This is a genomic window from Enterobacter sp. 725m/11, from assembly GCF_011683705.1.
GTDB lineage: Bacteria > Pseudomonadota > Gammaproteobacteria > Enterobacterales > Enterobacteriaceae > Enterobacter > Enterobacter bugandensis.
Window position 1 is genome coordinate 56,411 of record NZ_JAAQOK010000010.1, and the last position, 51,911, is coordinate 108,321.

Annotated in this window: 49 protein-coding genes (1 of these 49 cut by a window edge); 15 read left to right on the forward strand and 34 right to left on the reverse strand. The window is 57.5% G+C overall.

All coding sequences use genetic code 11. The features are described from left to right. On the reverse strand, nucleotides 1–1,778 hold the 5' portion of the coding sequence (gene uvrA, locus HBA26_RS06180) for an excinuclease ABC subunit UvrA (protein WP_041911534.1). The gene continues 1,045 nt to the left of window position 1, outside the view; only the first 1,778 of its 2,823 coding nucleotides appear in the window; it begins with the start codon at nucleotides 1,776–1,778; its stop codon lies off the left edge, out of view. A 251-nt stretch (nucleotides 1,779–2,029) separates the two neighbouring features. On the opposite strand from uvrA, the gene ssb1 reads away from it, so the two are divergent. Continuing rightward, nucleotides 2,030–2,560 carry a single-stranded DNA-binding protein SSB1 gene (gene ssb1 / locus HBA26_RS06185; RefSeq protein ID WP_126346020.1) on the forward strand — a complete coding sequence of 177 codons (531 nt, stop codon included), beginning with the start codon at nucleotides 2,030–2,032 and terminating at the stop codon, nucleotides 2,558–2,560. A 55-nt stretch (nucleotides 2,561–2,615) separates the two neighbouring features. On the opposite strand, the gene HBA26_RS06190 is transcribed toward ssb1, so the two are convergent. Beyond that, a complete protein-coding gene (locus tag HBA26_RS06190) occupies nucleotides 2,616–2,897 on the reverse strand; it encodes a YjcB family protein (protein ID WP_025757848.1) in 282 nt (93 codons plus the stop codon). A 657-nt stretch (nucleotides 2,898–3,554) separates the two neighbouring features. Between HBA26_RS06190 and HBA26_RS06195 the strand changes: the two genes are divergently transcribed. After that, nucleotides 3,555–5,120: an EAL domain-containing protein gene (locus tag HBA26_RS06195; RefSeq protein ID WP_063437698.1), complete on the forward strand. Its 1,566-nt coding sequence runs from the start codon at nucleotides 3,555–3,557 to the stop codon at nucleotides 5,118–5,120. 6 nt (nucleotides 5,121–5,126) lie between these two features. On the opposite strand, the gene soxS is transcribed toward HBA26_RS06195, so the two are convergent. Then, complete coding sequence (gene soxS / locus HBA26_RS06200) at nucleotides 5,127–5,453, reverse strand: superoxide response transcriptional regulator SoxS (RefSeq protein ID WP_008503387.1); 327 nt, start codon at nucleotides 5,451–5,453, stop codon at nucleotides 5,127–5,129. A 98-nt stretch (nucleotides 5,454–5,551) separates the two neighbouring features. Between soxS and soxR the strand changes: the two genes are divergently transcribed. The 4 genes from soxR (at nucleotide 5,552) to HBA26_RS06220 (ending at nucleotide 10,415) form a co-directional block, all read left to right on the forward strand. Further along, nucleotides 5,552–6,010 (forward strand): redox-sensitive transcriptional activator SoxR, encoded by a 459-nt coding sequence (gene soxR, locus HBA26_RS06205; RefSeq protein ID WP_023331806.1) that lies wholly within the window; start codon nucleotides 5,552–5,554, stop codon nucleotides 6,008–6,010. A 286-nt stretch (nucleotides 6,011–6,296) separates the two neighbouring features. Further along, a complete protein-coding gene (locus HBA26_RS06210) occupies nucleotides 6,297–6,968 on the forward strand; it encodes a glutathione S-transferase (protein ID WP_028015178.1) in 672 nt (223 codons plus the stop codon). 297 nt (nucleotides 6,969–7,265) lie between these two features. Next, nucleotides 7,266–8,615, forward strand: coding sequence for a guanine/hypoxanthine transporter GhxP (gene ghxP, locus HBA26_RS06215; protein ID WP_028015179.1), 1,350 nt, complete (start codon nucleotides 7,266–7,268; stop codon nucleotides 8,613–8,615). 153 nt (nucleotides 8,616–8,768) lie between these two features. Beyond that, nucleotides 8,769–10,415: a Na+/H+ antiporter gene (locus HBA26_RS06220; protein WP_041911530.1), complete on the forward strand. Its 1,647-nt coding sequence runs from the start codon at nucleotides 8,769–8,771 to the stop codon at nucleotides 10,413–10,415. 81 nt (nucleotides 10,416–10,496) lie between these two features. Here the strand turns inward: HBA26_RS06220 and HBA26_RS06225 are convergent, their stop codons facing one another. Beyond that, nucleotides 10,497–11,384, reverse strand: a complete 888-nt coding sequence (locus HBA26_RS06225; RefSeq protein WP_041911529.1) for a LysR family transcriptional regulator — start codon at nucleotides 11,382–11,384, stop codon at nucleotides 10,497–10,499. A 102-nt stretch (nucleotides 11,385–11,486) separates the two neighbouring features. On the opposite strand from HBA26_RS06225, the gene HBA26_RS06230 reads away from it, so the two are divergent. Both HBA26_RS06230 and HBA26_RS06235 read left to right on the forward strand, forming a co-directional pair. Then, a complete protein-coding gene (locus HBA26_RS06230) occupies nucleotides 11,487–11,897 on the forward strand; it encodes a CidA/LrgA family protein (RefSeq protein ID WP_028015182.1) in 411 nt (136 codons plus the stop codon). Further along, nucleotides 11,890–12,579 carry an LrgB family protein gene (locus tag HBA26_RS06235; protein ID WP_045630755.1) on the forward strand — a complete coding sequence of 230 codons (690 nt, stop codon included), beginning with the start codon at nucleotides 11,890–11,892 and terminating at the stop codon, nucleotides 12,577–12,579. Before HBA26_RS06230 ends, HBA26_RS06235 begins: the two co-directional genes overlap by 8 nt. A 32-nt stretch (nucleotides 12,580–12,611) precedes the next feature. Here the strand turns inward: HBA26_RS06235 and actP are convergent, their stop codons facing one another. The 3 genes from actP to acs form a co-directional block, all read right to left on the reverse strand. Next, the gene (gene actP / locus HBA26_RS06240; protein WP_045261053.1) at nucleotides 12,612–14,261 is read right to left on the reverse strand and encodes a cation/acetate symporter ActP; all 1,650 of its coding nucleotides are present in this window, start codon (nucleotides 14,259–14,261) and stop codon (nucleotides 12,612–12,614) included. Continuing rightward, the gene (locus HBA26_RS06245; RefSeq protein ID WP_028015185.1) at nucleotides 14,258–14,572 is read right to left on the reverse strand and encodes a DUF485 domain-containing protein; all 315 of its coding nucleotides are present in this window, start codon (nucleotides 14,570–14,572) and stop codon (nucleotides 14,258–14,260) included. The genes actP and HBA26_RS06245 overlap by 4 nt, the downstream gene beginning before the upstream one ends. Before the next feature lie 134 nt (nucleotides 14,573–14,706). Next, complete coding sequence (acs, locus tag HBA26_RS06250) at nucleotides 14,707–16,665, reverse strand: acetate--CoA ligase (protein WP_045261054.1); 1,959 nt, start codon at nucleotides 16,663–16,665, stop codon at nucleotides 14,707–14,709. 423 nt (nucleotides 16,666–17,088) lie between these two features. Between acs and gltP the strand changes: the two genes are divergently transcribed. Further along, on the forward strand, nucleotides 17,089–18,402 hold the full coding sequence (gene gltP, locus HBA26_RS06255; RefSeq protein WP_028015187.1) for a glutamate/aspartate:proton symporter GltP: 1,314 nt from the start codon (nucleotides 17,089–17,091) through the stop codon (nucleotides 18,400–18,402). A gap of 80 nt (nucleotides 18,403–18,482) precedes the next feature. Here gltP and HBA26_RS06260 read toward each other — a convergent pair whose 3' ends face one another. From HBA26_RS06260 to fdhF, 3 genes are all read right to left on the reverse strand, one after another. Continuing rightward, nucleotides 18,483–19,157 carry a tetratricopeptide repeat protein gene (locus HBA26_RS06260; RefSeq protein ID WP_045261055.1) on the reverse strand — a complete coding sequence of 225 codons (675 nt, stop codon included), beginning with the start codon at nucleotides 19,155–19,157 and terminating at the stop codon, nucleotides 18,483–18,485. Between the two features lie 121 nt (nucleotides 19,158–19,278). Next, nucleotides 19,279–19,431, reverse strand: coding sequence for a Hok/Gef family protein (locus HBA26_RS06265; RefSeq protein ID WP_028015189.1), 153 nt, complete (start codon nucleotides 19,429–19,431; stop codon nucleotides 19,279–19,281). Nucleotides 19,432–19,751: 320 nt separating this feature from the next. Beyond that, nucleotides 19,752–21,899 (reverse strand): formate dehydrogenase subunit alpha, encoded by a 2,148-nt coding sequence (gene fdhF, locus HBA26_RS06270; protein WP_126346019.1) that lies wholly within the window; start codon nucleotides 21,897–21,899, stop codon nucleotides 19,752–19,754. 257 nt (nucleotides 21,900–22,156) lie between these two features. Here fdhF and HBA26_RS06275 point away from each other — a divergent pair, with 257 nt between their 5' ends. Beyond that, a complete protein-coding gene (locus tag HBA26_RS06275; RefSeq protein WP_048960190.1) occupies nucleotides 22,157–22,888 on the forward strand; it encodes a response regulator transcription factor in 732 nt (243 codons plus the stop codon). Here HBA26_RS06275 and HBA26_RS06280 read toward each other — a convergent pair. The 6 genes from HBA26_RS06280 to HBA26_RS06305 are packed head-to-tail and all read right to left on the reverse strand — an operon-like array spanning nucleotide 22,885 to nucleotide 28,980. Continuing rightward, nucleotides 22,885–23,892, reverse strand: a complete 1,008-nt coding sequence (locus HBA26_RS06280; protein WP_088204513.1) for a carbohydrate kinase family protein — start codon at nucleotides 23,890–23,892, stop codon at nucleotides 22,885–22,887. The genes HBA26_RS06275 and HBA26_RS06280 overlap by 4 nt on opposite strands. Then, nucleotides 23,889–24,749: a ketose 1,6-bisphosphate aldolase gene (locus HBA26_RS06285; RefSeq protein WP_028015195.1), complete on the reverse strand. Its 861-nt coding sequence runs from the start codon at nucleotides 24,747–24,749 to the stop codon at nucleotides 23,889–23,891. Before HBA26_RS06285 ends, HBA26_RS06280 begins: the two co-directional genes overlap by 4 nt. Before the next feature lie 10 nt (nucleotides 24,750–24,759). Then, entirely contained in the window at nucleotides 24,760–25,446 is a 687-nt protein-coding gene (locus HBA26_RS06290; protein ID WP_041911521.1) for a D-lyxose/D-mannose family sugar isomerase, read from the reverse strand. A gap of 49 nt (nucleotides 25,447–25,495) precedes the next feature. Then, a complete protein-coding gene (locus HBA26_RS06295) occupies nucleotides 25,496–26,437 on the reverse strand; it encodes an ABC transporter substrate-binding protein (RefSeq protein ID WP_028015197.1) in 942 nt (313 codons plus the stop codon). A 30-nt stretch (nucleotides 26,438–26,467) separates the two neighbouring features. Beyond that, nucleotides 26,468–27,463, reverse strand: a complete 996-nt coding sequence (locus HBA26_RS06300; protein ID WP_028015198.1) for a ribose ABC transporter permease — start codon at nucleotides 27,461–27,463, stop codon at nucleotides 26,468–26,470. Continuing rightward, complete coding sequence (locus HBA26_RS06305) at nucleotides 27,460–28,980, reverse strand: sugar ABC transporter ATP-binding protein (RefSeq protein WP_028015199.1); 1,521 nt, start codon at nucleotides 28,978–28,980, stop codon at nucleotides 27,460–27,462. The genes HBA26_RS06300 and HBA26_RS06305 overlap by 4 nt, the downstream gene beginning before the upstream one ends. Nucleotides 28,981–29,105: 125 nt before the next feature. Here HBA26_RS06305 and HBA26_RS06310 point away from each other — a divergent pair, with 125 nt between their 5' ends. Together HBA26_RS06310 and yjdP are read left to right on the forward strand one after the other, a co-directional pair. Further along, a complete protein-coding gene (locus HBA26_RS06310; protein WP_126327273.1) occupies nucleotides 29,106–31,385 on the forward strand; it encodes an ATP-binding protein in 2,280 nt (759 codons plus the stop codon). Between the two features lie 69 nt (nucleotides 31,386–31,454). Continuing rightward, on the forward strand, nucleotides 31,455–31,778 hold the full coding sequence (gene yjdP / locus HBA26_RS06315) for a DDRRRQL repeat protein YjdP (RefSeq protein ID WP_028015201.1): 324 nt from the start codon (nucleotides 31,455–31,457) through the stop codon (nucleotides 31,776–31,778). Nucleotides 31,779–31,830: 52 nt separating this feature from the next. On the opposite strand, the gene phnP is transcribed toward yjdP, so the two are convergent. The 16 genes from phnP to HBA26_RS06395 form a co-directional block, all read right to left on the reverse strand. After that, nucleotides 31,831–32,589: a phosphonate metabolism protein PhnP gene (phnP, locus tag HBA26_RS06320; protein WP_126346018.1), complete on the reverse strand. Its 759-nt coding sequence runs from the start codon at nucleotides 32,587–32,589 to the stop codon at nucleotides 31,831–31,833. A gap of 9 nt (nucleotides 32,590–32,598) precedes the next feature. Next, nucleotides 32,599–33,033 carry an aminoalkylphosphonate N-acetyltransferase gene (phnO, locus tag HBA26_RS06325; protein ID WP_126346017.1) on the reverse strand — a complete coding sequence of 145 codons (435 nt, stop codon included), beginning with the start codon at nucleotides 33,031–33,033 and terminating at the stop codon, nucleotides 32,599–32,601. Beyond that, the gene (gene phnN / locus HBA26_RS06330; RefSeq protein ID WP_028015204.1) at nucleotides 33,026–33,577 is read right to left on the reverse strand and encodes a ribose 1,5-bisphosphokinase; all 552 of its coding nucleotides are present in this window, start codon (nucleotides 33,575–33,577) and stop codon (nucleotides 33,026–33,028) included. The genes phnO and phnN overlap by 8 nt, the downstream gene beginning before the upstream one ends. Next, nucleotides 33,574–34,710 carry an alpha-D-ribose 1-methylphosphonate 5-triphosphate diphosphatase gene (gene phnM / locus HBA26_RS06335; RefSeq protein WP_045261065.1) on the reverse strand — a complete coding sequence of 379 codons (1,137 nt, stop codon included), beginning with the start codon at nucleotides 34,708–34,710 and terminating at the stop codon, nucleotides 33,574–33,576. Before phnM ends, phnN begins: the two co-directional genes overlap by 4 nt. Continuing rightward, entirely contained in the window at nucleotides 34,707–35,387 is a 681-nt protein-coding gene (gene phnL / locus HBA26_RS06340) for a phosphonate C-P lyase system protein PhnL (protein ID WP_126346016.1), read from the reverse strand. Before phnL ends, phnM begins: the two co-directional genes overlap by 4 nt. Before the next feature lie 9 nt (nucleotides 35,388–35,396). Then, nucleotides 35,397–36,152 carry a phosphonate C-P lyase system protein PhnK gene (gene phnK, locus HBA26_RS06345; RefSeq protein ID WP_045261067.1) on the reverse strand — a complete coding sequence of 252 codons (756 nt, stop codon included), beginning with the start codon at nucleotides 36,150–36,152 and terminating at the stop codon, nucleotides 35,397–35,399. Next, entirely contained in the window at nucleotides 36,149–36,994 is an 846-nt protein-coding gene (gene phnJ / locus HBA26_RS06350) for an alpha-D-ribose 1-methylphosphonate 5-phosphate C-P-lyase PhnJ (protein ID WP_041911512.1), read from the reverse strand. Before phnJ ends, phnK begins: the two co-directional genes overlap by 4 nt. Then, complete coding sequence (locus HBA26_RS06355) at nucleotides 36,987–38,051, reverse strand: carbon-phosphorus lyase complex subunit PhnI (RefSeq protein ID WP_126346015.1); 1,065 nt, start codon at nucleotides 38,049–38,051, stop codon at nucleotides 36,987–36,989. Before HBA26_RS06355 ends, phnJ begins: the two co-directional genes overlap by 8 nt. Next, entirely contained in the window at nucleotides 38,051–38,635 is a 585-nt protein-coding gene (gene phnH, locus HBA26_RS06360; RefSeq protein ID WP_045630769.1) for a phosphonate C-P lyase system protein PhnH, read from the reverse strand. The genes HBA26_RS06355 and phnH overlap by 1 nt, the downstream gene beginning before the upstream one ends. After that, nucleotides 38,632–39,084: a phosphonate C-P lyase system protein PhnG gene (gene phnG / locus HBA26_RS06365; RefSeq protein WP_028015211.1), complete on the reverse strand. Its 453-nt coding sequence runs from the start codon at nucleotides 39,082–39,084 to the stop codon at nucleotides 38,632–38,634. Before phnG ends, phnH begins: the two co-directional genes overlap by 4 nt. Next, nucleotides 39,085–39,810 (reverse strand): phosphonate metabolism transcriptional regulator PhnF, encoded by a 726-nt coding sequence (gene phnF / locus HBA26_RS06370; RefSeq protein ID WP_047366878.1) that lies wholly within the window; start codon nucleotides 39,808–39,810, stop codon nucleotides 39,085–39,087. It abuts the gene before it with no gap. A 20-nt stretch (nucleotides 39,811–39,830) separates the two neighbouring features. Next, nucleotides 39,831–40,610, reverse strand: coding sequence for a phosphonate ABC transporter, permease protein PhnE (phnE, locus tag HBA26_RS06375; RefSeq protein ID WP_028015213.1), 780 nt, complete (start codon nucleotides 40,608–40,610; stop codon nucleotides 39,831–39,833). Between the two features lie 51 nt (nucleotides 40,611–40,661). Beyond that, a complete protein-coding gene (gene phnD / locus HBA26_RS06380; protein WP_126346014.1) occupies nucleotides 40,662–41,678 on the reverse strand; it encodes a phosphonate ABC transporter substrate-binding protein in 1,017 nt (338 codons plus the stop codon). 23 nt (nucleotides 41,679–41,701) lie between these two features. Then, nucleotides 41,702–42,490 (reverse strand): phosphonate ABC transporter ATP-binding protein, encoded by a 789-nt coding sequence (gene phnC / locus HBA26_RS06385; protein ID WP_126346013.1) that lies wholly within the window; start codon nucleotides 42,488–42,490, stop codon nucleotides 41,702–41,704. Between the two features lie 136 nt (nucleotides 42,491–42,626). After that, a complete protein-coding gene (gene yjdN / locus HBA26_RS06390) occupies nucleotides 42,627–43,064 on the reverse strand; it encodes a VOC family metalloprotein YjdN (RefSeq protein ID WP_028015216.1) in 438 nt (145 codons plus the stop codon). Between the two features lie 80 nt (nucleotides 43,065–43,144). After that, the gene (locus tag HBA26_RS06395; protein ID WP_028015217.1) at nucleotides 43,145–43,480 is read right to left on the reverse strand and encodes a zinc ribbon domain-containing protein YjdM; all 336 of its coding nucleotides are present in this window, start codon (nucleotides 43,478–43,480) and stop codon (nucleotides 43,145–43,147) included. 593 nt (nucleotides 43,481–44,073) lie between these two features. Between HBA26_RS06395 and crfC the strand changes: the two genes are divergently transcribed. Both crfC and HBA26_RS06405 read left to right on the forward strand, forming a co-directional pair. Further along, nucleotides 44,074–46,428: a clamp-binding protein CrfC gene (gene crfC / locus HBA26_RS06400; protein WP_126346012.1), complete on the forward strand. Its 2,355-nt coding sequence runs from the start codon at nucleotides 44,074–44,076 to the stop codon at nucleotides 46,426–46,428. Further along, nucleotides 46,425–47,300 carry a diguanylate cyclase regulator RdcB family protein gene (locus HBA26_RS06405; RefSeq protein WP_028015219.1) on the forward strand — a complete coding sequence of 292 codons (876 nt, stop codon included), beginning with the start codon at nucleotides 46,425–46,427 and terminating at the stop codon, nucleotides 47,298–47,300. Before crfC ends, HBA26_RS06405 begins: the two co-directional genes overlap by 4 nt. A gap of 55 nt (nucleotides 47,301–47,355) precedes the next feature. On the opposite strand, the gene kdgT is transcribed toward HBA26_RS06405, so the two are convergent. Then, nucleotides 47,356–48,348 (reverse strand): 2-keto-3-deoxygluconate transporter, encoded by a 993-nt coding sequence (gene kdgT, locus HBA26_RS06410; protein WP_063155534.1) that lies wholly within the window; start codon nucleotides 48,346–48,348, stop codon nucleotides 47,356–47,358. Nucleotides 48,349–48,997: 649 nt separating this feature from the next. Here kdgT and proP point away from each other — a divergent pair. Beyond that, nucleotides 48,998–50,500 (forward strand): glycine betaine/L-proline transporter ProP, encoded by a 1,503-nt coding sequence (proP, locus tag HBA26_RS06415; RefSeq protein ID WP_041911505.1) that lies wholly within the window; start codon nucleotides 48,998–49,000, stop codon nucleotides 50,498–50,500. A 33-nt stretch (nucleotides 50,501–50,533) separates the two neighbouring features. Here proP and HBA26_RS06420 read toward each other — a convergent pair whose 3' ends face one another. Further along, nucleotides 50,534–51,487 (reverse strand): nickel/cobalt transporter, encoded by a 954-nt coding sequence (locus tag HBA26_RS06420; RefSeq protein ID WP_126346011.1) that lies wholly within the window; start codon nucleotides 51,485–51,487, stop codon nucleotides 50,534–50,536. Nucleotides 51,488–51,911: the final 424 nt, after the last annotated feature.

Here is a 51,911-nt window from a genome sequence, read left to right on the forward strand (position 1 = left end):
CTCATGTACTGGCCGGTCAGCGACTCGGGCACCGCCATAATGTCCTTCAGCGTACCTTCCGCCACCACCTGGCCGCCGTGCACGCCCGCGCCCGGGCCGATGTCGATCACGTGGTCTGCGGCGCGAATTGCGTCTTCGTCGTGCTCCACCACGATTACCGTGTTGCCGAGATTGCGCAGGTGGATCAGTGTGCCGAGCAGACGCTCGTTGTCGCGCTGGTGCAGGCCGATGGACGGTTCATCCAGCACGTACATCACGCCGACTAAGCCCGCGCCAATCTGGCTCGCCAGACGGATACGCTGGGCTTCACCGCCGGAGAGCGTTTCCGCCGAGCGGGAAAGCGTCAGGTAGTTCAGGCCAACGTTCACGAGGAACTTGAGGCGATCGCCGATCTCTTTCAGCACTTTTTCGGCGATTTTCGCACGCTGGCCGGAAAGCTTCAGGTTGTTGAAGAAGTCCATTGCGTGGCCGATGCTCATGTCTGAGATGGTCGGCAGCGCCGTGTTTTCCACAAACACGTGGCGCGCTTCGCGACGCAGACGCGTGCCCTCGCAGGTGGCGCAGGAGCGGTTGCTGATGAACTTCGCCAGCTCCTCGCGCACCGCGCTGGATTCGGTCTCTTTGTAGCGGCGCTCCATATTGTGCAGCACCCCTTCGAACGGGTGGCGACGCACGGAGGTATCGCCGCGATCGTTCATGTATTTGAACTCGATGTTCTCTTTGCCGGAACCGAACAGGATCACTTTGTGCACGTTCGGGCTCAGGCTCGCCCACGGCGCTTCAACGTCGAATTTGTAGTGCTCCGCCAGCGACTTCAGCATCTGGAAGTAGTAGAAGTTACGCTTATCCCAGCCGCGAATCGCACCGCCCGCGAGCGACAGCTCGGGGTTCTGGATCACGCGATCCGGATCGAAATACTGCTGCACGCCCAGACCGTCACAGGTCGGGCACGCGCCCGCCGGGTTGTTGAACGAGAACAGGCGCGGTTCCAGCTCGCGCATGCTGTAGCCGCAAATCGGGCAGGCGAAGTTGGCGGAGAAGAGCAGCTCTTCCGCTTTCGGGTCGTCCATGTCGGAGACCACGGCCGTGCCGCCAGAGAGTTCCAGCGCGGTTTCAAAGGATTCAGCCAGACGCGTGGCGAGATCGTCACGCACCTTAAAGCGGTCAATCACCACTTCGATGGTGTGTTTCTTTTGCAGCTCAAGCTTTGGCGGATCGGACAGGTCACACACTTCGCCGTCGATACGGGCGCGGATATAGCCCTGGCTTGCCAGGTTCTCCAGCGTTTTGGTGTGCTCGCCTTTACGCTCTTTGATGATCGGTGCCAGCAGCATCAGGCGTTTGCCTTCCGGCTGCGACAGCACGTTATCCACCATCTGGCTCACGGTCTGTGCCGCCAGCGGGACATCGTGGTCCGGGCAGCGCGGCTCACCCACGCGGGCATACAGCAGACGCAGGTAGTCGTGAATTTCGGTAATGGTACCGACCGTTGAACGCGGGTTATGCGAGGTAGACTTCTGCTCAATAGAGATAGCAGGCGATAACCCTTCAATATGATCGACATCCGGTTTTTCCATCAGCGACAGGAACTGACGCGCGTACGCAGAAAGTGATTCGACGTAACGACGCTGTCCTTCGGCATACAAGGTGTCGAAAGCCAGTGAGGATTTGCCAGACCCCGAAAGCCCGGTCACGACGATGAGTTTGTCGCGAGGGATTATGAGGTTGATATTCTTGAGATTATGGGTGCGGGCGCCCCGAACTTCGATCTTATCCATTCACCTTTCCCGGTTGGAACACGGATTGCCTGGTTTGTTTGAAGGACAAACGGCTGTCAGAAACGGCTAATTATGACACAAAATGACCTGTTTGAATATACAGTATTGGAATGCATTTTCTGATTCACTGTGTAACAATGTTGAGTTCGCGGGAGAACTCTGGAACGTGCTACGCAACTATCAAAGTGCAGCATGGAAATGGTACACTCGCGCGTTCACACTATTAAGAAACGTATTCAGGAGACACGAACATGGCCAGCAGAGGCGTAAACAAGGTGATTCTCGTCGGTAATCTGGGCCAGGACCCGGAAGTACGCTACATGCCGAGTGGTGGCGCAGTTGCCAACATTACGCTGGCTACTTCCGAATCCTGGCGTGATAAAGCGACCGGTGAAATGAAAGAGCAGACCGAATGGCACCGCGTTGTGCTGTTTGGCAAACTGGCAGAAGTAGCCGGTGAGTATCTGCGTAAAGGTTCTCAGGTCTATATCGAAGGCCAGCTGCGTACCCGCAAATGGACCGACCAATCCGGTCAGGAAAAATACACCACGGAAGTGGTGGTGAACGTGGGCGGCACCATGCAAATGCTGGGTGGCCGTCAGGGCGGTGGCGCACCGGCAGGTGGCAGTCAGAACCAGCAGCAGGGTGGTTGGGGTCAGCCTCAGCAGCCGCAGGGCGGCAACCAGTTCAGCGGCGGCGCGCAGTCTCGTCCGCAGCAGCAGTCTGCTCCTGCTCCGTCTAACGAACCGCCAATGGACTTCGACGACGATATCCCGTTCTGATTTCAGCGTGATTCAAACTAAAAACCCAGACGTCGTCTGGGTTTTTTTATAGGGATCAGGTAATTACCATCGGCCAGTCTGGTGGCGTGTGGCTCATCGCTTCAACCATCACCACTTTAATATTTTCCCAGACGGCGGCCATATCCAGCAGCGTGATGCCCAGCAGGCCCGTCGCGAACCAACAGGCCGCCCCCAAGCCCAACAGGGTGCTGATCACCGCCAGACCCGTGTAGTCAGACTTACGAAACTGAATGTTCAGCGTGCTGGCTAAAAACATCAAAACCGCGCTCAACAAGGGCCAGCGCAGGAGAACCATGCTGGTAGTAATGGTTGCCATAAAACCCATCCTCTACAAAACAGACGAACTGAATGAAACAGTGTTTCTCGTTACACAATATGTGTGAACTATATCACATTTGTTGATTTATTCGCCAGTGCCTGCGTAGCCAAAAAAGGGGATTTTATTACCCGGAAAAAAGAGCATGCGGTTCGGGACCGCCTTCGGACAGGGGGGAGGCGGATCCACAACGCGCTGAGGTAATCCCGTCGGGTAAGTGGGGAAGAGCATCTGGAGGCAGAGAGACGGCCAGCCGTGCCGTTTTTAGGGGGCGCATTATTTTCTGATAATATTGTGGTGATGTCTGATTATTTATAAAACAACGAACAAAATATACCCGCAGAAATAGGATAAAACGTCACGTTGGTGTTGTACTTTTTTCATGCCGCCAGAAGTTTTGCTTAATCAGCGATCCTCTGTTGTGTTCTCTTCAAACCTCCCGTACGCGATGGATAATTATTTTCCTTAATTAAAACGGAACGAATACTTACAGTTTAGCTTACGGGAAAATATTATCGTCATAACGAAATTTAAGATTTTTAATACTAAAAGTCAGTTGCTAACTTCGCATGATTCATGCAACGTAATCACCTGTTTAACAAAGCATCCGGCCTTCATTACTACAGGCGTACAACATGCAGGGATATAGGGCGGGAAATGAATCGTAGCGCGCGGCGCAAAATGCTCAGAGTGGTAGGGATCATCATGGTAGTTCTGCTGCCGGTGATGCTTGCTCTATGGTTTGCCCAGCTGCGAGCCGAGTCGGAAACTAGCGCTCAGCTACGGACATTTGCTGAACTGGCTTTAGACAAAACAGAACTGGTAATTCAACAAGTTGAACTGGCCAGGGGCGAGGCAGAAAAATATCAGGGTGAACGTTGTACGCCGGAACATCGTCAATATATGTTGAACGTTGTTCGTGGCCGCCTGTTTGTCGCCGATTTAATTTATGCTGAAGGTCAGAATTTTCTTTGTTCGACCGTTTTTACACCGGATCAACCCTACGTCATTCCGGTCGCTAATTACACGCGTAAACCTGACGTTGCTATCTATTATTTTCGCGATACGCCATTTTATACTGGCTATAAAATGACATATATGCAGCGCGGAAATTATGTCGTGGTGGTCAATCCGCTTTCTTACAGTGAAGTGATGTCTACCGATCATTCCCTCGCATGGGGGGTATACGACACGGTAACTAATGCCTTCTTTTCCGTCAGCCAGAAAGCCAATGCGACTTTATTAAATTCGATGATTCGGGATAAGGAATCGGTATTTCAAAAAGATAACCGTTTCTATACCGTCGTGAAATCGACAAATCGGCCTATTGCCGCCATCGTGTCGACGTCAGATAAACGTTTTTATGAAACGCTCTATCACCAGGCGACGTTGACGCTACCGCTGGGAATGATCTGCAGCATTATTATTTTGCTGGTGTGGTCCCGTACCCATCGTGAACTTAATTCGCCGGGGCGCTTACTGCACCGGGCGCTGAACAAGCGCCAGCTTTGTGTGCACTATCAGCCGATTATTGATATCAAGAACAACCAGTGTGTGGGGGCAGAGGCGCTGTTGCGCTGGCCTGGTTTCAATGGGCAGGTAATGAGCCCGGCTGAGTTTATTCCGCTTGCGGAAAAAGAGGGAATGAGCGAGCGGATTACGGATTATGTCGTTGAGGAGGTGTTCAGCGATCTGGGCCATTTCCTGGCGGCGCATCCGCATCTCTATATTTCGATCAACCTGTCGGCCACGGACTTTCACTCCTCTCGGCTGATCGCCATGATTTCTGACAAGGCCCGGCACTACGCCGTACGCGCCCAGCAAATTAAAATCGAAGTGACGGAACGCGGCTTTATCGATGTGCCAAAAACCACGCCGGTGATTCAGGCCTTCCGTCAGGCGGGCTATGAAGTGGCGATCGATGATTTCGGGACCGGTTATTCCAACCTGCACAACCTCTACTCGTTGAACGTGGATATTCTGAAAATCGATAAATCGTTTATCGACACCTTAACCACCAACAGTACCAGCCACCTGATCGCCGAGCATATTATCGAGATGGCGCAAAGCCTGCGGCTTAAAACCATTGCGGAAGGGGTTGAGACGGCTGAGCAGGTGAGCTGGCTGTTGAAGCGCGGCGTTGAGTTCTGTCAGGGATGGCACTTCGCGAAAGCGATGCCGCCCCAGGAGTTTATGACCTGGCAGCAGCAACCTTTGCACTGATATGCATTAATTCAACTGGTGGCGATAATCGCTCGGCGTACGGTCAAACTCGCGGCGAAACACGCGGGAAAAGGTTTGTTGCGAAACATAGCCAAGATCCATCGCGATATCAAAAATCGGCCGCTGCGTTGAGCGTAACGCCTGCGCCGCCAGCAGGAGCCTGCGCTGGCGAATGTACTCCCCCAGCGTCTGGTGCATGACCGTGCGGAACATTCTCTGTAAATACCATTTCGAATAGCCCGATTTTTTTGCGACCACATCAATGTTCAACGGTTGGTCGATATGATCGTCAATCCATTCAATAAGTGTCTGAATAATTTGCTGATGCGACATAAGGTTGCCCCTCTGTAGATACAACTTTCTCGGTTGATTCGTCGTTTTCTCTGCGGGGGAGTATAATTCCTCAAGTTAACTTGAGGTAAAGAGGTTTTATGGAAAAGAGATTGCCGCGCATTAAAGCGCTGTTAACCCCCGGCGAAGTGGCAAAGCGAAGCGGCGTTGCGGTATCGGCGCTCCACTTTTATGAAAGCAAAGGGTTAATTAAAAGCATCCGTAACGGTGGAAACCAGCGCCGCTATACCCGTGACGTGCTCCGCTACGTGGCGATTATCAAAATTGCGCAACGCATCGGCATTCCCCTGGCGACGATCGGTGAGGCATTCGGCGTGTTGCCGGAAGGGCATACGCTTAGCCCGAAAGAGTGGAAAGAGCTTTCGTCCCAGTGGCGTGAAGAGCTGGACAGGCGTATCCACACGCTGGTGGCGCTGCGTGACGAGCTGGACGGCTGTATCGGCTGCGGCTGCCTGTCCCGTAGCGACTGCCCGCTACGTAACCCTGGCGACAGGCTGGGCGAGCAGGGGACCGGGGCGCGGCTGCTGGAGGAGGATTGAGTTCTTGCGGCAAAAAGCATAATAAAGAACTAAAGCGCCCTAAGGGCGCTTTAGTTTTTCCCGGTCTTTGTCTTTCTCTCTATCCCGCTGGTTCACGGGAGGGTTTCCCCCGACATCAGCACCCCTCGTGTCGAGCTGGTTGGGGAGGTTCCGGATTGTGCTGACACTTTAATTCTATGCAAGACCCGTTTTTTCGCCAGCCGCGCTAGCCGTTTTTTAGACGAAATTTTTTCGCGGTGTTGTTCGATTTTCTATAGTTAAAAAGTATGAATAACAGGAGAAAATCATGCTCACGGTACATCACCTTAACCAGTCGCGCTCGCACCGCGTGATCTGGGCGCTGGAAGAGCTCGCCCTGCCTTATGAGATTGTTCACTACCAGCGCGAAAAGAACATGCTGGCACCCGAGTCCCTCAAAAAGGTGCATCCGTTGGGCAAATCGCCGGTCATTGAAGATAACGGGCTGATCCTTGCGGAGTCAGGCGCCATTCTGGAATATCTGCAGGAAACCTATGATGCCGAATCGCGGCTGAAGCCTTTAGACCCCGCGCATAAGGTGCAATACCGCTTCTGGCTGCATTACGCAGAAGGGTCGCTGATGCCGCTGCTGCTCATGAAGCTGGTCTTCAGCAGCCTGGGCAAGCCGCCCGTGCCGTTTGGCATCCGAACGCTGGGCAAGGCGCTGGGGCAGGGGGTACAGAAAGCGTATCTCAACCCCCAGCTGGAGACCCATGCGCGCTTTATTGACTCACATCTTGCTAAAAACAGCTGGTTTGCCGGAGAGACGTTAAGCATGGCAGACATTCAGATGAGCTTCCCCCTCTTTGCCCTGCTGGCGCGCGGCGGCATTGCTAATCTGCCGCATATTCAGGCATGGAAGCAAAAAGTGGAAACTAGCCCTGGCTGGCAAAGAACCCTGCAACAAGGTGGCCCGTTAACGATCCCGGGCGAGGATTGAAATGTAAACAAATTGCGCATAGACGATAACGTTTGCGCATCCTCTGTTTATTTCTTCATCGTCATAAGTGAATTTTAGCGAAAAACGACAAAGTTCAGTTGAAAAGGGCGGGTATTAGGCTGGATAATCGTTTGCCTTAATTTGACCACCCGTTTTATAAGCGCGGAGCTAAACGTTTGCTTTTTTTGTGACGCCCTTTCGTCGCAAACGCAACACACGGATTTGACGTTTTAGCTGGCAGCGGTGTCTCCACCACGCTTATGGACGTTCTATAAAAACTCTCAGGGGATGTTTTCTATGTCTACGCCATCTGCGCGTACCGGCGGTTCACTTGACGCCATGTTTAAAATTTCGGCTCGTGGCAGCACCGTGCGCCAGGAAGTCGTTGCCGGTCTGACCACGTTTCTGGCGATGGTTTACTCCGTCATCGTGGTGCCGGGCATGCTGGGCAAGGCGGGCTTCCCGCCTGCGGCTGTCTTTGTCGCCACCTGCCTGGTGGCCGGCGTGGGCTCCATCGTAATGGGCCTGTGGGCGAACCTGCCGCTGGCGATTGGTTGCGCCATCTCTTTGACCGCCTTTACCGCGTTCAGTCTGGTGCTGGGCCAGCAGATCAGCGTACCGGTTGCCCTCGGCGCCGTGTTCCTGATGGGCGTACTGTTTACCGTTATTTCTGCCACCGGCATCCGTAGCTGGATTTTGCGCAACCTGCCGCAGGGCGTGGCGCACGGCACCGGTATCGGTATCGGCCTGTTCCTGCTGCTGATCGCTGCCAACGGCGTGGGTCTGGTCATCAAGAACCCGCTGGACGGCCTGCCGGTAGCGCTCGGTCATTTTGCGAGCTTCCCGGTCATTATGTCGCTCATCGGTCTGGCGGTGATTATCGGCCTGGAAAAACTGAAGGTGCCGGGCGGCATTTTGCTGACCATTATTGGCATTTCCATCGTCGGCCTGATTTTCGATCCGACCGTTCACTTCTCCGGTATTTTCGCCATGCCGTCGCTGAGCGATGACAAAGGCAATTCCCTGATCGGCAGCCTGGATATCGTCGGCGCGCTGAACCCGGTGATCCTGCCAAGCGTGCTGGCGCTGGTGATGACCGCGGTATTTGACGCCACCGGTACCATTCGCGCGGTGGCCGGTCAGGCCAACCTGCTGGATAAAGACGGTCAGATTATTGATGGCGGCAAAGCGCTGACCACCGACTCCCTGAGCAGCGTCTTCTCTGGTCTGGTGGGGGCGGCGCCTGCGGCGGTGTACATCGAATCTGCAGCGGGTACGGCGGCAGGCGGTAAAACCGGCCTGACGGCCATCACCGTCGGCGTGCTGTTCCTGCTGATCCTGTTCCTCTCTCCGCTCTCCTACCTGGTGCCTGCGTATGCGACCGCGCCAGCGCTGATGTACGTCGGCCTGCTGATGCTGAGCAACGTGGCGAAAATCGATTTTGCGGACTTCGTGGATGCGATGTCTGGCCTGATTACCGCAGTGTTTATCGTCCTGACCTGTAACATCGTGACCGGCATCATGATCGGTTTCGCGTCGCTGGTGATTGGTCGTCTGGTTTCCGGAGAGTGGCGCAAGCTGAACATCGGCACCGTGGTGATCGCCGTTGCGCTGGTGGCGTTCTACGCGGGCGGCTGGGCAATCTAAATTATCCATTGATGCGAAAACGGGTGGCTCAGGCCGCCCGTTTTTATTTTCAGGACTCATCCCGTTGCCTTTTGCGTTACTCTGGAGAGGATAGAATAAGAGGCACGACGCCTCAGGTTTGGCTTAAAAAGAAACACAGCAAACAGGGAACGCATGGAAATTTTCTTCACAATACTCATCATGACCCTTGTGGTCTCATTATCCGGGGTGGTTACACGCGTACTGCCCTTCCAGGTCCCCCTGCCTTTAATGCAAATAGCCATCGGCGCGCTGCTGGCGTGGCCGACGTTCGGTCTGCACGTGGAGTTCGATCCGGAACTTTTCCTCGTGCTGTTTATCCCGCCGCTGCTGTTTGCCGATGGGTGGAAAACGCCGACGCGCGAATTTCTTGAGCACGGGCGAGAGATCTTCGGCCTGGCGCTGGCGCTGGTGGTCGTTACCGTGGTCGGGATAGGTTTCCTGATCTACTGGGCCGTACCGGGTATCCCGTTAATTCCCGCCTTTGCGCTGGCGGCCGTGCTGTCGCCGACCGACGCTGTGGCCCTTTCCGGCATTGTGGGTGAAGGGCGCATTCCGAAGAAAATAATGGGCATTTTGCAGGGCGAGGCGTTGATGAACGACGCTTCCGGCCTGGTGGCCCTGAAGTTTGCCGTGGCGGTAGCCATGGGCACCATGGTCTTTACCATTGGTGGCGCGACCCTGGAATTCTTCAAGGTGGCGATTGGCGGTATTCTCGCGGGCTTCGTGGTGAGCTGGCTGTACGGTCGTTCGCTGCGCTTCCTCAGCCGCTGGGGCGGCGATGAACCGGCGACGCAAATCGTTCTGCTGTTCCTGTTGCCGTTTGCTTCTTACCTTATCGCTGAACATATCGGCGTGTCGGGCATTCTGGCGGCGGTAGCGGCGGGGATGACCATCACCCGTTCCGGCGTGATGCGCCGCGCGCCGCTGGCGATGCGCCTGCGCGCCAACAGCACCTGGGCGATGCTGGAGTTTGTCTTTAACGGCATGGTCTTCCTGCTGCTGGGCCTGCAGCTGCCGGGCATCATGGAATCCTCGCTGATCGCGGCGGAGGCGGATCCAAACGTTGAAGTCTGGATGCTGTTTACCGATATCGTGCTGATCTACATGGCATTAATGCTGGTGCGTTTCGGCTGGCTGTGGACGATGAAAAAATTCAGCATGCGCTTCCTGACCAAAAAGCCGATGGAGTTCGGCTCCTGGACCACGCGCGAGCTGCTGATTGCCTCCTTCGCGGGCGTACGCGGGGCGATAACCCTCGCCGGTGTGCTCTCTATTCCGCTGCTCCTGCCGACGGGCGACGTCTTCCCGGCGCGCTACGAGCTGGTGTTCCTGGCGGCGGGCGTGATCCTCTTCTCGCTGTTTGTCGGCGTGATTATGCTGCCGATTTTACTCCAGCACATTGATGCCGGTGACTCGACCCAACAGCACAAAGAGGAGCGGATAGCCCGCGCGGCGACGGCGGAAGTGGCGATAGTGGCCATTGAGAAGATGGAGGAGCGTCTGGCTGCCGATGCCGAAGAGAACATTGATAACCAGCTGCTGAAGGAAGTCAGTTCACGCGTGATTGGTAATTTGCGCCGTCGTGCTGACGGACGTAACGACGTGGAAAGTTCGTTGCAGGAAGAGAACCTTGAGCGTCGTTTCCGCCTGGCGGCGCTGCGCTCCGAGCGTGCCGAGCTGTATCACCTGCGCGCCACGCGTCAGATCAGCAACGAGACGCTGCAAAAGCTGCTGCACGATCTGGACCTGTTAGAAGCGCTGTTGATAGAGAATCAGTAGCGCGTTGTTGCCCGGTGGCACTGCGCTTACCGGGCCTACATTTGAACCGTAGGCCGGGTAAGGCGAAGCCGCCACCCGGCACTATTCAGACCGCACCCAAAACCCCTCACAACATTGCAGCCACGCCTGTGCGCTGTGCGAAAGATACACCCCTTCACGCCAAATCATCCCCAACTGCCAGTGCAGGTCACTCTCCAGCGGGATCCAGCGCAGCGTGTTTTTATCCAGCCGCTCGCAGATCGGCTGCGGCAGAATGGCAATTCCCACGCCCGCCTGCACCATTGCCGCCAGGAAATCCCACTGGCCGCTGCGCACCGCAATGCGCGGCTTCACGTTATGGTGGTTAAACAGGGTCATCAGCTGGCGGCTTAAGGCGAAGTCTTCGTTGTAGATCAGCAGCGGGTGCTCGCCGAGCAGATCGGGCTTCACGGAGTCTATCTTCAGCCAGTCGCCGGAGCGGGGCACCAGCACGCACAGCGGATGGCTGAACAGCGGCAGCGTTGCCAGCCCGCTCTCTTCCTCCACGGGAAGGGCCGTCATCGCCACGTCCAGCTCGCCGTTGATCACCGCCTGCTGCACGGTCAGGCCGCCAAACTCAGATATTTTAAGCTCAACGCCGGGGTAGCGCTGGCGGAACAGGCTTATCGGCCCGGCCATCATCATGCCAACCATCGGCGGAATGCCGAGCCGCAGCAGACCTTTCGTCAGGTGGTTGATGTCCGCAAGCTCGGCCTCAAGCTGGCGAAACTCCGCCAGGATCGCCAGCCCGCGCTCGAAGACCACGCGTCCGGTATCGGTCAGCAGCAGCTTGCGTCCGTCGCGGATCAGCAGGGTGCAGTTCAGCTCGTCTTCGAGGTTTTTCAGCATTTTGCTGATGGTTGGCTGGGTAACGAACAACTTCTCCGCTGCGCGGGTAAAACTTTGCTGGCGAACCACCTCGACAAAATAGCGCAGCGTTCTTATGTCCATGATTATTCCTCGAAACTATACCTTCGATGATTTTAATTCATTTCAGTCGATGACGTACGCTCACTATACTGGCGCCTCGTCTCATTTCTGAGGAAAACCCCCATGGCCGTGGCGTTAAGCCGTGTTACGCCTGCCGTTGTGCAACGACTCCAGGTCCCGGTTCAGGTACTGCTCTACGCGGGACTGTTTATTTTTGCGGAATATCTTGTCGACTGGCTGCACCTGCCTTTACCCGCCAACCTGGTAGGGATGGTGCTGATGCTGGTGCTGATCCTCTGCCGCGCGTTGCCCCTCAGCTGGGTGCGCGCCGGCGCGCGCTGGCTGCTGGCGGAGATGCTGCTGTTCTTCGTTCCGGCCGTGGTGGCGGTGGTGAACTATGCGCAGCTGCTGATGGTCGACGGCTGGCGCATCTTCGCGGTTATTGCCCTGAGCACGCTGATGGTGCTGGGTGCCACCGCCTGGGTGGTGGATAAGGTGTACCGGTTCGAAATCAGCAGGCAAAAGCATGACTAACTTTCAGATAAGCGTTCTGTGCCTGATCGTGACGGTCGCCATCTACTTTGCCAACAAGCGCCTGTATCGCCGCTTTCGCACGCTGCCGCTGATGCCGCTGGTCTTTACGCCGATCCTGCTGGTGCTGATGCTGGTCTTCGGCCATATCTCCTGGCAGAACTACATTGGTGAATCCCACTGGCTGCTGTGGCTGCTCGGCCCGGCGACTATCGCCTTTGCGGTGCCGGTGTATGACAACCTGGCGATTATCAAACGCCACTGGATGTCGCTCAGCGCGGGCGTCGTCACCGCGACGGTGGTGGCGGTCTGTAGCTCCGTCTGGCTGGCGCGGCTGTTTACCCTCTCCGATGAAATTCAGCGCAGCCTGGCCGTGCGCTCGGTGACCACGCCGTTTGCGCTGGCAGCGGCTAAACCGCTCGGCGGGCAGCCGGATCTGGTGGCGCTGTTTGTGGTGGTGACGGGCGTCTTTGGCATGGCGGTGGGAGATGTACTGTTCCTGCGGCTCTCTATCCGTGAAGGGATGGCGAAAGGAGCAGGGTTTGGCGCGGCATCTCATGGGGCAGGCACGGCGCGTTCGTATGAGCTGGGTCAGCAGGAAGGGGTCGTTGCAAGCCTGGTGATGATGCTCTCGGGCGTAACGATGGTGCTGATCGCGCCGCTGGTGGCGTGGGTGATGTTTTAAGCTCCCCGGCCAGAGCAACCGGGGAGAAAGGCTTAGTGTGCGCGGCCCTGCTCAACGCCGAGGCCGGTTTGTGAGCGGATAAACTGGGCGCGGAATTTCTCACGCTCCAGGTTACCCTCCGGCGAGTTGTCGGTAGCCGAGAAGACCCAGATACCGATAAATGCCACGGCAATGGAGAACAGCGCCGGGTACTCGTACGGGAAGATAGCGCTTTCGTGACCGAGGATCTGCACCCAGATGGTCGGGCCGAGGATCATCAGAATTACCGCTGTCAGCAGGCCCAGCCAGCCGCCAATCATCGCTCCACGGGTGGTCAGTTTTGACCAGTACATGGAGAGCAGAATGATCGGGAAGTTACAGCTTGCCGCAATCGAGAAGGCCAGTCCCACCATAAAGGCGATGTTCTGCTTCTCAAACAGGATCCCCAGCAGAATAGCGACCACGCCCAGCACCAGCACGGTGATTTTGGAAACCTTCAGCTCGTCGCGCTCGCTCGCGCCTTTACGGAAGACGTTGGCGTAGAGGTCGTGCGATACCGCAGACGCGCCCGCCAGCGTCAGCCCGGCGACCACCGCAAGGATGGTGGCGAAGGCCACGGCGGAGATAAAGCCGAGGAACAGGTTGCCGCCCACCGCGTCGGCCAGGTGCACCGCCGCCATGTTGTTACCACCAATCAGCGCGCCCGCCGCGTCTTTAAACGCCGGGTTCGCGCCCACCAGCATGATCGCGCCGAAGCCGATGATAAAGGTCAGGATGTAGAAGTAACCCATAAAGCCGGTGGCGTAGAAGACGCTCTTACGCGCTTCACGCGCGTCTGACACCGTGAAGAAACGCATCAGAATGTGCGGCAGGCCAGCGGTACCAAACATCAGGCCGAGACCGAGAGAGAGCGCGGAGATCGGATCTTTCACCAGCCCGCCCGGGCTCATGATCGCTTCTCCTTTCGGGTGGACAGCCATCGCTTCGGTGAACAGGTTATTGAAGCTGAAGCCGACGTGTTTCATCACCATAAAGGCCATAAAGCTCGCGCCGAACAGCAGCAGTACGGCTTTGATGATCTGCACCCAGGTGGTGGCCAGCATGCCGCCGAACAGAACGTACATCACCATCAGCACGCCCACCAGCACCACCGCGACGTGGTAGTTCAGGCCAAACAGCAGTTCGATAAGCTTGCCCGCGCCCACCATCTGGGCGATCAGATACAGCGCCACCACCACCAGCGAGCCGCAGGCGGAGAGGGTACGAATCGGCCCCTGCTTCAGGCGATAGGATGCCACGTCAGCGAAGGTGTAACGTCCCAGGTTGCGCAAGCGTTCGGCAATCAGGAACAGAATGATCGGCCAGCCGACAAGGAAGCCGAGGGAGTAGATCAGGCCGTCATAGCCGGAGGTGTACACCAGCGCGGAGATCCCGAGGAACGAGGCGGCGGACATAAAGTCACCCGCAATCGCCAGGCCGTTCTGGAAGCCGGTAATGTTGCCGCCCGCAGTGTAGTAATCGTTACGGGAGCGAACGCGTTTCGACGCCCAGTACGTAATGTACAGCGTCAGCACCACGAAAATCAGGAACATGATAATCGCCTGCCAGTTGGTTGGCTGGCGCTGTACCTCGCCGGTAATGGCATCCGCCGCGTGGGCGGCAAAGGGAAGTGTGGCGGCTAGCGCCGTCAGGACTCGCTTCATGATGCTTTTACCTCTTGCAGTACCGCTTTATTAAGACGATCGAACTCACCGTTCGCGCGCCAGACGTAGACGCCGGTCAGCACAAATGAAATCACGATCACGCCAATGCCAATGGGGATACCGCGCGTCACGCTGGTGCCCTCATGTAACGGGGTGCCCAGCCAGTGCGGCGCAAAGGCGATCAGCAGAATAAAGCCGACATAGATAATCAGCATGATGATGGAAAGGGTGAAGGCAAACCGTTGCCGCTTATCGACGAGCTCCCTGTAGTGCGCACTATTCTCTATCTGCTGACAAATATCGTTATTCATCACAGAAATCTCCAGAGGTAAGGTTGGTTTGTTTTATCTCCTCTCCCCTATGGGGAGAGGGTTAGGGTGAGGGGAGGAAGGTGCGGTCTGATGCCCTCACCCCGGCCCTCTCCCACGGGGAGAGGGAGAAAACACTAGGATGGCATCGCGATGGCCTGCTTCTCTTCGAGCAGTTTGTCCACCACGCCAGGATCGGCAAGCGTTGAGGTATCGCCGAGGTTGCTTGTATCGCCTGCCGCGATTTTGCGCAGGATACGGCGCATAATCTTGCCGGAACGGGTTTTCGGCAGCGAGTCTGTCCAGTGCAGTACGTCCGGCGTGGCAAGCGGGCCAATCTCTTTACGTACCCAGTTGCGCACCTCGGTATACAGCTCCGGCGACGGCTCTTCACCGTGGTTCAGGGTGACGTAGGCGTAGATCGCCTGGCCCTTGATGTTGTGAGGAATGCCGACCACCGCCGCTTCGGCAATCTTCGGATGCGACACCAGCGCGGACTCAATCTCTGCCGTACCCAGACGGTGGCCGGAAACGTTCAGCACGTCGTCCACGCGTCCGGTGATCCAGTAATAACCGTCTTCATCCCGGCGTGCGCCGTCGCCGCTGAAGTACATGTTTTTAAAGGTCGAGAAGTAGGTCTGCTCGAAGCGCTCGTGATCGCCAAACAGCGTGCGCGCCTGGCCCGGCCAGGAGTCTGTGATCACCAGGTTACCCTCGGTGGCGCCTTCCTGCGGATGACCTTCGTTATCCACCAGCGCAGGCTGCACGCCGAAGAACGGACGGGTTGCCGAGCCGGCCTTCAGCTGCGTGGCGCCCGGCATTGGGGTGATCATGAAGCCGCCGGTTTCGGTCTGCCACCAGGTGTCCATCACCGGGCACTTCTCGTTACCGATTTTCTTCCAGTACCACTCCCAGGCTTCCGGGTTGATGGGCTCGCCCACGGAGCCGAGGATGCGCAATGAGGAGCGGTCAGTGCCCTCGATGGCCTTATCGCCTTCCGCCATTAACGCGCGGATCGCCGTTGGCGCGGTGTAAAGAATGTTGACCTGGTGCTTATCGACCACCTGACACATGCGCGCCGGGGTCGGCCAGTTCGGTACGCCCTCAAACATCAGCGTCGTTGCGCCGCAGGCCAGCGGGCCGTACAGCAGGTAGCTGTGTCCGGTGACCCAGCCCACGTCGGCGGTACACCAGTAGATGTCGCCCGGATGGTAGTCGAAGACGTATTTAAAGGTGGTGGCCGCATAGACCAGATAGCCGCCGGTGGTGTGCAGTACGCCTTTCGGTTTACCGGTTGAGCCGGAGGTGTAAAGAATAAACAGCGGATCTTCCGCGTTCATCTCTTCCGGCTGATGCTGGTCGCTCGCTTTTTCAATCAGGTCGCTCCACCACAGGTCACGCCCCTCGTGCCAGTCGATCTTGCCGCCGGTACGCTTGAGGACAATGACGTTATTGATGGATTTGACGTTCGGGTTTTTCAGCGCTTCATCGACGTTTTTCTTCAGCGGAATACCGCGCCCGGCGCGTACGCCCTCGTCGGCGGTGATCACCAGCTTCGAGTTCGAGTCAACGATGCGCCCGGCAACCGCTTCAGGGGAGAAGCCGCCGAAGATGACGGAGTGGATCGCGCCGATACGCGCGCAGGCGAGCATAGCTACCGCCGCTTCCGGCACCATCGGCATGTAGATCGCCACCACGTCGCCTTTTTTAATCCCCTGGTCCAGCAGCACGTTGGCGAAGCGGCAGACGTCGCGGTGCAGCTCTTTATAAGAGATGTGTTTGCTCTGAGAGGCATCGTCGCCTTCCCAGATAATGGCCGTTTCGTTGCCGCGTTCGGCAAGATGGCGGTCCAGGCAGTTCGCCGCCAGGTTCAGCGTGCCGTCTTCATACCATTTAATGGAGACGTTGCCTGGCGCGAAAGAGGTATTCTTCACCTTCTGATAAGGTTTGATCCAGTCAAGGATGTGACCCTGCTCGCCCCAGAAGGCGTCCGGGTTGGTAACAGATTGCTGATATTTCTCGTGGTACTGCTCCGGGGTGATCAGGCAACGGTCCGCAATGTTTGCGGGAATGTCGTGTTTGTGTATTTGGCTCATGGCTTTTTTTCTCCTTGTAAGATGTTAATAATATGTCGCAAAAACGTTAATAGTAGGGGCTTTACAAGCTTTGTTTAGTATTTGGGCGACAGATCACGCATTGTTTGAACAGGTTGAAAATTGAGCGAATGAAACTTTGAAGGGAAATAATTAACGATGCCGATTATTCACAATTCTTTATAAAAAAGCGTTTTTATAACAAAAGGTTATTTATCAGAATTATGACAAACTCGCGTCATAACCGCTTTTGATAGTGAAATGCGTCGTTCTTTAAGGCTTGCGCAACAGGTCGTGCAAATGATACTCATACGCCGCGTTAAAAAATCCCATAAATCAACGCAACACAATTCATACCCTTTCAGTATGTCTCCATATTCATGCAGTTTTGCTGGTGCGGAGATTTCATTGAGGAAGTCAGTTTCTATGAAAAATTTGAAAGTCAGCCTGGCCTGGCAGATCCTGCTGGCCCTTGTGCTGGGCATCTTGTTGGGCAGTTATCTTCATTATCATAGCGACAGCCGCGAGTGGCTGATTGCGAACCTGCTCTCTCCGGCAGGCGATATTTTTATTCATCTGATTAAGATGATTGTGGTGCCCATTGTGATCTCGACGCTGGTGGTCGGTATCGCGGGCGTCGGCGATGCGAAGCAGTTAGGCCGCATTGGCGCGAAAACTATTCTCTATTTCGAAGTGATCACCACGGTTGCGATTATCCTCGGCATAACGCTGGCGAACGTATTCCAGCCAGGCTCCGGGATCGATATGTCGCAGCTGGCGACGGTGGATATTTCGAAATACCAAAGCACCACCGCTGACGTGCAGAGCCATTCCCACGGTCTGATGGGGACTATCCTGTCGCTGGTGCCGACCAACATCATTGCTTCCATGGCGAAAGGCGAGATGCTGCCGATCATCTTCTTCTCGGTGCTGTTTGGTCTGGGGCTCTCCTCCCTGCCGGCAACGCACCGTGAGCCGCTGGTCACCGTATTCCGCTCTATCTCCGAAACCATGTTCAAAGTCACCCACATGGTGATGCGCTACGCGCCGGTTGGGGTGTTCGCGCTTATCGCCGTGACCGTGGCGAACTTTGGTTTTGCCTCCCTGTGGCCGCTGGCGAAGCTGGTGATCCTGGTGCACTTCGCCATTCTGTTCTTCGCGCTGGTGGTGCTGGGGATTGTGGCGCGCCTGTGCGGGCTGAGCATCTGGATCCTGATCCGCATCCTGAAGGATGAACTGATTCTGGCGTACTCCACCGCAAGCTCTGAGAGCGTGCTGCCGCGCATCATTGAGAAGATGGAGGCGTACGGCGCGCCAGCGTCGATAACGAGCTTCGTGGTGCCGACCGGCTACTCCTTTAACCTGGATGGCTCGACGCTGTACCAGAGTATTGCGGCGATCTTTATCGCGCAGCTGTACGGCATTGACCTGTCGCTGTGGCAGGAGATCGTACTGGTTCTGACGCTGATGGTGACCTCAAAGGGCATCGCAGGCGTGCCGGGCGTCTCCTTCGTGGTGCTGCTGGCGACGCTGGGCAGCGTGGGTATTCCGCTTGAAGGCCTGGCGTTCATCGCCGGTGTGGACCGTATCCTCGATATGGCGCGTACCGCGCTGAACGTGGTGGGTAACGCGCTGGCGGTGCTGGTTATCGCCAAGTGGGAACATAAATTCGACCGTAAAAAAGCGCTGGCGTATGAACGCGAAGTGCTGGGTCGTTTTGATAAGACGGCTGACCAGTAACATCCTAAGCCCGGTGGCGCTGCGCTTACCGGGCCTACGGGTTTTGTAGGCCGGGTAAGGCGAAGCCGCCACCCGGCACGTTATTCTCCGCTCAACGCATCAAACTCCTCACACCCCGTATCAAACCCTTCGGTACAGCTCAGGTTTAGCCAGTAGAGCGCTTTCTGCTTATTCGGCGTAATAAAGCCTTTCTCACCCTGCTGGAACAGCATCCCTGCCCAGTACTCCGCATAGCCCGTACGTGACAGGGACGAGCTGCGCTTAAACCATGACGCCGCCTGTACGTCATCCTGCGGCACCTCTACGCCGTTGGCATAAATCAGCCCCAGCAGCAGCTGCGCATCGACCGCCGAGTCGTTGTCGATATCTTCGGCCGCCGTTTGCAGGAGCTTGATGGCCTGAGGATAGTCGGTTTTACCCGCCTGCGTGTTCACCATAATACGCGCCAGCATAATCGTGCCGCGCTTGCTGCCGGCGATGGTGGCCTGCTGCGCCAGCGCTTTAGCCTGAGCGTAATCCCCCTGCGTAAAGAGGATCTGCGAGAGTAACCCCATGGCGTCGACATCACCGCCTTTCGCGGCTTTCTCGGCCCACAGCGCTGCCTGCTTTCTGTCACCGGAGCTGAAGTAGGTATCGGCGAGATAATACTGAGCGCGGGCATCGCCGGCTTCCGCCTGCTTCTGATACTGGCTGCCTATCTCATCCGCGCGGGCGAACGACGTAAAAAATAACAACAACAGAAAAATGGCTTTCATGGATTCTTATCATCTGGGTACACGCCGCGCAGTATAATCGCGGTAGCAAAAGAAAAAAATGGGTGCATTAAGACCTCAGCATCCCACAAGCCGGGCGAAACCGTGGTTTCGCCCGTAGAGGTTAGCCTGCCACGCAGGCTAATTTCGCCGCCACCTCCTGATGTTCACTCTTTATTGAAAACTCGCAGAGTCTACCGCGAGTAATAAAGGTAAATATCACTATCGTCAGGCAGATAATAAAGACGATGCCTAACGCAGTTTTTAATGGCGTCATGCCTTTTACTCCTTGTCAAAAAAAGAATAAGAGGCTACGCTCAACCTGTTGGGAGTTGAGGGGTAGCCTCGGGTGAATGAAAATTTCCCGGGGCTTTCCACTTTCTGTCCCTCAACAATGCTCAAGACAGAAAGTCTTAAGCACCCGCCGCACATCTTATCCTTCTGAATTAAAATGCAAAGATGTAATTCTGTTCTGCGCGAATTACATTATTTTGCGAGCCGCTTTCCAGAATAATAATTTATATTTTTAATGTTTTAAGCGGAAATAAAAAGGGAGTGAATAACTCACTCCCTTTATTCAACGATTAATTAACGGCTTCAACCCATTGCGCTTTCACGCAGCCGTGCTTTCAGCTTGTTATATTCGTCGATCACATACTGTTCCGCCGCGCGCTGATCCGCAATTGGCTCCACGTTGACGGCGCAGTATTTATACTCCGGCGTTTTGGTTATCGGGCTGAGGTTCTCCGTCACCAGCTCGTTACAGGCACCAATCCACCACTGGTAGGTCATATAGACAGCCCCTTTGTTTGGACGGTCGCTGACCTGCGCGCGGGTAATGATGCGGCCTTTGCGCGAATTCACCCACACCAGCGCTTCATCCTCAATGCCGAGGCGCTCCGCATCGGCGGTGTTGATCTGCGCGTAGCCCGGTTCGTCCGCCAGCGCCGCCAGCGCGGCGCAGTTGCCGGTCATTGAACGACAGGAGTAGTGGCCTACTTCACGCACGGTAGAGAGCACCATCGGGTACTCCTCGGTGAGTTTATCGATCGGCGCAACCCAGTCGCAGGTGAAGAACTGCGCCAGCCCGTTCGGGGTGTCAAATTTCTCTTTAAAGAGATACGACGTCCCCTGGTCGGCCTCCGACTCGTCCCGGCACGGCCACTGGATGTAGCCCAGCTCACCCATTTTTTCATAGGTTGCCCCATAAAAGTCCGGGCACAGATGCCGCAGCTCGTCCCAGATCTCCTGGGTGTTGTTGTAGTGCATCGGGTAGCCCATGCGGGTGGCGATTTCGCTGATGATCTGCCAGTCCGTTTTCAAATCCCACTTCGGCTCGACCGCCTTAAAGAAGCGCTGGAAGCCGCGGTCCGCCGCCGTATAGACGCCTTCATGCTCGCCCCAGGAGGTTGACGGGAGAATCACATCCGCCGCCGCCGCGGTTTTGGTCATGAAGATATCCTGGACAATCACCAGCTCCAGATCCTCAAAGCCTTTGCGCACCGCAGACAGCTCGGCGTCGGTCTGGAGCGGATCTTCACCCATGATGTAGGCCGCCCGCACTTCACCGTGCGCCGCGCGGTGCGGCAGCTCGCTGATGCGATAGCCGGTGTGTGCCGGCAGGCTCTCCACGCCCCAGGCCTTCGCGAACTTCTCGCGGTTTTCCGGGTACTTCACGTACTGATAGCCCGGATACGTGTCCGGCAGCGCACCCATGTCGCAGGCACCCTGGACGTTATTCTGGCCGCGAACCGGGTTAACGCCGACGTGCGCTTTGCCCAGATTCCCGGTCAGCATCGCGAGGCTGGTCAGGGAGCGCACGGTTTCCACGCCCTGGTAGAACTGGGTCACGCCCATGCCCCACAGGATGGCGGCGGTTTTCGCTCCGGCATACATCCGAGCCGCCTGGCGGATCTCCTGCGCGCTCACGCCGGTTATCGCCTCTACCGACTCCGGCGTGTAGCCTTCGACAATTTTCCGGTACTCTTCAAACCCTTCCGTACGCGTGGCGACAAACGCCTGGTCGTACAGGTTCTCCTCAATAATGACGTGCCCCATCGCATTCAACAGCGCGATATTCGAGCCGTTTTTCAGCGCAATGTGCATATCCGCAATGCGCGCGGTTTCGATTTTGCGCGGATCGCAGACGATGATTTTCGCCCCGTTCTGTTTAGCGCGAATCACGTGGTTCGCGACGATAGGGTGAGAATCCGCCGGGTTATAACCGAAGATAAACACCAGATCGGTGTTATCTATCTCGTTGATAGCATTACTCATTGCGCCGTTACCGACCGACTGGTGCAGACCTGCAACCGATGGGCCGTGTCAGACGCGAGCGCAGCAGTCGACGTTATTGGTACCAATAACGGCGCGCGCGAATTTTTGCATCACGTAGTTGGTTTCATTCCCGGTCCCGCGTGAGGAGCCGGTGGTCTGAATGGCATCCGGGCCATACTTGGCCTTAATGGAACTCAGGCGCGTGGCGACGTAATCCAGCGCCTCGTTCCAGGAGACGGCTTCCAGCTTGCCGCCGCGCTCGCGGCGGATCATAGGGTTTTTCAGGCGCGGGGTGAGGATTTGTGTATCGTTAATAAAATCCCAGCCGTAATACCCCTTCAGGCACAGCGTGCCCTGGTTGGTTTTCCCCTGCGCGGCCTCCGCCCGGACGATTTTGCCGTTATCGACCACCAGGTGGATCTTGCAACCTGAGGCACAATAAGGGCAAACCGTGACGACTTTTTTCATCAGTCTGCTCCAGTTAATCAAATCTTTCGCACTGACTAATGCAGCTTCTATGCCATGTTTTTAGTGGGGTTACTCACCGGCTTTACGGTGCATTCCCGGCGAAATCTCTGACGAAAAGCAGACAATCGTCAAAATTGACGTGTCGAATGAGCGGCGGATGTGACATGGGTTGAATTTCCGTCACGGAAAAATCCATTTCACTGGAGCCGACGGCAGAATGGTTCAGACTTAACATAATCCCCTGACGGAAGCATATGATGAAACCGGCGATTCTGGTGGTTGATGACGATATGGCAGTGTGTGAACTGCTGCAGGATGTGCTGAGCGAGCATGTCTTTAGCGTGCTTGTCTGCCACAACGGCCAGGATGCGCTGCGACAGGTCCAGCAGGAGCCGGCTATCGCCCTTGTTCTGCTGGATATGATGCTGCCGGACATCAACGGCCTGCAGGTTTTGCTGCAGCTGCAAAAGCAGCGCCCGGCGCTACCGGTGATCATGTTAACCGGGCTGGGCAGTGAATCAGATGTGGTGGTGGGGCTGGAGATGGGGGCTGACGATTATATTGGCAAACCGTTTAATCCACGCGTGGTGGTGGCTCGCGTTAAGGCCGTGCTGCGTCGTACCGGAGCGCTGGCAGCCGAAGCGCCGATGCCACGTGCGGCGGGGATAACCTTCAACGACTGGACGCTGGACACCGCCCGCTGTGAACTGATTGATCCGCAGCGTAACGCCGTGCCACTGACTCAGGGTGAATATGGCCTGCTGCTGGCGCTCACGCAAAATGCCCGCCGGGTACTGAGCCGCGAGCAGCTGCTTGAGCTCACCCACAGCGAAAGTACCGAGGTATTCGACCGCACGATTGACGTGTTGATCATGCGCCTGCGGCGAAAAATCGAGGTCAACCCGCATCAGCCTAAGCTCATCAAAACCATGCGCGGTCTGGGCTACGTTTTTGCCGCCGATGTGTCTCATAGCGAGAAAGCGGCCTAAGTATTCTCTTTAATAAACAGCTGCAGCTCGGCCAGCGTTTTCGCGCCGTCAATCGCATTGGCCGCCAGCAGGCTTGCCCGCGCGCAGGCGTGCGCCAGATAAATACTTTCTGTCAGCGGCAGCGATTCATGGCAGCCGTATAAAAAGCCCGCGCAAAAGGCATCGCCCGCGCCGACGCTGCCGATAATCTCGTTCTGCTCCAGCTTCCACGACGGAACCCATCGGCCTGCTTCTCCCGGTGTTTCACCCCATGCCCCTTCCGGGCAGTGGATTACCACCCGCTGACGAACGCCTGCCGCCAGCAGCTGCGCCGCGGCATCGGCGATATGGGCGATGTTCAGGGCATCGTTGCCGTCGCGCATCTCCAGCCCGCTAAATTCACCGGCCTCGAGCTCATTAATCACCAGATAATCCAGATGGCGCAGGGCAGGGAGTACCAGCGGCTGATAGCGCGGGTCGCCCTTGCGGGACACCAGGTCAAGGGAGGTTTCATACCCTTGCTCGCGCATCTGCGCCAGCAGCCGCGCGCTGCGGGTGCCAAATTCGTCATCTGGCATATCCAGGCTGTCGAGCAGCAGCAGGTAGCCGAGATGGAAGATCTTCATCGATCCATCGAGACGATCGAAGGCGGGAAGATCCAGCAGACGGTTGGCGCCCGGCGAGTGGAAAAAGGTGCGCTGCCCGCTGGGATCGGTCATCACCTGCGACATGGAGGTTGGGGCGAAGGTGGTGCGCTGTACGCGCTGGCGGTTGACGTGGTACTGGTCGAGCATTGCCAGAATGTAGTCCCCGTCGCCGTCTTCCCCGATCAGCCCCACCGCCTGCAGCGGCAGGCCGGCGTGCATTTTCGCCAGCGTCAGCAGCACGTTGAGCGGCGCGCCGCCGGTGGAGCGTTCGCTGTGGGTGATTTCCGCCAGCCAGCCGCGCTCCGGCCACTGCACGATCTGGTGAACGTGATCCACCAGCATGTTGCCTGCGGCGATGATGCCTTTGCGTTCCATTATGCCTGCCCCGCGCTGCCGAAGATGCGCATCTGCTCGGCGACCGTATCGGTTATCGCCTCTTCTATCCCCAGCAGCAGTTCGGCAAACTCATCGTACAGCGGCTGGCGGTTCGCCATACGCTGCTCAACGGCGGCGAGCGCGGCCTGCGACATGCCGGTGTAGAAGTTGATTTTATGAATGCCCAGCTCGATGGCGCGGCGGAAGTCTGCATCGCTAATCCCGGAGCCGCCGTGCAGCACCAGCGGCAGCCCCGTCTGCTGACGAATGGCGTCCAGGCGCGGGAAATCGAGCTTCGGTTCGCCTTTGTATTTGCCGTGCGCGTTGCCGATGGCGACCGCCAGCGCGTCGATGCCGGTCTTATCGACAAACTCCCGCGCCAGCTGCGGGTCGGTAAAGAACGCTTCATCCGCATGTCCGTACAGCGCGCCGCCTTCATCCCCGCCGACCGCGCCCAGCTCCGCCTCCACCGAGACGCCCACCGCGTGGCACATCTTCACCACTTCCCGGGTCTGGCGAATGTTCTCCTCGTAGCTCAGCGTCGAGCCGTCGAACATCACCGAGCTAAACCCCAGGCGCAGGGCGCGCACGACGGCCTCGAAATGCAGACCGTGGTCGAGATTCAGCACCACGGGAATATCGTGACGGGCGGCTTCGAACTTGACCGCTTCGACCAGCGAATCCAGGGAAACATACTTAAAGTGCACTTCAGCGATGTTGATGATAAACGGCGAGCGTTCCTGCTTTGCGGCGGCAAACAGCGCGCGCAGGAAATGGGAGTCGAGCACGTTGAACGCGCCCAGCGCGTAGCGGTGTTTCCTGGCGTGCTCAAGACCGTCGGCAAGAGAAATCAGTGGCATCATTCACTCCTTATCTCCGAAACAGGTTGTACTCGTTGCACAGCACCAGCACCGCCGGTTCGTCTTCTTCGATGTTGTTATAGCGGGCAACGGGCTGCAAAAAGTGGTTGTCGTGCTCGTCGTCATTCACCGACGACACTTCGCCCACCAGCACGTCGCCAAAGCCGCGTTCGCCCCAGAAGCTGTGATACAGGCCGGGCGTGAGACAGATGCTTTCTCCTGGTGTGAGGCGCAGCTGGCTGCCGGGAGCGTGGGTTTGCCGACAGCCGTCAATCGTGACGGTCACGTCGGTGTTTTCGGTCTCTTCATGCGCTCCCGCATTCCATAACTCAATAATCAGGTTCCCGCCGCCCCGGTTAATGATGTCTTCCCGCTTGCGCCAGTGAAAATGCATCGGCGTCACCTGGCCGTCGCGCACGTGCATGATTTTTTCGGCGTAGCATTTCTCATACGGCACGCCGTTGGGGGAGCCGTTGCGCAGGGTAAACAGGGTCAGACCCTGCGCGGCAAAGCTGTTGCCGCCGAAAGCGGTCACGTCCCAGCCGAGCTTGAGGTCAAACACTTCCTGCCATGCGGCCCGATCAAGCTGCTGCCATTTGGTTGGCGGAAAGCTGGCAAACGGCGGGAGATGCACGTCGTGCATGGAAAAGAACTGCCGCGTGTGGCCGAGGATTTCATTGATGTCGGAGCGTTTCATGGGGACTCCTTGAAAACAGTTCCCTCTCCCTGTGGGAGAGGGAAAAGGATCATTTAACCGTCCACCCCTTATACGTGCCGACGTTCTTTTTATCGATCATCGTCACTGGGATCAGCACAGGCTCTTTCGGCGCAGGTTTGCCCTGCAGAATGTCATAGCCGATCTCCACCGCCTTCGCCGCCATCACCTGCGGATCCTGCGCCGGGGTCGCCACAAACAGGGAGTTTTCGCGCTTCAGCGCCTCTTCACCGTCCGGGGAACCGTCCACGCCGACGATAAAGAACTCGTTGCGCTGGGCCTGTTTCGCCGCCAGATCGGCGCCGATCGCGGTCGGATCGTTAATCGCGAATACGCCGTCGATCTTCGGATTGGCCGCCAGCAGAGAGGTCATCACTTCCAGCCCGCCTTCACGACTGCCTTTGGCATTTTGGTTGTCCGAGAGCACCTTGATGTCCGGATGTTTTTTGAATTCCGTCTGGCAGCCTTCCACGCGGTTCTGCACCGCGGAGACCGGCGGTCCGTTGATGATCACCACGTTGCCTTTGCCTTTCAGGCGGTCGGTAATGTACTTACAGGCCATTTCCCCCGCCTGGGTATTATCGGAGGTAATGGTCGCATCGGCCCCTTCCGCCGCCACGTCCACCGCCACGACCACGATCCCCGCTTCTTTGGCCCGCTTCACCGCCGGGCCGATCCCTTTGGAATCCGCAGCGTTGAGGATGATCATGTCCACCTTCGCGGCGATGAAGTTATCGATCTGCGACACCTGCTGGCCCAGATCGTAACCGCTGGAAACCAGCGTCACCTTGACGTTATCGCCAGCCAGCTTGCGCGCTTCCAGCTCGGCACCTTTGGTGATCTGCACGAAGAACGGGTTAGCCAGGTCGCCCACCGTCACGCCGATGGACTTCAGATCTTTTGCCTGCGCAAACGGCGTTGCGGCCAGCAGCGCGCCAGCACAGAGCGCGGTCACTAAGGGTTTCAAACGCATCTTGTCTTCCTCGCTTGTAGGGTATTGTTGTTATGCACTTTGATGATGTCGGGTACGGTATTTGTCGATCAGCACCGCTATGATGATCACCGCCCCTTTGATCACCAGCTGCCAGAAGTAGGAGACGCCCATCAGCGTCATGCCGTTGTTGAGGGTGGCGATGATCAGCGCCCCCACCAGCGTGCCGGTGATCGTGCCGATCCCGCCGACGAAGCTGGTGCCGCCGAGGATCACCGCCGCAATCGCATCCAACTCGTAACCCGTGCCGAGGTTGCCGTTGGCGCTGTAGAGGCGCGAGGCGCTCATCACCCCGCCGAGGCCGGAGAGCAGGCCGCTCATGCCGTAGACAAACAGCAGCACCAGCCAGACTTTGATGCCGGTTAAGCGCGCCGCCTGCATGTTGCCGCCGACCGCGTAGATATGAACGCCGAGCGTGGTGCGGCGCAGGATGAACCAGCAGATAGCGATGACCGCCAGGGCAATGACGACGAGCCACGGAATCGGGCCGAGATAGTTATTGCCGATCCACTCGAAGCTGATGCTGGAGTTAATCACCGTGGTACCGTCCGCCAGCAGATACGCCGCGCCGCGCAGCGCCGTATAGGTGCCGAGCGTGACGATAAACGGCGGCAGCCCGGCGAAGGCCACCAGCGCGCCGTTGAACAGCCCCAACACCATGCCGAGCATCAGCGCCGCCGGAATGGAGAGCATCGCAAATTCAGGAATAAGCGAGACCACCATCGCCGCCACCGCCGTGGTGCCGAGAATCGAGCCCACGGAGAGGTCAATCCCGCCGGTCAGAATGATGAAGGTCATCCCCGCCGCCAGCACGATGTTGATCGACGCCTGACGGGTAATGTTGAGCAGGTTACTTTCGGTAAAGAAGTTCGGGGCGATAAAGCCAAACACCGCCACAATCAGGATTAAAATCGGCAAAATGCCGACCGTTTGCATCAGATCGCTCATCAGCATTTTTTTGGCGGAGGCGGATTTCGCCACCTGCTGCGGATGGGTTGGAGTTGTCATGATTGCACCGCCTGATGATGTGTGTCGTTCACGCCGGTTGCCAGCGTCATAATATTTTCCTGAGAGATGTCGCGCCCGTGCAGTTCACCCGCAATGCTGCCTTCCCGCATTACGTACACCCGGTCGCTCATGCCTACCACTTCCGGCAGCTCGCTGGAGATCATCAGAATCGCCACCCCCTTGCGCGCCATCTGGTTCATGATGCGGTAGATCTCGCTTTTGGCACCGACGTCCACCCCGCGCGTGGGTTCGTCGAGAATCAGAATGCGCGGGCCAATCGCCACCCAGCGGGAGATCAGCAGCTTTTGCTGGTTGCCGCCGGAGAGCCCGCCCGCGCGCACCTGAGAATGGGGCACGCGGATGTTAAGCAGGGCGATAGCATCATCGGAAATGGACTGGGCTTTTTTGCGGTTAAGCATGCCGAAGGTGGCGTCGCGCTCCAGCGTCGCCATGGTGATGTTCTCCTGCGCCGCCAGCTCCAGAAACAGCCCCTGTTCCTTGCGGTTCTCGGTGAGAAAACCAATCCCGTTTTCAATGGCCGCGCGCGGGGAGTGGATCACCACCGGCTCGCCGTCCACCTCAATCATCCCGCCGGTGGCCTTGCGCACGCCGAAAATCAACTGCGCCAGCTCGGAGCGTCCGGCCCCGACCAGCCCCGCCAGCCCGACGATTTCACCGGAGCGCACCTGCAGGCTGCACGGCTGCACTTTTTTACCGTCGGTGAGGTGGTGCACGTTGAGACGCGGGCTGCCGAGAGGGATATCGCGCTCTTTGTTGAACAGATCGCTGAGCGGGCGGCCCACCATCATCTTCACCAGTTCAGACGCGTTCAGCTTGTCGCGCGTCAGGCTGCCGACGTACTGCCCGTCGCGCAGAACGCTCACGCGGTCAGAGAGTTCATATACTTCCGCCATGCGGTGGCTGATATAGATGATCGCCATCCCTTCATCGCGCAGGCGCAAAATCAGTTCAAACAGGCGATGGGTTTCGCGGGAGGAGAGGGCGGCGGTGGGTTCGTCCATCACCAGGATGCGGCTGTTGCGGTGCAGCGCGCGGGCGATTTCCACCTGCTGCTGCTCGGCGATGGTCAGCTTCATCACCAGGTCGGTGGCGCTGAACTGCGCGCCGAGACGGTCAATCACCGCCTGCGCCTGGGCGGCCATCTCCTTGCGCTGCACCAGCCCGCCGCGCGACAGCTCGCTGCCGAGGAAGATATTTTCCGCGACGGTCAGATTGGGGGCGAGCTGCATCTCCTGGTAAATCAGGGTAATGCCTGCGGCCAGCGCGTCCTTCGGCCCTTTGATGTGAAACGGCTGGCCGTCGATCAGGATCTCGCCGCCGGTGGCGGTATAGGCCCCCGCGAGGATCTTCATCAGCGTGCTTTTTCCCGCGCCGTTTTCCCCCATCAGCGCGTGGATCTCACCGGGGAAGACCGTCAAATCTACGCCCTTGAGCGCGTGGAAATTGCCAAAGGTTTTGGCAATGTGGCGCATCTCTAAAACCGGGGTTCTGCTCATGGCGGATCTCCTGTGAATGTCGATATCTGCACTTCATCACAGGTGCGTAAATGCAAAATGTCAGAAGCTGTTCATATTTGTCATAGTTATGAATAGCGAATGTGGATCACAGTTACGGAGTCAACATGTCTTCACGCCCCCCGTTCTTCTCCAGCGCCCGCGGTCGCCTGCTGATATTTAACCTGCTGGTGGTCGCCGTCACGCTGATGGTGAGCGGCGTGGCGGTGCTCGGCTTTCGTCATGCCAGCCAGATCCAGGAGCAGGTCCAACAGCAAACGCTGGACGACATGACCGGGAGCATGAACCTCGCGCGCGACACGGCCAACGTGGCAACGGCGGCGGTGCGGCTTTCGCAGGTAGTGGGGGCGCTGGAGTACAAAGGCGAGGCCGAGCGGCTGAAGCAGATGCAAACGGCGCTGCGCCGCTCGCTGGAACAGCTGGCGGATGCCCCGCTGGCGCAGCAGGAGCCGGCGCTGGTGGCGCGGATTATTCGCAGAAGCAATGAATTACAGCAAAGCGTAACGGGGATGCTGGAGCGTGGGCAAAAGCGGCATCTTGAGCGTAACGCGCTGCTGAGCTCGCTCTATCAAAGCCAGAGCTATTTACGCCATCTTCAGGACATCAACCGCCGCTTCGGCAGCAACGTGCCGGACGCGCGGCAGCTGATGGAGATGGATCGGCTGATCGCGGCCGCGATTGATACACCTTCGCCGCGTGCTACCGTTCAGCAGCTGGACGCCGTGACCGCCACGCTGCCCCGAAGCGCCATACAGCCGGTCGTGGAGGGCGTTCTGCCCGATTTTAACGCCGAGCTGCGCAAGCTTGCCCCGCTGTCGAAGCAGCTGGAGGAGAGCGATCTGTCCATCAGCTGGTATATGTTCCACATTAAGGCCCTGGTGGCGATTCTTAATAGCGATATTAATCAGTACGTTGAACAGGTGGCGCAGGCTTCCCGGCTTCGCACGGCCCAGAGCCATCACGAGTTGCAATCCATAAGCGTGTTTATCAGCATCTTCGCCGTGCTGGCGCTGATCATCACCGGCTGCGCCTGCTGGTATATCTACCGCAATCTGGGCTCCAACCTGACGGCCATCTCCCGGGCGATGTCGCGACTTGCCCACGGTGAACAGGATGTTTCTGTTCCTGCGCTGCAGCGGCGCGACGAGCTGGGCGAGCTGGCGCGCGCGTTTAACGTTTTTGCCCGCAACACCGCCTCGCTTGAGCACACCACGCGGCTGCTGAAAGAGAAAACCACGCAGATGGAGATCGACCGCATCGAGCGTCAGGGGCTGGAAGAGGCGCTGCTGCACAGCCAGAAGATGAAGGCCGTCGGACAGCTGACTGGCGGGCTGGCGCATGATTTTAACAACCTGCTGGCGGTAATTATCGGCAGCCTTGAGCTGACAGACCCCGAATCAAACGACGCGCCGCGCATTACCCGTGCGCTGAAGGCTGCCGAACGCGGCGCGCTGCTGACCCAGCGCCTGCTGGCGTTTTCCCGCAAACAGTCCCTGACGCCGCATGCAGTAGAGATGCTGCCCCTGCTGGAAAACCTTCGGGAACTGATGCGCCACTCGCTGCCCGCCACGCTTACTCTGGAGATTGAAGCGCAAACCCCGGCATGGCCCGCGTGGATTGACGTCAGCCAGCTGGAAAACGCCATTATCAACCTGGTGATGAACGCCCGGGATGCGATGGAAGGCCAGAGCGGGGCGATCAAAATTCGCACCTGGAACCAGCGCGTGACCCGCAGCGACGGACGCAGGCAGGATATGGTAGCGCTGGAGGTCATCGATCGCGGCAGCGGGATGTCGCAGGAGGTGAAATCCCGGGTTTTTGAACCGTTCTTCACCACCAAGCAGACCGGGAGCGGAAGCGGGCTGGGCCTGTCGATGGTGTACGGTTTTGTGCGTCAGTCCGGGGGGCGGGTAGAGATCGAAAGCGCGCCGGGACAAGGAACGACCGTGCGGCTCCACCTCCCGCGCTCGACGCTGCCCGCCGTTTCGGAGGATGAAGCGCTGGCTGCCACAACGTCCGTGGATAACGAGCGGCTTGTACTGGTGCTGGAAGATGAGGCGGACGTTCGCCAGACCCTGTGCGAACAGCTGCATCAGCTTGGCTACCTGACGCTCGAAGCGGACAGCGGCGAACAGGCCCTGAGCATGCTGGCGGCTTCGCCGGATATTGGCATGTTTATCAGCGATCTGATGCTGCCCGGAAGCCTGAGCGGGGCCGAGGTGATTAACCATGTGCGCAGCCATTACCCGCAGCTTCCGGTGCTGCTGATCAGCGGGCAGGATTTGCGCCCGGCGCATAACCCGCAGCTGCCGGACGTTCCGTTACTGCGTAAGCCGTTTACCCGCCAGCAGCTGGCGCAGGCGCTGCGGAAGGTGATGGTAATTTGAGATTCCTCCGCTACCCCGGTTCCCAGCCATTCATTACCGTAAGGCCAGTTCCCCTGCGAGTCTGGCCTTATGAAACGTTACTCTACCGTCCTGTTATTTGGTCTGCTGACTTTAACCAGCCAACTGGCGCATGCCGATGTGATTGATGACGCCATTGGCAACATTCAGCAGGCGATCAACGATGCCTACAACCCCAGCAGCAGCCGTAATGACGATGACGACGATCGTTACGACCGCAGCCGTCAAATCGACAGCCGACAGTACGACGATCGTCGTCGGCAGCTCGAAGACAGACGCCGCCGCTTAGACGAGCGTCAGCGCCAGCTGGACGACGACAGGCGTCGGTTAGAAGAGGACGAGCGCAGGTTGGAAGACGATTACGATCGCGGCTAAGTGCGGCCTGTTGCCCTCACCCCAGCCCTCTCCCACGGGAGAGGGAGAAAACCTAATCCAGCACCAGTACCATCCCGTCATATCCCGCTTCAATGCCGTCCGGCAGCGGGTTATCCATCATCCATGCGTCAAACTGATGGCTAATGTGCGTCAGGATCACCTGCGGACAGCCAATCACCTCGTTCAGGGCAATCACCGTATTTAAATCACTGTGGTTGCGCGGCGTCTCCGGACGCGGTTCATGGCTGCAGTCGATGATTATCGCCTGTGGCTGATTGTTGAGCAGAAACGTCACCGTTTTATCCGGCAGCCCGGCGGTATCAGTAAGCCACGCCACGCGGCTATGGGCCGATTCCAGCAGATACCCGAAGGTCAGTTTTGAATGGTTGAGCGGCAGCGGCGTGACCCGCAGCCCCTGCAGCTCAAACATCACGAACGGCTCGACCGTGTGGCTGAAATCCAGAATACCGGGGTGTTTAAACAGGTCGTCACAGCCCGCTTCATCCGGCGGGCCGAAGACCGGGATGGTTGCGCCCACGCCCCAGCGCAGAGGGAATAGCCCCTGGACGTGATCCATATGATAGTGCGTGAGCAAAAACTGCTGGAAGCTCCCCGCCGGCCAATCGTCCATCAGGTGCGGAATGCCCGCATCCAGCAGGGTGACAGCATCGTTGAATTTGACCACCGCGCTACAGGGGCGACGGCGATAGTTGTCCTGCAGGCGCGCCCTGCGACACGCCGCGCAGTCGCAGCCAAAGACCGGGACCAGCTGTGCGCTTCCGGTTCCCGTTAACGTGATGGTCAGACTCATAACGCACCTCTACAGCGGTTTGGTGAAGCGAAAATGGCTCTGCGTATATCCCTCACGAACGTAAAAGCGGTGGGCGTCCGTGCGCTTCACGCTGGTGGAGAGTTCGGTCAGCTCGGCGCCTGCCTGCCTCGCGATGTCCTCCGCCCATGCCAGCAGCTTGCTGCCCACCTTTAGCCCGCGCGCCTGCGGCATCACCACCAGCTCCTGGATCTCGCCGATCCAGCGGGCATGATGCAGGTGAAACTGCATGTGCAGGCCGATCATGCCGACGACCTGTCCGTCCAGCTCGGCAAGCTGGTAGCGCATGTTGTGATCCTGCAGATTGGCAAGATAGCCAGCGTGAAACGCCTGGTGGTCAAATTCACACTGCTTAAGCTCGCAGATCAGAGCGTAAACGATTTGCGCGTCGTCGGCGGTGGCGGGGCGAAGCTGGCATTCAGGCATGCTGTCTCTCCTTCTGGCGAATAAGCGATAAAAAGGTCTCGACTGACTGTAGCAAACTTCCGTCGTTATTGAGGACATGACAGCCCGACGGAGTGTAGCGCGCCGCACGTTCCAGCCGCTGGTCGATCTCACGCGCATTTTCGCGCCCCCGGCTTTGCAGGCGGCTGCGCAGAATATCCGGAGAAACCTGCAAACAGACCGGCAGCAGCGCCGCTTCGTACCGGGCTTTTGCCTGCGGCAGATGCGCGCGCGAGCCGTTAACCAGCACGTCGAAGCCCGCGTGCAGCCAGAGGTCGATCTCGATGCCGACGCCGTAATAAAAGCCGTTCGCGTGCCAGCTCAGCGCCAGCAGATTTTGCCCGGCGCGGGTAAAAAACTCCTGCTCGCTCAGGGCGATATGGTTTTCACTGCCAGCGTTAGCCGCGCGGGTAATGTAGCGGTGCGCCACCAGCAGCTGTGAATGTTCCCGCTGCCGTAACGCCGACAGCAGGCTGTCTTTTCCCGAGCCGGACGGGCCCATTAACCAGATGAGTCTTCCCATCAGAACACCCTTTTTCCCTGACGCCAGACGTGGTCGATATGAACGTGCTCGCCCTTGCGGTGCGCCAGCACCAGGTCTGCCCGTTTGCCTTCGGCAATCTCACCGCGGTCGTGAAGGTTGAGCGCGCTGGCCGGGTTTTTCGTCACCAGTCGAATCGCCTGCGGCAGCGTAAAGCGGTTGTCCTCGTCGTCTGCAACGCGGAAGGCCGCGTCCAGCAGGCTGGCGGGGTAGTAGTCAGACGAGAGGATATCCAGCAGGCCGAGGGAAGCGAGTTTGCTTGCCGCCACGTTGCCGGAGTGCGATCCGCCGCGCACGATGTTCGGCGCGCCCATCAGCACGTTCATGCCGTGTTTGCGGGAGGCTTCAGCCGCTTCGAACGTGGTGGGAAATTCGGCGATCACGCTGCCAAGCTGGTGGGATTCGCGCACGTGATCGTGCGTGGCGTCGTCATGGCTGGCCAGCGCAATGTTGCGGTCCCGACACATCGCGGCAATGGAGAGACGGTTCGGCTGCGACCATTGTGCCGCAAGCGCCAGCTGCTCTTCTTCGTAGCGCGCCATCTCCGCGTCGTTGAGCGAGTATTTGCCCTGATAGTATTCACGGTACTTTTCAATGTTGGCGAACTGGCGCTGCCCCGGGGAGTGATCCATCAGGGAGACCAGCGACACCGGCTCGCGGCCGACCAGCTTTTCAAACAGCGGCAGGGTGGTGTGATGCGGCAGCTCGCAGCGCAGGTGCAGGCGGTGCTCGGCGCGGTTGAGGCCGCGCTTTTGCGTCTCCTCTACGGCGTTGATCATCTTTTCCAGATTTTCCAGACGATCGCCGCCGTCGCGCACGTCGCCGATCGCCACCGCGTCCAGCACCGTGGTGATGCCGCTGGCGACCATCAGCGCGTCGTGGCTGCTCATCGCCGAATGGGCGGGCCAGTCCACCTTCGGGCGCGGGGTGAAGAATTTATCCAGATTATCGGTATGCAGCTCAATCAGCCCCGGCAGCAGCCAGCCGCCGTCGCCGTCCATCGCTTCAGGAGAACGGCTTTGGGTTTCGGCAAAGGCGCGGATGACGCCGTCCTGGATTTCAACCGAACCCTTCACGACCTCATTTTCCAGCACCAGCCTGACATTATTGATAATCATGCGTTTGTCCCCATCGGGTGCAGCCTGTCCGCTACGCGATTGCGGACGGCGTCGTCGTGGAAGATCCCGACGATCGCCGCCCCGCGCGCTTTGGCCTGTTCGATCAGCGCTATCACCGCTGCGCTGTTTTTAGCGTCGAGCGAGGCGGTGGGTTCATCCAGCAGTAAAATCGGATAGTCGACGATAAACCCGCGCGCGATATTCACGCGCTGCTGCTCGCCGCCGGAAAAGGTCGACGGGGCCAGGTGCCACAGGCGCTCCGGCACGTTGAGGCGCGTCAGCAGGCTGGCGGCCCTGGCGGCGCAGGTTTCGCGCGGGACGCCGAGATCCAGCAGGGGCTGCATCACCACGTCCAGGGCGGAGATCCGCGGGATCACCCGCAGGAACTGGCTGACCCAGCCGATCGTTGAGCGGCGCACTTCCAGCACCTTGCGCGCCGGGGCCTGAGCCAGATCGACCCACTCTTCGTTATGGCGAATATGGATGTGGCCTTCGTCCGGTAAATAGTTGGCGTACAGGGAGCGCAGCAGGGTCGATTTACCGCTGCCGGAGTGGCCGTGCAGCACCACGCATTCACCCTGACTCACCTCTAACGAGGCATTTTGCAGCACCGGCAGGCGCACGCCATTTTGCTGGTGGAGCACAAAGGTCTTACTGACATTTTCAACGTGGATCATGTTGGCCTCTCAATTCTGTAATACCGAGGACACCAGCAGCTGGGTGTACGGATGATGTGGATCGTCGAGCACGCGGTCGGTCAGCCCACTTTCCACCACCTGACCCTGCTTCATCACCAGCAGGCGGTCCGCCAGCAGGCGCGCAACGCCCAGATCGTGGGTGACAATCACCACCGCCAGGTTCAGCTCCACCACCAGGCCGCGCAGCAGGTCGAGCAGGCGGGCCTGCACGGAGACGTCCAGCCCGCCGGTGGGTTCATCCATAAACACCAGCTTTGGATGGGTGACCAGATTGCGGGCAATTTGCAAACGCTGCTGCATACCGCCGGAAAAGGTGGTTGGCAGGTCGTCAATGCGCGAGGCGGGGATCTCCACCTCCTCCAGCCAGTGCTGTGCGGTGGCACGGATGTTGCCGTAGTGGCGCGCGCCGGTGGCCATCAGCCGTTCGCCGATATTGCCTCCCGCCGACACCTGACGGCGCAGGCCGTCCATCGGGTGCTGATGCACCACGCCCCACTCGGTGCGCAGCAGGCGACGGCGCTCGGCCTCGCTTATGTCGTAGAGGGAGCGTCCCTGATACAGGATCTCGCCGTGTTGCGGCGTCAGGCGCGCGGAGATGGACTTCAGCAGGGTGGTTTTGCCGGAGCCGGACTCGCCGACAATGCCCAGCACTTCGCCCGGCCACAGCTCGAACGACACGTCGCTGAAGCCTTTTCCCGGCGCATAAAGGTGGGTCAGGTTATTAACCGAAAGCAGCGGTTTCATTGGCCGTTCGCCTCGCTCTGTTGGCGGCAGTAATCGGTGTCGGAGCAGACAAACATCCGTTTGCCCGTATCGTCCAGCACCACTTCATCGAGATAGCTGTGTTTGGATCCGCAGATGGCGCACGGCTCGTCCCACTCCTGCACCGTAAACGGGTGATCGTCGAAATCCAGGCTTTCGACACGCGTATACGGCGGCACGGCGTAGATGCGTTTTTCACGTCCGGCACCAAAGAGCTGCAGGGCAGGCATCATGTCCATCTTCGGATTGTCGAATTTTGGGATCGGCGACGGGTCCATGACGTAGCGCCCGTTGACCTTCACCGGGTAGGCGTAGGTGGTGGCGATATGGCCGAAGCGGGCGATGTCTTCATACAGTTTGACCTGCATGATCCCGTACTCTTCCAGTGCGTGCATGGTGCGGGTCTCGGTTTCGCGCGGCTCGATAAAGCGCAGCGGCTCCGGGATCGGCACCTGGAAAATCAGAATCTGATCTTCCGTCAGCGGAGTCTCCGGAATGCGGTGGCGGGTCTGGATCAGCGTCGCGTCTTCGGTTTTTTCGGTGGTGTTGACGCCCGTCACGCGCTTAAAGAAGTTGCGGATCGACACGGCGTTGGTGGTATCGTCCGCGCCCTGGTCGATAACCTTCAGCACGTCCGCTTCGCCAATCACGCTGGCGGTGATCTGAATGCCGCCCGTGCCCCAGCCGTACGGCATCGGCATTTCACGGCCACCAAACGGCACCTGATAGCCGGGGATCGCCACTGCCTTAAGGATGGCGCGGCGGATCATGCGTTTAGTTTGCTCATCCAGATAGGCAAAGTTGTAGCCGCTTAAGTTAGCCATTGGCGCGCTCCCGTTGCAGGCGTTTCAGCAGTTCCAGTTCGGCCTGGAAATCGACGTAGTGCGGCAGCTTGAGGTGCGAGACAAAGCCTGCGGCCTCGACGTTGTCCGCGTGGGCCAGCACGAACTCTTCGTCCTGCGCCGGGCCGGCAATGTGCTCGCCGTAGTCCGGCGCCTGCAGGGCGCGGTCAACCAGCGCCATCGCCATCGCCTTGCGCTCGCAGAGGCCAAACACCAGCCCGTAGCCGCGGGTAAAATGCGGGTCTTCATTCTCTGGCGCGACGAAACCGTTGACCATTTCGCACTCGGTCATCAGCAGTTCGCCGACGTTCACCGCAAAACCCAGCTCTTCCGGCACGATTTCGACGTCGAGATAGCCGCTGCGGATCTCTGCCGCGAACGGGTGGTTGCGCCCGTAGCCGCGCTGTGTGGAGTAGGCCAGCGCCAGCAGATACCCTTCGTCGCCGCGCATCAGCTGTTGCAGACGGGACGAGCGTGAGCACGGGTAGACCGGCGGCGTGCGGGTGACGTCGTCCGGCGTGGCGCCAGTGTCTTCTTCCGCTTTCGCCAGCCCCTGGTTTGCCAGCAGGCTGAAGACGTGCGGAGACGGTTCCTGTTCGACATCTGAAGTGCTGAGCGTTGGGGCTTCGCCGTTCGCCAGCAGCGTGAAGTCCAGCAGACGATGGGTGTAGTCGTAAGTCGGGCCAAGCAGCTGGCCGCCGGGAATGTCTTTATAAACGGCAGAGATTCGGCGCTCCAGGCGCATTTCCGCCGTGTTCACCGGCTCGCTGACTGCCAGACGGGGAACGGTGGTGCGCCAGGCGCGCAGCAGGAAGATGGCTTCCACGTTATCGCCGCTGGCCTGCTTGAGCGCCAGCGCTGCAAGCTCGCGGTCAGCAACGCCGCCCTCGGTCATCACGCGGTCAACCGCGAGGTTAAGCTGTTGCTCAATTTGGGCGACGCTCAGCTCGGGAAGCTGTTCATCGCCCCGGCGTCTGTGCTCCTGTAAGGCATGAGCGGCGGCGATCGCCTTTTCGCCTCCTTTGACGGCTACGTACATCAGCACACCTCCACGTGGGTAGTCCGCGGGATTGCCAGCAGGCGCTCCCCGCAGGTCAGGATCAGGTCAATGCCGAGCGGGAACGGGTGCGGGCGCTCGGTCAGCTCATGGATGATGCACTCCGGTAGCTGAGGCGCGACCATCCGCTCGTCGGCGATGCCTGCGCCTGTCAGGCGAAGCATGCGGCCACCGCTCAGGCTGGAGACCTGCAAAATCAGCGTGGCGCTGGTTTCCGGTGCGACGGCACTGCCTTCGCTAAGGGCGTTAAGCTGTTCATGGCTGATCTGTTCGTCGGCGACGGCAAAGACCGCCTGCTGGGGCTGATCGACCAGCGGCGCGCTGGTGTGAAAGCGCAGGTTCTGGCTGGCGATATCGTTCAGCAATGCGCCTGACAGCCATACCGGGGTGTCGTTGTCCGCCAGCGTCAGCAGCACGCTGGTGGAGGCGAGGTTCAGCGGCAGCCAGCCCTGCGAGAGCTGGTGCAGCGAGACGATCACGCCGGGCTCGCTCATGGCTTTCAGCAGGCGACGGAAACTCTGTTGGGCATCCTGGACGGCCAGGGTAAAAGCAGGTTGAAGCGTCATGCGTTGTCTCCGCGAACGAGCGTAAAGAAGTCGACCCGGCTGGTGTTCACTTCGGCCTGACGCGCGGCAAGGCGTGCGGCGCGGTCGGCTTCCAGCGGGGCAATAAGGGTTTCCATTAACGTCTGGAAATGCGGGTGTTCCTGTAAAAGCGCGTCGATCACCGCGCAGCGCTCGGCGTGCGTTTTGTCTCGCCCAAGTACGTAGCTATAACCCAGCGTGCCGCTGTTAAGGCGGATAGCCGCGCGGGTGAGGGTGGCATCGCCGGCGAAGAAGCGCTCGCCGGTGCCGCCCATGCGTGCCTGGATCTGCACCAGGCCGATCTCCGGCGCGCGGATCGTGTCGTAGTCCGGCGTCAGGCCGAGTGCGTTCATGCGGGCGGCCAGCGCAGCAGGCTGGCTATGGGCCAGCACGCGCATCCAGCGCTGTCGGGTGGAGGTGTCGAAGTGCATTCAGTGCTCCATGGTGAATTCAATCATGTCGGCGCGGGTCAGGCTGACGGAGTATTCCGTCGCGTTGATCTCGCCGTCACGGTGGTTGAGGGTGCGCACGCAGAGCAGCGGGGCCATATTGGGGATCTCCAGCACCTTGCTCTCTTTCGCCTGCGCACGGCGGGCGCTGATGCGCGTCTGGGTGCGTTTGAGCGCGATACCCGTCGCGTCCTGAAGGAAATCATGCAGGGAACCGCTGGCGAAATGTTGCAGCACTGGCCAGAGGGCCAGGTCCGCGAAGTAGTGGTCGATCTGGCAGACCGCCACGCCGTTGACCCGGCGCAACGTACGCAGGTGTACGACGTTGTCACCCTCCTGAATCCCGAGCGCGTCCGCCACGTGGCGGGAGGCCGGGCGCAGTACCGAGAGCAGCTTTTCGCTGGTCGGATGGCTGCCTTGATCCAGCAGGTTCTGGCTAAAACGCGCCTGGGCGTTGAGCGGGTAGTCAAACGGGCGCATCAGCACCAGCACGCCGACGCCCTGACGGCGCTGGACCCAGCCGCGCTCCACCAGCTGGTCAATGGCGCGGCGCAGGGTGTGGCGGTTCACTTCGTAGCGGTCGGCAAGCTGCTGCTCGGCGGGCAGGTAGTCACCGCAGCGGTAATGCGTGCGCAGCTCCACTTCGAGCCTGGCCGCAATCTCTTGCCAGCGGGTAGGGTAACTGGTCGGATGTCTGGATAAGTGCATACCAATCAAAGCCTCGCTAATCAGATGAAGTGCTTACGCAAGCGTTGAGAGAGGAAATCCAGCAGGCTGACGGTGACGATGATAAGCACCATCAGGGCGCAGGTTTGCTGGAACTGGAAACCGCGAATCGCTTCCCACAGGGTGACGCCAATCCCGCCTGCGCCCACCATACCGACCACGGTGGCGGAGCGAACGTTGGACTCGAAGCGGTACAGCGAGTAGGAGATCAGCAGCGGCATCACCTGCGGCAGGACGCCGTAGAGGATCTCTTCGATTTTGTTGGCGCCGGTTGCGCGAATACCTTCCACCGGGCCGGGCTCGATGGCTTCGACCGCTTCCGAGAGCAGCTTGGAGAGCACGCCGGTGGTGTGGATGAACAGTGCCATCACGCCGGCGAACGGACCCAGGCCAACGGCGACCACGAACAGCATCGCAAAGACCATTTCGTTGATGGCGCGACAGGCGTCCATCAGGCGACGCATCGGCTGGTAAACCCACCACGGTACGATGTTCTCGGCGCTCATCAGACCGAACGGAATGGAGAGAACGACGGCGAGGGCGGTGCCCCAGACGGCGATTTGCAGGGTGATGGCCATTTCGCTGAGGTAGTCCTGCCACTGGCTGAAGTCCGGCGGGAAGAAGTCGGCGGCGAAGGTCGCCATGTTGCCGGAATCTTTGAAGAGCAGCAGCGGATCCATCTCCGCGCCCTTCCAGGAGATAACGAGTACCGCCAGCAGGATGGCCCAGCTTATGAGCGAGAACCAGCTGCGCTTCGGCGGCGGGAGGGTGATGGTTTGCATGTTGGCTCCTTAATCTGTTCTCCCTCTCCCCCAAGGGAGAGGGGACTTGTGTTACTGCACCGCTTTATTCACGCTCGTCATCGCACCCAGCGCGGCGGTCAGGCGGTCGAGGTCTTCCAGCTGGGCCTGGATTTCAGAGACTTTGCTGGTCTTCTCCTCTTCCTTCAGCCCTTTGTTGTCCTTCACGGCCTGCATCTGCTTAAACAGCGCCAGCTGGCGAATCGGGACCAGCTGCAGATCGCTGGACGCGCGGAACGGTGCCCAGCCCAGACGTTCCAGAACCGCTTTCTCTTCCGGCGTTTTGCCGTAGTTCATAAAGAAGTCGTAGACCTTGTCCTTGGTGCTTTCAGACAGGTTCTTGCGCCACACAATCGGGTCGCCGGGGATCAGCGGGGATTTCCAGATAACCTTGATCTCTTTCAGCTTGTCCGGTGCGGAGGTCTTCAGCTTGTCGAGGTTCTCGGTGTTGTTGGTGGCAACATCCACCTGCTTGTTGGCGACGGCCAGGGCGTTGGTTTCATGGCTGGCGTTCACCGTGCGCTTGAAGTCGCTAGCGGAGGCGTTGTTTTTGGCGAAGACGTAGTAGCCAGGGACCAGGTAACCCGAGGTGGAGTTCGGGTCGCCGTTGCCGAAGGTCAGCTCTTTGCGTTTGGCGATCATGTCGTTGAGGTTGTTGATCGAGCTGTCTTTGTTGACGATCAGCACGCTCCAGTATCCTGGAGAACCATCTGCCGCAACGGTCTGGGCAAAGACCTGACCGTTGGCGCGGTCCACCGCTTCCATGGCGGAAAGGTTGCCGTACCAGGCGATGTCCACTTTGTTAAAGCGCATCCCCTGGATGATGCCCGCGTAGTCCGGGGCGAAGAAGGCGTTCACTTTGATCCCCAGTTTGGTTTCCATATCTTTCAGGAACGGTTCCCACTGCGGCTTCAGGTTTTGCTGTGATTCCGTTGAAATGATGCCAAAGTTCAACGCTTTTTCCTGCTCTTCGGCGTACGCCGGGCTTAACAGGGTGCTGATGCTGAACATGCTGGTGAAGGCCAGCGCGGCAACGGCTTTGTAGTTCATTTCCATTCCTCGTTATCGGGGCGTTAAGCAGCCTGCGCGCGTTCTTCGACGCGGTTTACGCTGCGGTAGAGATGGTCAAAACGTTCGTTATCAAACTGATGGCTGGCGCCATCGAAGAACACGTGGCCCTGACGCAGGGCGACGATGCGCTCGCAGTAGCGCAGGGCGTAATCCACCTGATGCAGCGTCACCACTACGGTGATGTCGTCGTTCTGGTTGATGTCGCGCAGGGTTTCCATCACGATGCGGGCCGACTCCGGATCCAACGAGGCGATGGGCTCATCGGCGAGAATGATTTTGGCTTTCTGCATCAGGGCGCGGGCGATAGCGACGCGCTGCTGCTGCCCGCCGGACAGCGTGGACACGCGCTGGTGGGCGAAGTGCGCCATGCCGACGCGGGTCAGCGCCTGTAAGGCTTCCTGCTTCTGTGATGGGGAGAACCAGCGCAGGCAGGTGCGCCAGAACGGGGTGCTGCCGAGCGCGCCAATCAGCACGTTCTCCAGCACCGTCAGGCGGTTCACCAGGTTGAACTGCTGAAAGATGTAGCCCGTCCGGGCGCGGCTTTTGCGAATATCGCTCGCCAGACGGCCCGCATGCTGCACGGTGTTACCCAGCAGCTCGACGCGGCTTTCCGGCGTTTTATCGCAGGTAATAAGGCCGCTTAAGTGACGCAGAAGGGTGGATTTTCCTGAACCGGACGGCCCCAGCAGCGCCACCATTTCGCCCTGCTGGACGATCAGATCAACGGCATGCAGCGCCTTGTTGTGATTGAAGGTCTTGCTCAGTTTCTCGACGCGGATAACAGTGTGCATGTGCTGGGCCTCACGATAAATGTGGCCTCATGCTGGCGCATCAATATGACATTTGGGTTAAGTGCAGGTTGCGGGAGTTTGAAGAGTTGAGGGGAGTTTGATGACAGGCGGAGGCAGACCGCCCACCGCCCGAAAATTAGTGCTGCTGCTTAACGACGTTAATCATCCACGGCACGCCGTACTTGTCGGTGACCTTACCGAAGCCGTGCGCCCAGAAGGTTTCCTGCCAGGCCATGTCGATATTCCCGCCATCGGCAAGGTTGTCGAACCAGCGCTTGCCTTCTGACACATCCTGCGTGTCGAGCACCAGCGTGAAGCCCGCGTACTGTGCGCTGCTGCCCGGCGGCAGCCCGTCGCTCATCATGATATCGCTGCCCGCAATGCGAACGTTGGAGTGAGCGATAGCCGAATCCGGAAACTGCATGCCGGACGGACAGCCTTCTTCGCTGTTATCGCTTTTTGGCATTTCGCCGAAGGTGATTTTATAGAGGAGTTCTGCGCCGACGGCCTGCTGATAGAAGGCGGTAGCCTCTGCACAGTTGCCGGCAAAAGAGATGTAGGGACTTAACGGCATAATCTTTACCTCACGTAAGAAAAGCCCGTTAAGTGTAGTTCCCGAAAGCCCGGTAAGCGAAGCGCTACCAGGCGGGTAAATCAGTTCTTTTTCACGAACTCGGATTTCAGTTTCATCGGACCGAAGCCGTCAATTTTGCAATCGATATTATGATCGCCTTCCACCAGACGGATATTTTTCACTTTGGTGCCGATCTTCAGCATGGAAGAGCTGCCTTTCACCTTAAGATCTTTCACCACGGTGACGCTGTCGCCATCCGCCAGCAGATTACCGTTGGCATCTTTGACGACCAGCGCATCAGCGTCCTGCGCTGGCTCGGCATCATTCCATTCGTGTGCACATTCCGGGCAGATGAACATGCCATTATCTTCGTATGTGTATTCAGAATTGCATTTTGGGCAGTGTGGGAGTTGCATGTCGGTATCCTCAAAAGTGTTAACGCGCTGGAAAGTGCCAGCTAAATGACGGCAGAGTGCCGAAAAAGGCGGCAAGTATAACGCAAATCCACACTTTTGTCGGTGCTATTGTGAATTTAAAAAACGCAGAAAATGTGTTGCGAGTGACACTTACTGTCAGTCAGCTAAGCGATGCTAACGTCATTAACACGGTGGAAAGAGAAGTCGCTAAATATATCGAATATTTTATTGCGGCAAATTGCTACGCACCTTCATTTCGGATAAGGTGAAGCAACGCATTGTTATTTATCTTCGAACTTTACTGCCATGCATTTCTTATGTTGGCGGCCTATCCCTCTCTTTTTAGGTGGGTAAATAATGATGATATATCCTGAAGCTTCTTAAAATGGGCCAGGCTTTTTATCTTTTGGCTTTCAGGCCTTGAGGAGAGCTTTACACGCCATGCAGGGATAGCCATTTATTTCTGATTATCTTCAATTAGTTATATTTTGGTGAACATGTTTTCCACACGTGATCATATAAGCCTGAACATCATAATTAATACAAGTGGCTTAATAAAAGTAATAAATTTGCGTTAAGGAAAGGCTTTTATCATGCACACACAGACCATTTTTGAATTAAGTCAGGAAGCTGAGCGTTTGTTACAGCTTGCCCTGCAAAATCTCGATACCCTGAAATCAATGCCGACAGCGAAGCTGGAGAGCACGACGGCTGCTATTACAGGTGAAAAGAACAACGTGCTGCCTTTGCATTTTAGTGCGCGAGGCGTCGAAGCGCAGCAGGCAACGCTGAATAATGAATTACGCAAAATAACACGTCTGGAAATGGTTCTGGCTATCGTTGGCACGATGAAAGCGGGGAAATCGACCACCATTAATGCCATTGTGGGTACCGAAGTGTTGCCGAACCGCAACCGCCCAATGACGGCGCTGCCTACGCTGATCCGTCATACGCCAGGTCAGAAAGAGCCGGTGCTCCACTTCTCACATGTCTCTCCTATTGATGATTTGATTCACCTGCTGCAGAAAAAGCTTGGCGATTACGATCGCGGCAAGCTGGCTCTGCAACTGGAAATTGATAAGGACATGAATACGCTGCTGGAGCGTATTGAGAAAGGCGAGGCCTTTGAAAAGCATCATCTCGGGGCGCAGCCAATATTTCATTGCCTGAAAAGTCTCAATGACCTGGTGAGGCTCTCCCAGGCGCTGGGCGTGGCGTTTCCGTTCTCTGAATACGCGGCCATCGAACATATTCCGGTGATTGAAGTGGAGTTCGTGCATCTTGCGGGTCTGGATGCGCACCTCGGGCAGCTGACGCTGCTCGATACTCCCGGCCCCAATGAGGCCGGACAACCGCATCTGCAAAAAATGCTTAGCGAACAGCTAGCTCGCGCGTCGGCGGTGCTGGCGGTGATGGATTATACCCAGCTTAAATCTATTTCTGATGAAGAGGTCCGTCAGGCTATTTCGGTTGCGGGGAAATCAGTGCCTCTGTATGCGCTGGTAAATAAATTCGACCAGAAGGATCGCAATAGCGACGATGAAGAGCAGGTCAGGGCGATGATCTCCGGTACCTTAATGAAAGGCACTATTTCGCCTGGCCAGATCTACCCTGTTTCCTCTATGTGGGCGTATCTGGCAAACCGCGCCCGCAACGAGATGAATGCCCGCGGACGCCTGCCGGATCATCAGGAGCAGCCCTGGGTGCAGGATTTTGCCGAAGCCGCACTCGGACGCCGCTGGCGTTCGGCGGACCTGGACGATATAAACCATATCCGTCACGCAGCCGATTTGCTCTGGGAAGATTCGCTGTTTGAACAGCCGATACGCAAACTGATTTACGCCGCCTATGCCAATGCCTCGCTATTCGCGCTGCGCTCGGCCTCGCATAAGCTGCTCAACTACGCGCAAAATGCCCGGGAGTATCTCGACTTCCGCTATCAGGGGCTGACGGTGGCCTTTGAGGGGCTGGAACTGAACATCGCGCGTCTTGAAGAGGATATGGCGCTGCTGCAGACGCGCCAGAGCGCGGTGAGCGATGAGGTGAAACATGAAGTTGACCAGGCGCTGAACGCGACCGCGGACTTTATGGAGGCCGAAAAATCGGCGCTTCACCAGGCAGTGGGCCATGTTTTCAGCCCTCAAAATATTCTTGATTTGGCAGGCGTTGAGCGGCTGAATCGCCGCAGTGATAAACTGCAAGAGCGGGAACCGCTGGTTCTGGATGATGAAGGTCAGGCGCAGATCGTCCTGAGTAAAATTCGCTCCTCCTGTGAACTCATCATGCTGGATGCGCAGGCAAAAATTGCCCGGGAGCTGGCGTTACGCTTCGATCAGCTGGAATCTACGCTGGCGCGCTCGCTGAATGACGCTATCCGCCCCATTGAAACGCGTATAAAAGAGCATCTGAGCCATGCCGGCTTCCGGGCGCGGATCAGCTTCCCGGCTTTTCTGGCAAACCAGCTTGACTTCAATACGCGGGCACTGTTTAACGATGCCATTGCACAGGATAACCGCCCGGCAGGTCAACTTTCCGCCGGGAGCAGTATGCGTGAAACCGTTTCGCGTTGGCTCAATAATCCGGGCTGGGGCTGGGATGAGTATGTGGTCACGCGCACGCACTATGTTATCGACATTGCGCAACTGCATGACAAATTTAAGCAACATATTGATCAGTTTTGTGAACAAATACGTAAAGCTTTGTCCGCGCAGGTCGATGTCTCTGTTACGGCCGGAATGGCGACGTTCTTTGCAGAATTTTCGTTATGCCTGACCGGGTTACAGGAAAGCTTGCGTGATAGCCTCGCAGTGCGTCAACAAAATGAGCATTCAACCCGAGCGCTCAGCCAGCTGTTGAAGCAAAGCATTTCGACTGCGACGTGGATTCAGGAAGATACCCGACTGTTACGCGATGACATTCAAACTCTATTCGCAGCAGAGCAACCATGACAACACAGCTACTGGACGGTCCCGGGCGGACGCTGGAGTGTATTCATCCCAGGTTTATGGTCGATCTTGTGCAGGGCGTGGACGCGGCGCGCCATCCCCATCTGGGGCCGCAGCAGCTGCAGTTTCGTGAACGTTTGACTCAGGAGATCATGACGCATACCCGGCTACGGCCCTGGGCGATGGCGGGAATGCTTAACGAGAACGCGGCCCTGCGCCTGGGGCTGGCGGAAAAACTCGCCGGCATGTTGGATCCAGGCCATCTTGCGCTGACGCTGATGGCCGATAAACTGACTGCACTGTGCCAGCAGGCTCACCTGCGCGCTCAGCCATCTCCCGGCCTGCTTGAACAGTATGCGGAGCTCTCCTCTCATTTTACCCAACGTGCCGCCTATAAAGAAAAGGCGCTGACCCAGCGTGGACTGACGGTACAGGCGGGCGAGCACAGTGAACAAATTTTCACCCGCTGGCGAGCCGGTCACTATGATGGCTGGTCTTTAGCCGGGCGCTGCTTCATTGTTCTGGAAGAGCTGCGCTGGGGAGCATTTGGCGATGCCTGCCGTTTGGCGAACAACGATGTGTCGGCAATGCTCAAGGATAATTTACGCAGCATGGCCGCCAACTACCTCGCGCAGGGCATCAATGCGTCTCCCACAACGCGCCATTTCTATCATCAATGGCTGACCACACCCGCTTCGGCGGGTTTAATCGATCACAAAGACATGCTGGGCTGGCTGGGAGACTGGTGTCAGGCGGATATACACCCGGTGAGTTGGTCAGTGACGCAAAACTGGCAGACCGTCGCGCTGGGTATGCCGAGGCTGTGTTCGGCAAAACGGCTGGTGGATGCAATGGTGGAAGAGATTTTTGGTTGAACCCCTCATCCTGACCCTCTCCCCATAGGGGAGAGAGGATGGCTGGCGCGGTGTGTTAGTGATTCATTTCTATCGGTTTCGGTTCAGTCTGGATCTCTTGCACATTTCCGTAGCGTTTCGCGTATAGCGCCGTGATGATGGGCACCAGGATTGCGGTGACAATCACGCTGGCGGCAACCAGTGCCGTCGCGGACGCGGCCACCGGTTCGAAGGCCGGGTTAATCTGGGCGATAATCACCGGGTTTGCAACGGCAGCGCCTGCGGCTGAAGAGGCGGCGACGCCCGCCGTGCCGTTTCCTCCCCCGATTACGCGGTCAGCAATGATCAGCGGAATACCGGTGATGATGATAACCGCGACACCCAGCACAATCCCCAGCAGTCCCGTATCAAGAATCACGTTCAGGTTGATGGTGTTACCCAGTGCAAAGCCAAAGAATGGGATCAGCACCGGCGTGGCTTTGCTGAAGAAATCACGCAGATCGTGATCCAGATTGCCCAGCGCGAAGCCGATCAGGAATGGCAGGATCGCGCCGACAAAATGATGGGGCTCAAAAGAAGCCAGGCCAGCGGACCCCAGGATCAGCATCGTCATGAGCGGGCCGGACTCCAGAGACATCAAAACAAACGCGCCGGACTCCTCTTTCGTTCCGTACTGGTTCATCAGGCTGGCATACAGCCCGCCGTTGGTCATGTCCATCGCCGAGACAATCGCCAGGACGGATAACCCGGCGAAGAAACCGGTCTGAATTCCATTTTCAGGAATGAACATCGCGCATATCATTGCGACCACCCAGGCAACCGCTATTTTGGTTATCACCAGCGTTCCGGATTTGCGTAATACGGTACCGGTTGCCCGCAAATTAATGGATGCGCCGATACAAAAGAACCAGACCGCCAGGATGGGAACGGTACCCGTAATCATCCCCTTTGTGAAACCACCAAAATAAGCCCCGGTTTCAGGTGCTAATGTATTCAGAATAGCACCGAGTACCAGCGGCACCAGCATCATACCACCCGGTATGCGTTCTATCGTGGCTTTAATCTTCATCTCTAACCCTCACAATTTCGCCTCTCATGGTGAGCGGCAGGTGCGAATAAAAAAATTAATAAATTCAATTTGATGAAGGGTGCTCTTGATGATTGGTTTGTGATAACCCTGCACCGAAATTCAGTTAGCGCTCTCGTTTCCTCTCGTCAGAAAACATGCGTCGCTATGTTTCAGGAATTATCATGCGATCGATGGAATATTGATTCAATGAAAATAAAACGGTGTTTTAGTTATCTTCATCACATATTGAATGTAAACTTTACGGCGCGTTGTGAGAGCTGAAAATTTATGTAAATCTCTTGTAAAAAATATGGCTTTTTATTCTGTTGGGAAAAGAAAAAGGATGAGGGCGAAAATGAGGGCTCTGGAAGGTTGAGAAAGTACTTATTTGCGGTAGTTGACAAAAACTGTCTTCACCTGACGCAGTATAAATATATGTGTGAAGTTGATCACAAATATAAACGCTGGTAGGGTAAAAAGGTCATTAACTGCCCAGACAGGCGTCAACAGGTTCGGTTGTATCGACGGAAAACGTCAATGTAAGTAAACCTGCTACGCTTGAAGATGGAGGTTCGCATGGAGCGGATCTCGGGTTCACAGAGTGCGAGTTGGCTGTGGAACGGACAGGGCTAAGTCTACGAGGAAAGCTATGCTAAGAAGGAAAAAGGTTAAACCCATTACGCTTCGCGACGTCACCATTATTGATGACGCTAAACTGCGTAAAGCGATCACCGCCGCCTCGCTCGGTAATGCGATGGAATGGTTCGATTTCGGTGTCTACGGCTTTGTTGCCTATGCATTAGGTAAAGTGTTCTTCCCCGGTGCTGACCCAAGCCTGCAGATGATTGCCGCGCTGGGTACATTCTCCGTTCCTTTCCTGATCCGCCCGCTGGGTGGTCTGTTCTTCGGTATGCTCGGTGACAAATACGGTCGCCAGAAAATACTCGCTATCACCATTGTCATTATGTCGATCAGTACGTTCTGTATCGGCCTAATACCGTCCTATGCCACGATCGGCATCTGGGCACCTATTCTGCTGTTGCTCTGTAAGATGGCGCAGGGCTTCTCCGTCGGGGGAGAGTATACCGGGGCGTCGATCTTCGTCGCGGAGTATTCCCCTGACCGTAAGCGCGGCTTTATGGGCAGCTGGCTGGACTTCGGTTCGATTGCCGGGTTCGTGATGGGCGCAGGCGTCGTGGTTCTGATTTCAACCGTGGTCGGTGAGGAGAACTTCCTCGACTGGGGCTGGCGTATCCCGTTCTTTATCGCGCTCCCGCTGGGTATTATCGGTCTTTACCTGCGACATGCGCTGGAAGAGACACCTGCGTTCCAGCAGCACGTTGAGAAACTGGAGCAGGGCGACCGCGAAGGGCTGCAGGACGGCCCGAAAGTGTCCTTTAAAGAGATCGCGACAAAGCACTGGCGCAGCCTGCTGACCTGTATTGGTCTGGTGATTTCCACCAACGTCACTTACTACATGCTGCTGACCTACATGCCGAGCTATCTGTCGCATAACCTGCACTACTCGGAAGATCACGGCGTGCTGATTATTATCGCCATCATGGTGGGTATGCTGTTTGTACAGCCGATTATGGGTCTGCTGAGCGACCGTTTTGGCCGTCGACCGTTTATCATTCTGGGTAGCGTAGCGCTGTTCGCGCTGGCGATCCCGGCGTTTATTCTGATCAACAGTAACGTGCTGGGTCTGATTTTCGCGGGTCTGCTGATGCTGGCGGTGATCCTGAACTGCTTTATCGGGGTGATGGCATCCACATTACCTGCGATGTTCCCGACGCACATTCGTTATAGTGCGCTGGCGGCGGCGTTCAACATCTCCGTTCTGATTGCCGGCCTGACGCCTACGCTTGCCGCCTCTCTGGTGGAAAGCACGCAGAACCTGATGATGCCAGCCTACTACCTGATGGTTATTGCGGTAGTCGGCCTGGCGACCGGCCTGACCATGAAGGAGACGGCGAACCGTCCTCTGAAAGGGGCGACGCCTGCGGCATCTGATATTCAGGAAGCGAAAGAAATCCTGCGCGAGCACTACGATAACGTTGAGCAGAAAATTGAGGATATCGACGCAGAGATTGAAGAGCTGCAGAAGAAACGCTCCCGTCTTGTTGATCAACATCCACGCATTAACGAGTAATAAAGAAACCCGCCAACGGCGGGTTTTCTTTTATTAGCATCCGGCGGCGATGTAGTCGCCGTTGGCGCTAATGGGGATGACGGTCAGGAACAGGACGGTCGCGAACAGGATCAGGATGATACCTCCGGCAATTTTAACTGCCGGCACCAGCCATCTGAACGCGCTATCTCCCCCGAACCATGCCACCGTGCGTTCACGGGCATAACGAACTGCCAGTGATAGCCCCATAATAGAGAGTGCCGTACCTAAAGACATGGTCATAACGGCCGCCATTCCCCAGGTGACAATGCCCAGCGCGTTCGAAAACATCAGAATCATGATCGCACCGCTGCACGGACGTGCACCAATCGCCAGAATGACGCCCAGACGCGTTTTCCAGTCACCTTGTGTCAGATCTGCGCCCACGCCGTGATGACCACAGCCACAGTGTTCATCGTGCTGATGAAGGGGAGTGATGGCTGAGATCCTTATTCTTTGAGGCCGCAGGCTTTTCAGCGCCTGGTAAATGATGAAAGCACCAAACGCGCCAATCAGCACGGCGCTTATCTTCTCGACATACCAGCGGCTGGTGCTGATATCCCCTGACGCGAGGTTAAATCCTACTGCCAGAATAAAGACAAACAGAATGGCGCTGACGCCCTGCATCAGGCTGCCAAGAAAGGGAACGGTGCGTGCGGCCAGTTCGCTCTCCTTATTTGTGCTCAGGTAGGTTGTCACGATGAACTTCCCGTGCCCCGGCCCGATGGCGTGAAGGACGCCATAAAAGAAAGCGCCTGTTAAGAGCCATAATCCACCGCTGTACTGATTGTTATTAAGCTGCAGGAGATACATCACCAGATAACGGTGCAGCGTAATCTGCGTGGCAAGGCACCACTGGATAAAGGCGTTCCAGTGCGTATGCAGCGTAAAAGCGGCGAAGAGGATGGTCAGCAGCATCAATCCGGCCGTAGGGAGGCGCCAGTCGCGAGGCAGGCGTTGTGTATTCATCAGGGGGAGCTCTGCGGAGAAGAATATTTGCCGCTAGTATAGTTGATCTTCTCTTTCAGTTCGCAGGATCGCATCAGGATCTTGTTGTAATTGTGGATAAGTCTGTGCGTAAAAGGGTATAAGGCGGGGTTTTGCTGGGGAATGCATCAGTCAGTCATTTTTTTGCAACTTTTCTGTTGCGGGCTGCGGAGAACTCCCTATAATGCGCCTCCATCGACACGGCGGATGTGAATCACTTCACAGTTAACCCGGTCGGTTGAAGAGAAAAAATCCTGAAATAACGGGTTGACTCTGAAAGAGGAAAGCGTAATATACGCCACCTCGCAACGGTGAGCGAAAGCCGCGTTGCACTGCTCTTTAACAATTTATCAGACAATCTGTGTGGGCACTCAAAGTGACATGGATTCTTAACGTCCTCGGACGA

Excerpts from the sequence above, each read along its gene's own strand:
- ssb1 (WP_126346020.1), top strand. The coding sequence starts at position 2,030 with ATGGCCAGCAGAGGCGTAAACAAGGTGATTCTCGTCGGTAATCTGGGC.
- HBA26_RS06190 (WP_025757848.1), bottom strand. The coding sequence starts at position 2,897 with ATGGCAACCATTACTACCAGCATGGTTCTCCTGCGCTGGCCCTTGTTG.
- HBA26_RS06195 (WP_063437698.1), top strand. The coding sequence starts at position 3,555 with ATGAATCGTAGCGCGCGGCGCAAAATGCTCAGAGTGGTAGGGATCATC.
- soxS (WP_008503387.1), bottom strand. The coding sequence starts at position 5,453 with ATGTCGCATCAGCAAATTATTCAGACACTTATTGAATGGATTGACGAT.
- soxR (WP_023331806.1), top strand. The coding sequence starts at position 5,552 with ATGGAAAAGAGATTGCCGCGCATTAAAGCGCTGTTAACCCCCGGCGAA.
- HBA26_RS06210 (WP_028015178.1), top strand. The coding sequence starts at position 6,297 with ATGCTCACGGTACATCACCTTAACCAGTCGCGCTCGCACCGCGTGATC.
- ghxP (WP_028015179.1), top strand. The coding sequence starts at position 7,266 with ATGTCTACGCCATCTGCGCGTACCGGCGGTTCACTTGACGCCATGTTT.
- HBA26_RS06220 (WP_041911530.1), top strand. The coding sequence starts at position 8,769 with ATGGAAATTTTCTTCACAATACTCATCATGACCCTTGTGGTCTCATTA.
- HBA26_RS06225 (WP_041911529.1), bottom strand. The coding sequence starts at position 11,384 with ATGGACATAAGAACGCTGCGCTATTTTGTCGAGGTGGTTCGCCAGCAA.
- HBA26_RS06230 (WP_028015182.1), top strand. The coding sequence starts at position 11,487 with ATGGCCGTGGCGTTAAGCCGTGTTACGCCTGCCGTTGTGCAACGACTC.
- HBA26_RS06235 (WP_045630755.1), top strand. The coding sequence starts at position 11,890 with ATGACTAACTTTCAGATAAGCGTTCTGTGCCTGATCGTGACGGTCGCC.
- actP (WP_045261053.1), bottom strand. The coding sequence starts at position 14,261 with ATGAAGCGAGTCCTGACGGCGCTAGCCGCCACACTTCCCTTTGCCGCC.
- HBA26_RS06245 (WP_028015185.1), bottom strand. The coding sequence starts at position 14,572 with ATGAATAACGATATTTGTCAGCAGATAGAGAATAGTGCGCACTACAGG.
- acs (WP_045261054.1), bottom strand. The coding sequence starts at position 16,665 with ATGAGCCAAATACACAAACACGACATTCCCGCAAACATTGCGGACCGT.
- gltP (WP_028015187.1), top strand. The coding sequence starts at position 17,089 with ATGAAAAATTTGAAAGTCAGCCTGGCCTGGCAGATCCTGCTGGCCCTT.
- HBA26_RS06260 (WP_045261055.1), bottom strand. The coding sequence starts at position 19,157 with ATGAAAGCCATTTTTCTGTTGTTGTTATTTTTTACGTCGTTCGCCCGC.
- HBA26_RS06265 (WP_028015189.1), bottom strand. The coding sequence starts at position 19,431 with ATGACGCCATTAAAAACTGCGTTAGGCATCGTCTTTATTATCTGCCTG.
- HBA26_RS06275 (WP_048960190.1), top strand. The coding sequence starts at position 22,157 with ATGAAACCGGCGATTCTGGTGGTTGATGACGATATGGCAGTGTGTGAA.
- HBA26_RS06285 (WP_028015195.1), bottom strand. The coding sequence starts at position 24,749 with ATGCCACTGATTTCTCTTGCCGACGGTCTTGAGCACGCCAGGAAACAC.
- HBA26_RS06290 (WP_041911521.1), bottom strand. The coding sequence starts at position 25,446 with ATGAAACGCTCCGACATCAATGAAATCCTCGGCCACACGCGGCAGTTC.
- HBA26_RS06295 (WP_028015197.1), bottom strand. The coding sequence starts at position 26,437 with ATGCGTTTGAAACCCTTAGTGACCGCGCTCTGTGCTGGCGCGCTGCTG.
- HBA26_RS06300 (WP_028015198.1), bottom strand. The coding sequence starts at position 27,463 with ATGACAACTCCAACCCATCCGCAGCAGGTGGCGAAATCCGCCTCCGCC.
- HBA26_RS06305 (WP_028015199.1), bottom strand. The coding sequence starts at position 28,980 with ATGAGCAGAACCCCGGTTTTAGAGATGCGCCACATTGCCAAAACCTTT.
- HBA26_RS06310 (WP_126327273.1), top strand. The coding sequence starts at position 29,106 with ATGTCTTCACGCCCCCCGTTCTTCTCCAGCGCCCGCGGTCGCCTGCTG.
- yjdP (WP_028015201.1), top strand. The coding sequence starts at position 31,455 with ATGAAACGTTACTCTACCGTCCTGTTATTTGGTCTGCTGACTTTAACC.
- phnP (WP_126346018.1), bottom strand. The coding sequence starts at position 32,589 with ATGAGTCTGACCATCACGTTAACGGGAACCGGAAGCGCACAGCTGGTC.
- phnO (WP_126346017.1), bottom strand. The coding sequence starts at position 33,033 with ATGCCTGAATGCCAGCTTCGCCCCGCCACCGCCGACGACGCGCAAATC.
- phnM (WP_045261065.1), bottom strand. The coding sequence starts at position 34,710 with ATGATTATCAATAATGTCAGGCTGGTGCTGGAAAATGAGGTCGTGAAG.
- phnL (WP_126346016.1), bottom strand. The coding sequence starts at position 35,387 with ATGATCCACGTTGAAAATGTCAGTAAGACCTTTGTGCTCCACCAGCAA.
- phnK (WP_045261067.1), bottom strand. The coding sequence starts at position 36,152 with ATGAAACCGCTGCTTTCGGTTAATAACCTGACCCACCTTTATGCGCCG.
- phnJ (WP_041911512.1), bottom strand. The coding sequence starts at position 36,994 with ATGGCTAACTTAAGCGGCTACAACTTTGCCTATCTGGATGAGCAAACT.
- HBA26_RS06355 (WP_126346015.1), bottom strand. The coding sequence starts at position 38,051 with ATGTACGTAGCCGTCAAAGGAGGCGAAAAGGCGATCGCCGCCGCTCAT.
- phnH (WP_045630769.1), bottom strand. The coding sequence starts at position 38,635 with ATGACGCTTCAACCTGCTTTTACCCTGGCCGTCCAGGATGCCCAACAG.
- phnG (WP_028015211.1), bottom strand. The coding sequence starts at position 39,084 with ATGCACTTCGACACCTCCACCCGACAGCGCTGGATGCGCGTGCTGGCC.
- phnF (WP_047366878.1), bottom strand. The coding sequence starts at position 39,810 with ATGCACTTATCCAGACATCCGACCAGTTACCCTACCCGCTGGCAAGAG.
- phnE (WP_028015213.1), bottom strand. The coding sequence starts at position 40,610 with ATGCAAACCATCACCCTCCCGCCGCCGAAGCGCAGCTGGTTCTCGCTC.
- phnD (WP_126346014.1), bottom strand. The coding sequence starts at position 41,678 with ATGAACTACAAAGCCGTTGCCGCGCTGGCCTTCACCAGCATGTTCAGC.
- phnC (WP_126346013.1), bottom strand. The coding sequence starts at position 42,490 with ATGCACACTGTTATCCGCGTCGAGAAACTGAGCAAGACCTTCAATCAC.
- yjdN (WP_028015216.1), bottom strand. The coding sequence starts at position 43,064 with ATGCCGTTAAGTCCCTACATCTCTTTTGCCGGCAACTGTGCAGAGGCT.
- HBA26_RS06395 (WP_028015217.1), bottom strand. The coding sequence starts at position 43,480 with ATGCAACTCCCACACTGCCCAAAATGCAATTCTGAATACACATACGAA.
- crfC (WP_126346012.1), top strand. The coding sequence starts at position 44,074 with ATGCACACACAGACCATTTTTGAATTAAGTCAGGAAGCTGAGCGTTTG.
- HBA26_RS06405 (WP_028015219.1), top strand. The coding sequence starts at position 46,425 with ATGACAACACAGCTACTGGACGGTCCCGGGCGGACGCTGGAGTGTATT.
- kdgT (WP_063155534.1), bottom strand. The coding sequence starts at position 48,348 with ATGAAGATTAAAGCCACGATAGAACGCATACCGGGTGGTATGATGCTG.
- proP (WP_041911505.1), top strand. The coding sequence starts at position 48,998 with ATGCTAAGAAGGAAAAAGGTTAAACCCATTACGCTTCGCGACGTCACC.
- HBA26_RS06420 (WP_126346011.1), bottom strand. The coding sequence starts at position 51,487 with ATGAATACACAACGCCTGCCTCGCGACTGGCGCCTCCCTACGGCCGGA.